47 protein-coding genes (1 of these 47 cut by a window edge) are annotated in these 56,604 nt (G+C 67.7%); 25 read left to right on the plus strand and 22 right to left on the minus strand.

Translation table 11 applies throughout. The features are described from left to right. The 14 genes in view from PSQ39_RS15180 to PSQ39_RS15245 are tightly spaced (at most 50 nt apart) and all read left to right on the plus strand, a layout consistent with a single transcriptional unit that may run on beyond the window. A protein-coding gene (locus tag PSQ39_RS15180; RefSeq protein WP_273927666.1) for a methyl-accepting chemotaxis protein crosses the window boundary here: on the plus strand, nt 1–733 show its end. The gene continues 1,190 nt to the left of window position 1, outside the view; only the last 733 of its 1,923 coding nucleotides appear in the window; its start codon lies off the left edge, out of view; it ends in the stop codon at nt 731–733. A 14-nt stretch (nt 734–747) separates the two neighbouring features. Then, on the plus strand, nt 748–2,307 hold the full coding sequence (locus PSQ39_RS15185; RefSeq protein WP_273927667.1) for a chemotaxis protein CheW: 1,560 nt from the start codon (nt 748–750) through the stop codon (nt 2,305–2,307). A 23-nt stretch (nt 2,308–2,330) separates the two neighbouring features. Further along, nucleotides 2,331–3,401, plus strand: a complete 1,071-nt coding sequence (cheB, locus tag PSQ39_RS15190) for a chemotaxis-specific protein-glutamate methyltransferase CheB (protein WP_273927668.1) — start codon at nt 2,331–2,333, stop codon at nt 3,399–3,401. Nucleotides 3,402–3,413: 12 nt separating this feature from the next. Then, nucleotides 3,414–4,052: a HEAT repeat domain-containing protein gene (locus tag PSQ39_RS15195; protein WP_273927669.1), complete on the plus strand. Its 639-nt coding sequence runs from the start codon at nt 3,414–3,416 to the stop codon at nt 4,050–4,052. A 7-nt stretch (nt 4,053–4,059) separates the two neighbouring features. After that, nucleotides 4,060–4,893, plus strand: coding sequence for a CheR family methyltransferase (locus PSQ39_RS15200; protein ID WP_273927670.1), 834 nt, complete (start codon nt 4,060–4,062; stop codon nt 4,891–4,893). A gap of 3 nt (nt 4,894–4,896) precedes the next feature. Next, nucleotides 4,897–5,268, plus strand: coding sequence for a response regulator (locus PSQ39_RS15205; RefSeq protein WP_273927671.1), 372 nt, complete (start codon nt 4,897–4,899; stop codon nt 5,266–5,268). Further along, a complete protein-coding gene (locus PSQ39_RS15210; RefSeq protein WP_273927672.1) occupies nt 5,265–8,015 on the plus strand; it encodes a chemotaxis protein CheA in 2,751 nt (916 codons plus the stop codon). Before PSQ39_RS15205 ends, PSQ39_RS15210 begins: the two co-directional genes overlap by 4 nt. Beyond that, nucleotides 8,015–8,272: a hypothetical protein gene (locus PSQ39_RS15215; protein WP_273927673.1), complete on the plus strand. Its 258-nt coding sequence runs from the start codon at nt 8,015–8,017 to the stop codon at nt 8,270–8,272. Before PSQ39_RS15210 ends, PSQ39_RS15215 begins: the two co-directional genes overlap by 1 nt. Nucleotides 8,273–8,274: 2 nt before the next feature. Next, nucleotides 8,275–8,649, plus strand: a complete 375-nt coding sequence (locus PSQ39_RS15220; RefSeq protein WP_273927674.1) for a response regulator — start codon at nt 8,275–8,277, stop codon at nt 8,647–8,649. 15 nt (nt 8,650–8,664) lie between these two features. After that, the gene (locus PSQ39_RS15225; protein WP_273927675.1) at nt 8,665–9,939 is read left to right on the plus strand and encodes a methyl-accepting chemotaxis protein; all 1,275 of its coding nucleotides are present in this window, start codon (nt 8,665–8,667) and stop codon (nt 9,937–9,939) included. 6 nt (nt 9,940–9,945) lie between these two features. Further along, complete coding sequence (locus PSQ39_RS15230; RefSeq protein ID WP_273927676.1) at nt 9,946–10,701, plus strand: ParA family protein; 756 nt, start codon at nt 9,946–9,948, stop codon at nt 10,699–10,701. A gap of 50 nt (nt 10,702–10,751) precedes the next feature. Next, nucleotides 10,752–11,396, plus strand: coding sequence for a response regulator (locus PSQ39_RS15235; RefSeq protein ID WP_273927677.1), 645 nt, complete (start codon nt 10,752–10,754; stop codon nt 11,394–11,396). Continuing rightward, a complete protein-coding gene (locus PSQ39_RS15240; protein WP_273927678.1) occupies nt 11,393–13,585 on the plus strand; it encodes a PAS domain S-box protein in 2,193 nt (730 codons plus the stop codon). Before PSQ39_RS15235 ends, PSQ39_RS15240 begins: the two co-directional genes overlap by 4 nt. A gap of 28 nt (nt 13,586–13,613) precedes the next feature. Then, the gene (locus PSQ39_RS15245) at nt 13,614–16,496 is read left to right on the plus strand and encodes a CHASE domain-containing sensor histidine kinase (protein ID WP_273927679.1); all 2,883 of its coding nucleotides are present in this window, start codon (nt 13,614–13,616) and stop codon (nt 16,494–16,496) included. Nucleotides 16,497–16,513: 17 nt separating this feature from the next. Here the strand turns inward: PSQ39_RS15245 and PSQ39_RS15250 are convergent, their stop codons facing one another. The 7 genes from PSQ39_RS15250 to PSQ39_RS15280 form a co-directional block, all read right to left on the minus strand. Continuing rightward, nucleotides 16,514–18,013: a putative bifunctional diguanylate cyclase/phosphodiesterase gene (locus tag PSQ39_RS15250; protein WP_273927680.1), complete on the minus strand. Its 1,500-nt coding sequence runs from the start codon at nt 18,011–18,013 to the stop codon at nt 16,514–16,516. Nucleotides 18,014–18,130: 117 nt separating this feature from the next. After that, nucleotides 18,131–19,363 carry an ABC transporter permease gene (locus PSQ39_RS15255; RefSeq protein ID WP_273927681.1) on the minus strand — a complete coding sequence of 411 codons (1,233 nt, stop codon included), beginning with the start codon at nt 19,361–19,363 and terminating at the stop codon, nt 18,131–18,133. Beyond that, the gene (locus PSQ39_RS15260) at nt 19,364–20,116 is read right to left on the minus strand and encodes an ABC transporter ATP-binding protein (RefSeq protein ID WP_273927682.1); all 753 of its coding nucleotides are present in this window, start codon (nt 20,114–20,116) and stop codon (nt 19,364–19,366) included. After that, nucleotides 20,113–21,492, minus strand: a complete 1,380-nt coding sequence (locus tag PSQ39_RS15265) for an efflux RND transporter periplasmic adaptor subunit (RefSeq protein ID WP_273927683.1) — start codon at nt 21,490–21,492, stop codon at nt 20,113–20,115. The genes PSQ39_RS15260 and PSQ39_RS15265 overlap by 4 nt, the downstream gene beginning before the upstream one ends. Continuing rightward, on the minus strand, nt 21,489–22,970 hold the full coding sequence (locus PSQ39_RS15270) for an efflux transporter outer membrane subunit (protein ID WP_273927684.1): 1,482 nt from the start codon (nt 22,968–22,970) through the stop codon (nt 21,489–21,491). The genes PSQ39_RS15265 and PSQ39_RS15270 overlap by 4 nt, the downstream gene beginning before the upstream one ends. A gap of 43 nt (nt 22,971–23,013) precedes the next feature. Beyond that, nucleotides 23,014–23,700, minus strand: a complete 687-nt coding sequence (locus PSQ39_RS15275) for a PRC-barrel domain-containing protein (RefSeq protein ID WP_273927685.1) — start codon at nt 23,698–23,700, stop codon at nt 23,014–23,016. Nucleotides 23,701–23,842: 142 nt separating this feature from the next. Continuing rightward, the gene (locus PSQ39_RS15280) at nt 23,843–24,268 is read right to left on the minus strand and encodes a hypothetical protein (protein ID WP_273927686.1); all 426 of its coding nucleotides are present in this window, start codon (nt 24,266–24,268) and stop codon (nt 23,843–23,845) included. Nucleotides 24,269–24,480: 212 nt separating this feature from the next. Between PSQ39_RS15280 and PSQ39_RS15285 the strand changes: the two genes are divergently transcribed. Together PSQ39_RS15285 and PSQ39_RS15290 are read left to right on the plus strand one after the other, a co-directional pair. Continuing rightward, nucleotides 24,481–24,942 carry a hypothetical protein gene (locus tag PSQ39_RS15285; protein ID WP_273927687.1) on the plus strand — a complete coding sequence of 154 codons (462 nt, stop codon included), beginning with the start codon at nt 24,481–24,483 and terminating at the stop codon, nt 24,940–24,942. A gap of 149 nt (nt 24,943–25,091) precedes the next feature. Then, nucleotides 25,092–26,021: a DUF2145 domain-containing protein gene (locus PSQ39_RS15290; RefSeq protein ID WP_273927688.1), complete on the plus strand. Its 930-nt coding sequence runs from the start codon at nt 25,092–25,094 to the stop codon at nt 26,019–26,021. 10 nt (nt 26,022–26,031) lie between these two features. Here the strand turns inward: PSQ39_RS15290 and PSQ39_RS15295 are convergent, their stop codons facing one another. The 5 genes from PSQ39_RS15295 to PSQ39_RS15315 all read right to left on the minus strand — a co-directional run bounded on the left by PSQ39_RS15295 (nt 26,032) and on the right by PSQ39_RS15315 (nt 31,328). After that, complete coding sequence (locus PSQ39_RS15295) at nt 26,032–26,568, minus strand: cytochrome b/b6 domain-containing protein (RefSeq protein WP_273927689.1); 537 nt, start codon at nt 26,566–26,568, stop codon at nt 26,032–26,034. Nucleotides 26,569–26,572: 4 nt separating this feature from the next. After that, nucleotides 26,573–26,866, minus strand: coding sequence for a PepSY domain-containing protein (locus tag PSQ39_RS15300; RefSeq protein WP_273927690.1), 294 nt, complete (start codon nt 26,864–26,866; stop codon nt 26,573–26,575). 9 nt (nt 26,867–26,875) lie between these two features. Further along, nucleotides 26,876–27,568 carry a Fe2+-dependent dioxygenase gene (locus tag PSQ39_RS15305; RefSeq protein ID WP_273927691.1) on the minus strand — a complete coding sequence of 231 codons (693 nt, stop codon included), beginning with the start codon at nt 27,566–27,568 and terminating at the stop codon, nt 26,876–26,878. 27 nt (nt 27,569–27,595) lie between these two features. After that, on the minus strand, nt 27,596–29,836 hold the full coding sequence (locus PSQ39_RS15310; protein ID WP_273927692.1) for a TonB-dependent receptor: 2,241 nt from the start codon (nt 29,834–29,836) through the stop codon (nt 27,596–27,598). 208 nt (nt 29,837–30,044) lie between these two features. Further along, a complete protein-coding gene (locus PSQ39_RS15315; RefSeq protein ID WP_273927693.1) occupies nt 30,045–31,328 on the minus strand; it encodes a gallate dioxygenase in 1,284 nt (427 codons plus the stop codon). 198 nt (nt 31,329–31,526) lie between these two features. Between PSQ39_RS15315 and PSQ39_RS15320 the strand changes: the two genes are divergently transcribed. The 3 genes from PSQ39_RS15320 (at nt 31,527) to PSQ39_RS15330 (ending at nt 35,082) form a co-directional block, all read left to right on the plus strand. After that, entirely contained in the window at nt 31,527–32,462 is a 936-nt protein-coding gene (locus tag PSQ39_RS15320) for a LysR substrate-binding domain-containing protein (RefSeq protein ID WP_273927694.1), read from the plus strand. A 152-nt stretch (nt 32,463–32,614) separates the two neighbouring features. Further along, nucleotides 32,615–33,766 carry a porin gene (locus PSQ39_RS15325; RefSeq protein ID WP_273927695.1) on the plus strand — a complete coding sequence of 384 codons (1,152 nt, stop codon included), beginning with the start codon at nt 32,615–32,617 and terminating at the stop codon, nt 33,764–33,766. Nucleotides 33,767–34,086: 320 nt separating this feature from the next. Further along, on the plus strand, nt 34,087–35,082 hold the full coding sequence (locus tag PSQ39_RS15330; RefSeq protein WP_273927696.1) for a Bug family tripartite tricarboxylate transporter substrate binding protein: 996 nt from the start codon (nt 34,087–34,089) through the stop codon (nt 35,080–35,082). Between the two features lie 15 nt (nt 35,083–35,097). Here the strand turns inward: PSQ39_RS15330 and PSQ39_RS15335 are convergent, their stop codons facing one another. Both PSQ39_RS15335 and PSQ39_RS15340 read right to left on the minus strand, forming a co-directional pair. Further along, nucleotides 35,098–35,466, minus strand: a complete 369-nt coding sequence (locus PSQ39_RS15335) for a peptidoglycan-binding domain-containing protein (RefSeq protein ID WP_273927697.1) — start codon at nt 35,464–35,466, stop codon at nt 35,098–35,100. A gap of 91 nt (nt 35,467–35,557) precedes the next feature. Further along, nucleotides 35,558–38,008: a sensor domain-containing protein gene (locus PSQ39_RS15340; protein ID WP_273927698.1), complete on the minus strand. Its 2,451-nt coding sequence runs from the start codon at nt 38,006–38,008 to the stop codon at nt 35,558–35,560. A gap of 444 nt (nt 38,009–38,452) precedes the next feature. Between PSQ39_RS15340 and PSQ39_RS15345 the strand changes: the two genes are divergently transcribed. From PSQ39_RS15345 to PSQ39_RS15355, 3 genes are all read left to right on the plus strand, one after another. Continuing rightward, the gene (locus PSQ39_RS15345) at nt 38,453–40,534 is read left to right on the plus strand and encodes a methyl-accepting chemotaxis protein (RefSeq protein ID WP_273927699.1); all 2,082 of its coding nucleotides are present in this window, start codon (nt 38,453–38,455) and stop codon (nt 40,532–40,534) included. An 8-nt stretch (nt 40,535–40,542) separates the two neighbouring features. Next, a complete protein-coding gene (locus tag PSQ39_RS15350; RefSeq protein ID WP_273927700.1) occupies nt 40,543–42,009 on the plus strand; it encodes a chemotaxis protein CheW in 1,467 nt (488 codons plus the stop codon). 241 nt (nt 42,010–42,250) lie between these two features. Further along, on the plus strand, nt 42,251–42,466 hold the full coding sequence (locus tag PSQ39_RS15355) for a TOBE domain-containing protein (RefSeq protein ID WP_273927701.1): 216 nt from the start codon (nt 42,251–42,253) through the stop codon (nt 42,464–42,466). 139 nt (nt 42,467–42,605) lie between these two features. Here PSQ39_RS15355 and PSQ39_RS15360 read toward each other — a convergent pair whose 3' ends face one another. From PSQ39_RS15360 to PSQ39_RS15380, 5 genes are all read right to left on the minus strand, one after another. Continuing rightward, the gene (locus tag PSQ39_RS15360) at nt 42,606–43,757 is read right to left on the minus strand and encodes a PepSY-associated TM helix domain-containing protein (RefSeq protein WP_273927702.1); all 1,152 of its coding nucleotides are present in this window, start codon (nt 43,755–43,757) and stop codon (nt 42,606–42,608) included. Between the two features lie 4 nt (nt 43,758–43,761). Continuing rightward, the gene (locus PSQ39_RS15365) at nt 43,762–45,975 is read right to left on the minus strand and encodes a TonB-dependent receptor (protein ID WP_273927703.1); all 2,214 of its coding nucleotides are present in this window, start codon (nt 45,973–45,975) and stop codon (nt 43,762–43,764) included. Nucleotides 45,976–46,228: 253 nt separating this feature from the next. Beyond that, a complete protein-coding gene (locus PSQ39_RS15370; RefSeq protein WP_273927704.1) occupies nt 46,229–46,591 on the minus strand; it encodes a DUF2946 family protein in 363 nt (120 codons plus the stop codon). Nucleotides 46,592–47,117: 526 nt separating this feature from the next. Then, nucleotides 47,118–48,140 (minus strand): ABC transporter substrate-binding protein, encoded by a 1,023-nt coding sequence (locus tag PSQ39_RS15375; protein ID WP_273927705.1) that lies wholly within the window; start codon nt 48,138–48,140, stop codon nt 47,118–47,120. 99 nt (nt 48,141–48,239) lie between these two features. Beyond that, complete coding sequence (locus tag PSQ39_RS15380; protein ID WP_273927706.1) at nt 48,240–49,610, minus strand: LLM class flavin-dependent oxidoreductase; 1,371 nt, start codon at nt 49,608–49,610, stop codon at nt 48,240–48,242. A gap of 229 nt (nt 49,611–49,839) precedes the next feature. Here PSQ39_RS15380 and PSQ39_RS15385 point away from each other — a divergent pair, with 229 nt between their 5' ends. Further along, nucleotides 49,840–50,838 (plus strand): aliphatic sulfonate ABC transporter substrate-binding protein, encoded by a 999-nt coding sequence (locus tag PSQ39_RS15385; protein WP_273927707.1) that lies wholly within the window; start codon nt 49,840–49,842, stop codon nt 50,836–50,838. A gap of 55 nt (nt 50,839–50,893) precedes the next feature. On the opposite strand, the gene PSQ39_RS15390 is transcribed toward PSQ39_RS15385, so the two are convergent. From PSQ39_RS15390 to PSQ39_RS15400, 3 genes are read right to left on the minus strand one after another with little or no spacing between them, the layout of a single operon-like run. Then, complete coding sequence (locus PSQ39_RS15390) at nt 50,894–52,039, minus strand: acyl-CoA dehydrogenase family protein (protein WP_273927708.1); 1,146 nt, start codon at nt 52,037–52,039, stop codon at nt 50,894–50,896. Beyond that, nucleotides 52,036–52,848 (minus strand): class II aldolase/adducin family protein, encoded by an 813-nt coding sequence (locus tag PSQ39_RS15395; RefSeq protein WP_273927709.1) that lies wholly within the window; start codon nt 52,846–52,848, stop codon nt 52,036–52,038. The genes PSQ39_RS15390 and PSQ39_RS15395 overlap by 4 nt, the downstream gene beginning before the upstream one ends. A gap of 21 nt (nt 52,849–52,869) precedes the next feature. Then, the gene (locus tag PSQ39_RS15400) at nt 52,870–53,973 is read right to left on the minus strand and encodes an LLM class flavin-dependent oxidoreductase (protein ID WP_273927710.1); all 1,104 of its coding nucleotides are present in this window, start codon (nt 53,971–53,973) and stop codon (nt 52,870–52,872) included. Between the two features lie 259 nt (nt 53,974–54,232). Between PSQ39_RS15400 and PSQ39_RS15405 the strand changes: the two genes are divergently transcribed. Both PSQ39_RS15405 and PSQ39_RS15410 read left to right on the plus strand, forming a co-directional pair. Next, nucleotides 54,233–54,850 (plus strand): cysteine dioxygenase family protein, encoded by a 618-nt coding sequence (locus PSQ39_RS15405; protein WP_273927711.1) that lies wholly within the window; start codon nt 54,233–54,235, stop codon nt 54,848–54,850. Nucleotides 54,851–54,943: 93 nt separating this feature from the next. Then, on the plus strand, nt 54,944–56,551 hold the full coding sequence (locus PSQ39_RS15410; RefSeq protein ID WP_273927712.1) for a rhodanese-related sulfurtransferase: 1,608 nt from the start codon (nt 54,944–54,946) through the stop codon (nt 56,549–56,551). The last annotated feature ends 53 nt before the right edge of the window (nt 56,552–56,604 follow it).

Here is a 56,604-nt window from a genome sequence, read left to right on the forward strand (position 1 = left end):
CCAAATCGAACGCGGCGCCCAGCTGGCGCTGGAGCGCGGCAAGGTCAACGCTGAAAAGGTCACCGCCATCCGCGAACTGCTGGCCACCAACAAGCGTTCGGTGGACAGCCTGATCGCCAATGTGTCGCTGTCGGCCGAGGCCTCGCGCAACAGCATCCGCCAGGTCAAGGAGCTGGAACTGGTGTCGCGCCGCATCGACAAGATCGTGGACGCCATCACTACCGTCTCGATCCAGACCAACATGCTGGCCGTCAACGGCTCCATCGAAGCCGCCCGCGCGGGCGAGTTTGGCAAGGGCTTTGTGGTGGTGGCCACCGACATCCGCAACCTGGCCCAGGACTCAGCCGAAAACGCCGACCGCATCAAGGACCTGGTGAAGTCGGTGCAAGACCAAATTGGCGTGGTGGGCCGTGACCTGGGCGAGATCGTGGGCATTGCCACCGCCGAAGTCGAAAAAGCCAAGGCCACCACCGAGAGCCTGAACCAGATCGAAACCGACATCCAGGACGTGGCCCGCAGCTCGGACGAAATCCTGGGCGCCGCCAGCGAAATCGGTGCGGCCGTGGCCCAGGTCAAGCGCGGCGTGGAACAAATCGCCGCCGCCGCCCAGGAAGCCGTGAAGGCCTCGGAAGAAGCCGCCGCCGCCGCCCGCCAGCAAGCCCAAGGGGCCGAAGAGCTGTCGGCGGCCATCGAGGAAATCTCCTCGCTGGCCGATGAACTGCAAAGCGCCTGAACCAGGAACGTGCCATGAGCAGCGAATCCAACAACGAGCTCGGCCTGGCCGAGTCCCGCAGCGAGGACGCCGAAGCGTCAGACACCCGCCAGTACGTGACCTTCATGTGCGACGACGAGGTGTTTGCCGTGGAAATGGCCCCGGTGCAGGAAATCATCCGCGTGCCCGATGTGGTGCGCGTGCCCCTGTCACCGCCAACGCTGGAAGGCCTGGCCAACCTGCGCGGCAAGGTGCTGCCCATCATCTCCCTGCGCCGTGCGCTGGGCTTTGACGAGCGTGAAGCCGACGACAGCTCGCGCGCCGTGGTCATCGACATCTGCCAGCCCATGGGCTTTGTGGTGGACCGCGTGGCCAGTGTGGTGGGCGTCGACGTGTCCAAGATCGAAGGCGTCGAAGGCATTGGCGGCACGGTCAACACCGAGCTGCTGTCGGGCCTGATCAAGGACGTGGGTGGCCACGCCATGGTGATGGTTCTGAACTTCGAGAAGCTGATCGACCAGGAATTCGCCCAACTCAGCGAGCTGACCGAGCAACGCGGCCTGGTCAACAGCCAGGGCCTGGGCGCCAGCGCCGCCAGCGCCGACAGCGGCCGCAGCAGCGAAGAAGAGCTGCACCTGGTCAGCTTTGACGTGGCCGAGCAGGAATACGCCATTGCCATCGAAGACGTGCAGGAAATCGTGCAGGTGCCTGAGCAGATCGTGCAGGTGCCACGCGCCCAATCGCATGTGCTGGGCGTGATGACCTTGCGCAACCGCTTGCTGCCCCTGGTGGCGCTGCGCCGCATGTTCGCCCTGCCCGAGCGCTCGGCCGACGAGCAAAGCCGCATCGTGGTCGTGGCCCTGGGCGGCGCCTCGGTGGGCATCGTGGTGGACAACGTGAACGAGGTGCTGCGCGTGCCCCGCCGCGGTGTCGAAGCCATGCCCAGCTTGCTGGCCCGCAACGGCGACATGAGCGACATCACCGACATCTGCCGACTCGACAACGGCCAGCGCCTGGTCTCGGTGATCTCCACCCACAACCTCTTCCGCCAATCTTCCATCAGGGAGGCTTTGAACACCGTGAACCAGCAGGACGACCGCGCCAACCCGTCCGAACGTCAACAAGACGTGAGTGGCGATGACGAACAAGTGGTGGTGTTCCGCCTGGGCACCGAAGAGTTTGGCGTGCCCATCGACAGCGTGCAGGAAATCGTGCGCGTGCCCGAGGTGCTGACCCATGTGCCCAAGGCCGCCATGGCGGTGGAAGGCGTGATCAACCTGCGCGGCTCCGTGCTGCCGGTGATTGACCTGCGTCGCCGCCTGGGCCTGTCGGCCGTGGCGCGCAACGACGGCCAGCGCATCGTGGTGTTCCTGATCCGAGGCGTGCGCACCGGCTTCATCGTCGATGCCGTGGCCGAGGTGCTGAAGGTGCCGCGCCACGCCATCGAGCCCGCGCCCCACCTGTCGGCGGAACAAGCGACCTTGCTGGCCCGCATGGCCAACCTGGAAAAGCAAAAGCGCATGTTGCAACTGATTGAACCGGACCACCTGCTGCTCGACAGCGACCTGCATTCGCTTGCAGGCATGAGCGCCTGAGCACGCGCACCAGAGACACCACCATGATCAAGCTCCTGATTGTTGATGACTCGGCGCTGATGCGGCGCCAATTGGCCCAACTGTTCCAGGCGGCTGGCGGCTTTGACATCCGCCAGGCCCGCAACGGGGTGGAAGCGGTGACCGAGGACCGCGACTTCCAACCCGATGTGGTGACGCTGGACATCAACATGCCCGAGATGGACGGGATCACCGCCCTGTCCCTGATCATGGCTGAGCGTCCGGTGCCCGTGATCATGGTCTCTTCGCTGACCGAAAAAGGCGCCCTGGCCACTTTCGAGGCCCTGAACCTCGGCGCGGTGGACTATGTGGCCAAGCCCGGCGGCACGATCTCGCTGTCGCTGGAGGTGGTCAAGGCCGACCTGTTGGCCAAAGTGCGCGCGGCCGCCAAGTCGCGCCCGGCCAAGTTCCGCAGCATGGGCCTGGCCACGGCCCGCCCCGCGCGCACCAGCCCCGACCTGCTGGCCCCCAAGTCGACCGCTGTGCGCAGCGGCCCGGCCTCGGACGGCGTGCTGTTGATTGGGGTCTCCACCGGTGGCCCGCGCGCCCTGGAGCAGGTGCTGCCCCTGCTGCCGGCGGACTTTCCGTGGCCGGTGCTGGTGGCCCAGCACATGCCGGCCAGCTTCACCGCCCCGTTTGCCGCCCGGCTCAACACCAGCTGCGAACTGGAGGTGGTGGAAGCCGCCTCGCCCATGCCGGTGCAAGCCGGCCGGGTCTACATCGGCAAAGGCGGCGCCGACATGGTGCTGACACGGCGCGCCAATGTGCTGACCGTGCTGCCCAAGCCCGAGGACAGCAGCCAGCTGTGGCACCCGTCGGTGGAACTGCTGGGTCGCAGCGCCCTGCAGCACTGCAACCCGCGCCACCTGGTGGGTGTGATGCTGACGGGCATGGGCTACGACGGGGCCGACGCTTTTGCCGACATCAAGCGCCAAGGGGGCAAGACCATCGCCGAAGCGGAATCCACCGCCGTGGTGTTTGGCATGCCCGCAGAACTGATCGAGCGCGGCGGGGCCAGCCTGGTGCTGCCGCTCGACAAGATCGCCGCACAGGTCAAGGCCTGGGCTCAACGTTGACAAGGAACAGACATGGCACTCATCAAGACCCAGCCCCCCGAGACCCAAGGCCCCCAAGTACAAACCGACGGCGCTTCGGCCACCGGACGCGACCGTGCTCAATTGCTGGCCCAGCTCCAGTCCGCCTCGGCCGAAGACCGCCGCTGGGCGGCCCGCGACTTGGTGGACTGCCCCGGCGTCAGCGGTGACCTGGTGCGTCACCTGCAAACCGAGACCGAAGGCTCGGTGCGCGAAGTCATCCTGACCACCTTGGTGCGCATCGGTGACGCCCAGTCGGTGGCCGGCCTGGTGGATTGCATGCGCAGCGAAGACGCCTCGCTGCGCAACGAGGCCATCGAGGCGCTCAAGCAACTGCCCACCGAAGTGGCGCCGATCATGCGCCAGTTGCTCAATGACGCTGACAGCGACATGCGCATCTTCGCCGTCAACGTGCTGGAGTCGCTGCGCCACCCCCTGGTGGAAGCGTGGCTGGCCGAAGTCATTGAACGCGACCCCCATGTGAATGTGTGTGCCACCGCGGTCGACCTGCTCGGTGAAGTGGGCTCCCGCGACGTCCTCGAAGCCTTGCTGCGCCTGAAAGACCGCTTCGCTCGCGAGCCCTACATCCAGTTTGCCGCCAACCTGGCGATCAAACGCATCAACGAAGGCTGAGTCGCTTATGGCCGCCATCATCACCGACGAAGACTTCCAGAAATTCAGGGAGTTCTTCTACCGCAAGACGGGCATCCAGTTCGAAAACAGCAAGCGCTACTTTGTCGACAAGCGCCTGATCGAACGCATGGAAGCCACCGACAACAAGCTGTTTCGCAACTACTTCACCATGTTGCGATTCCAGGCCTCGGGCGAAGAGTTGCAGACGCTGACCAACCTGATGACGGTCAACGAAACCTACTTCTTCCGCGAGGAATACCAGTTCAAGTGCCTGGTCGACTCGATCCTGCCCGAACTGGTGTCCAAGCGCCGCAGCGACAAGCCGCTGCGCATCTGGGTTATCCCCTCGTCCTCGGGCGAGGAGCCGTACTCGATCGCCATCTACCTGCTGGAACGCTGGGCCGACATCAACCGCTATGACATCGAGATCATTGCCTCCGACATCGACACCCGCATCCTGGAGTCGGCCAAGCTGGGCCTGTACGGCGACCGGGCCGTGTCCCACCTGCCCGAGGCCTACCGGCAAAAGTACTTCCGGCGCAGCGCAGCGGGCTACCAGCTGATCGACGACGTGCGCCACGCGGTGGAGTTCTCCCGCGTGAACCTGTCGGACCGCGCCGACACCCGGGCATTCCGCCACTTCGATGTGGTGTTCTGCCGCAACCTGTTGATCTACTTTGACGACGTCTCGCGCAAGGCTGCGGCTGAGACCTTCTTTGACGCGCTCAATCCAGGCGGTTTCATCTGCCTGGGGCACTCCGAATCCATGAGCCGAATTTCCTCGCTCTACCGCGTACGCAAATTCCCGGAGGCCATCGTTTACCAAAAACCCACGGAGTGACCCATGAAACGCATTCTCATCATTGACGACGCCGCCACCGTGCGCATGTTTCACCGGGGCATTCTGGAAGGGGCCGGTTACCAAGTCGACGAAGCCGTCAACGGCGTCGAAGCCCTGGAAAAAGCCTTGCTGACGCCTTTTGACCTGTACATCGTGGACGTCAACATGCCCAAGCTCGACGGCTACGGCTTCCTGCGCGAACTGCGCAACCAGAACCTGCCCCAGGTGCCCGCCATCATGGTCTCCACCGAGGCCACGGCGGACGACCGCCGCCGCGCCTACGCCGCCGGCGCCAACCTGTACCTGGTCAAGCCCACGCGCCCGGATCAGCTGGTCGCCCCCATTGCCCTGCTGTTGGGAGAGGTCAGCCCATGAACCCCTTGCTCGAACAATTCCTGTCCGAGGCCCGCGACACCCTGGAAGCCATTGGCGTCCAGCTGATGGAGCTGGAGCACGCCCCGGACGACACCGAGCTGATGACCCAGCTGTTCCGCCTGGTGCACACGCTCAAGGGCAATTCGGGCTTGTTCGAGGTGCCGGAGATGACCCGCGTGCTGCACGCCGGCGAGGACCTGATGGACGCCGTGCGCCACCAGGAAATCCCCTTCAGCGACACGCTGGCCGACCGCCTGCTGGACGCCATGGACTACGTGGCCCGGCTGTGCGATGACATGGAGGCGCAACGCCCCTTCACCGCCAGCACCGCGCAGGACGCCCAGGGCTTTGTCGATGCCTTGCGCGCCCTGATGCCCCAGCGCGAAACCGACGCAGCGGCCGACAGCGCGACGCCAGCCCAGCCGCTGTTGCAGGCCCCCACGGCCGAGCAACTGCTGGCCCTCCCCGAAGCCTTGCGCATGTCGCTGTGGCGCGCGGCGCAAAACGCCGCGCCCGATCAGCAGTTGATCTGGGGCGAGTACCAGCCCGACGAGCAGTGCTTCTTCCAGGGCGAAGACCCGCTGTACCTGCTGCGCCAACTGCCCGGCCTGGCCTGGGCCAGCGCAGGCCCCCGCCAAGCCTGGCCCGAGCTGGCCGTGCTCGACGCCTACCAATGCCAGCTGAACTTCCATTGGCTGGCCCTGGTGGACGAAGACGCGGTGGCGACCCACTTCCGCTACGTGCCCGAACAAGTGCGCAGCTGCCCCCTGAACCCGCTGTGCCTGGCCTTGCCCCAAGGCGACCCGAACGGCGGCCCGGTCTACGAAGACTTTGTCAGTGACGCGCTGGCCCTGCTGGCTGCGGGCGACACCGAAGGCCTGGCGCGCGCCGTGCGCTCGATGCTGGAGCTGTCCAACGCCCAGCTCTGGCTGTCCTCCGCCCTGCGCTGGTTGCAGCTGCTGCAAGAATCGCCCGCCGCCCCCGCCCCGGCGCTGCAAGCCCTGGTGCTGTCGTTGCGCCACTTGCAGGTGCCCGACTGGAGCAGCCTGCTGCTCGAGGCGAGCGCCCCCGCCAGCGTCCCGAGCGCGGCCCCGGCCCCCCGCCAGGCCAGCCCCGCCAGCGCTCCGGCGCCCAGCAACCTGGCGCCCGAAGCGGAGGCGGCTGACGAGTCGCCCGAAGCGGTGGCTTTCCGCGACCTGCTGGCCGTGCAACGTGAAATCCTGTCCCTGCCCGATGACGCGCAATGGCTGGCTGGCCGCCTCAAGGCCGCCTCTGGTGCGCTGGGCGCCTGCTTGCGCGCCAACCAGCGCGACGACGAGCTGCCGGCCCTGGCCGCCGCCACCACCGACGCGCTGGCCGCCGGCAGCGCCGCGCCCCTGGCCGAATGGCTGGACCTGGCCTTTGCCGGCGCCCAAGGCGAGCTCAAGCGCGCGGCCCCGGCTCCGGCCCCGGTCCCAGCGGCAGTCGAAGCCGCCGCGCCCCACCCCGCCCCGGTCGCTGAGGACAGCGCCAACGCCCCAGCCCCGGCCGAAGCCGAGGCCCGCCAGGAGCGCCGCCACGAGGACCATGCCAGCACCAAGAGCCTGAAGGTGGACCAGGTCAAGATCGATCGGCTGATGAACCTGATCGGCGAAATGGTGGTGGCCAAGAACGCCATCCCCTACCTGGCCAACCGCGCCGAAACCCTGTACGGCGTGCGCGAACTCTCGCGTGAAATCAAGGCCCAGTACGCGGTCATCAACCGCATCTCCGAAGAGATGCAGGACGCCATCATGCAAGTGCGCATGATGCCGGTGTCCTTTGTGTTCCAGCGCTTTCCCCGCCTGGTGCGCGACCTGTCGCGCCGCCTGGGCAAAGAAGTCAACCTGGTGCTCGAAGGCGAGGACACCGCGGCGGACAAGAACATCATCGAGTCCATCAGCGACCCGCTGGTGCACATGGTGCGCAACAGCCTGGACCACGGCCTGGAGATGCCCGAGCAGCGCCGCGCCGCCGGCAAGCCGGCCATGGGCCAGCTGCGCATCTCGGCCCGCCAAGAGGCCGACCGCGTGGTGATCGAGATCAGCGACGACGGCGCCGGCATCGACCCCGAGGTGATCAAGTTCAAGGCCTATGAAAAAGGCCTGATCGACGAAGCCACGCTGGAGCGCATCACCCCGCAAGAGGCCATCAACTTGGTCTTTTTGCCGGGCTTCTCCACCGCGGAAGCCGTGTCCGACCTGTCGGGCCGCGGTGTGGGCATGGACGTGGTGCGCACCGCCATCGAGCGCGTCAACGGCAACATCGCCCTGGACAGCGTCAAGGGCCAAAGCACGACGATCCGCCTGTCCCTGCCCCTGTCCATGGCCGTCACCAATGTCATGACGATTGAGACCGATGGCCAGACCTTTGGCATCCCCATCGACATGGTGGTGGAGACCGTGCGCGTGCCGCGCAGCGCCATCCGAGGCATCAAGGACAACCTGGTCACCGTGCTGCGCGGTCGCGTGGTGCCGCTGAAGTCGCTCAACCGCCTGCTGGGCCTGGCGGCCCCGCCGCTGTGCAACGACAACGACGAGTTGGCCGTGCTGGTGGTGCGCATCGGCGACGACGTGCTGGGCCTGCTGGTCGATGCCTTCAAAGAAACCACCGACATCATCCTCAAGCCCCTGGCCGGGGTGCTGGGGGGCCTGAGCCTGTACAGCGGCTCGGCCCTGCTGGGCGACGGCTCGGTGCTGATGGTGCTCAACGTCAAGGAGATGGTGTGATGGGACTCGAATTCCAAAAAAAGCAAGTGCTGCTCACCGGCCTGGTCGGTGTCGAAGAAGCCGAAAACCTGCTGGCCTGGCTGCAAAAAAAACCGGGCGCCAGCGCCGACCTCTCGGCCTGCGAGCACCTGCACCCGGCCAATTTACAGGTGCTGATGGCGGCCCGCACCCCCATCAAAGCCTGGCCCGCCGACCCGCTGCTGGCCAGCTTGCTTCAATCCGCGCTGGCTGCGCCCACCCCCGCCAAGGAACAATGAACATGGCCAAAACCATTTTGGTGGTCGACGACTCCGCGACCATGACCCTGAGTCTCAAATCCAGCCTGGAGCTCAATGGCTTCAAGGTGGACAGCGCCCCTGACGGCTTCGCGGCCCTGGAGAAGCTCAAGCGCGGCCTCAAGCCCGACCTGATCATCACCGACATCAACATGCCCCGCATGGACGGCATGGAGCTGATCCGCCAGGTCAAGGCCCTGCCGGGCATGCGCTTCACGCCCATCCTGACCCTGACCACCGAAAGCGACTCGCGCAAGCGCGACGAGTGCAAAAAGCTCGGCGCCACAGGCTGGCTGGTCAAGCCCGTGTCGGGACCGGACCTGGTGAAGATCGTCAAACAAGTCGTGATCGGCGTCTGAGCCCGAAAGTCCTTCATGACCGCCGACACCCCCCTCCACCCAGCCCAGCACAGCGCTGCGGCCAAGCCGGCAAATGCCTGGCCGGGCCAGCTGCTGCTGTGCGGTGCCAGCGCCGGCACGACCCTGGGCTTGCTGCTGGTCCTGGGCTCGCCCCTGACCATCACCTCCTGCGCGCTGGGGCTGCTGGCCGCTGCACTGGTCACCGCCCTGGCGCAAGCCTGGCCGCGCCGCTGGACCGGTGGCGCGGGGGCCCGCCGCCGCAGCGCGCGACGCGACCGCCTGCCCGTGACCGAGGCCGTGGCCGAGGTGCGCGAGGTCGCGCCCTACCTGCGGGTGATCAGCGGCCAACTCGACGGCGCCCTGCAACAAACCGAAGACGGCGTGCTGGCCCTGATCCGCTTGCTCAATGAGATGGAGCAAAACGCCTCGGAGCAAGTGCACCGCATTCAGGACTCGCAGCGCAACGGCGAAGAGCTGCTGGGCGTGATCCGCGAGAAACTGCTGATCGACAAACAGCTGGGCGCCATCCTGCAGATGTTTGTGGACCGGCAAGAAGAAGAGATTGGCGCCAACCTGCAACGCATCCAGCGCCTGCAAGAAGTGAAGGCCTTGGGGCCGCTGGTGGATGTGATCGCCAGCGTGGCCCAGCAGACCAACTTCCTGGCCATCAACGCAGCGATCGAAGCCGCCCGCGCGGGTCCTTCGGGCCGGGGTTTTGCCGTGGTCGCGACCGAGGTGCGCCAGCTGTCCACCCGCACCGCCTCGGCGGCGCAGGAAATTGCACGCCGCATCAGCGCCGCGACCGTCAACATTGACGTCGAGCTGCGCCAGGCCAACGAGGCCTCAGCGCGCAATGCCTCGACCGGCAACATGCGCAACGTGCTGGGCGACATCCGCGCCATGCAGTCGCGTTTTGAAGAAGCCTCTTCGGGCAACCGCATGCAGGAGATGATCGACGCGGTCAGCGCCGGCCACCTTCACATGTCGGAGCTGCTGACCCAGGCCCTGGGCCACATCCAGTTCCATGACGTGATGCGCCAACGCGTGGCGCAATCGCAAGAGGCCATGCTGGAGCTCGACGAGCACCTGCAAACCATGGCCAACCAGATGCACGACCAGCCCTGGGACCCCGAAGGCCTGCTGTCGCTGCGCCAGCGCCTGGAGTCGCAGATCGAGCGCTATGTGATGCACAGCCAGATCGAGACCCACGCCGCCGCCACGGGGGCCTCAGCCGACAGCGACAGCGCACCGGCCGCCGACCCGAGCCGCCCCAAAATTGAACTGTTTTAAGGTCCCATGGCACGCACCCTCGTCATCAGCAACCGCAAGGGCGGCTCAGGCAAAACGGCCAGCGCCGTCAACATCGCCGCCGAACTGGCCGCGCGGGGCCAACGCGTGCTCCTGATCGACCTGGACAGCCAGGGCCATTGCGCCCTGGGCCTGGGTCTGAAGCCCGGGCGCGAGGCCCCCACGCTGCACAGCTTCATGGCCGGTCATCACACGCTGGCCAGCGCCATCCAGGCCAGCGCCTGGCCCGGTCTGGACCTGATCCCCGGCGACCCCTTGTTCGATCACGGCTCGGGCCGCAGCGGCGAGTTGCTGCTGCGCGAAGCCTTGGCCAGCGAGGGCCTGCAAGCGCGCTACGACTACATCGTGCTCGACACACCGCCCTCGCTGGACGCCCTGCTGCTCAATGCCCTGAGCGCAGCCGACCGCGTGCTGGTGTCCTTCGTGCCGCACTTTCTGGCGGGCGAAGGCGTGCGCCAACTGGCCCGGGTGTTGTTCCGCGTGGCCAGCCGGGGCGGTAACGAGGGCCTGCGCGTGCTGGGCTTCCTGCCCGTGATGCTGGACAGCCGCATCGGGCTGCACCGCCAGGTCAGCCAGGGCCTGGCCCAGCAGTTTGGCCAGGCCCGCCTGCTGCCTGGCGTGCGCAACGACATCCGCGTGGCCGAGGCCTTTGCCGCCGGCTGCCCGCTGCGCGTGCACGCGCCACACAGCCGCGCCGCCGCCGACTACAGCGCCGCCGTGAACCACCTTCTGGCGCGCTGGTGAACCGCCGCCCCGCCCACCGATTGACCCGTTTGCAACCCCGTACCCACACCATGCCCACCAGCGCCACCAAAGAGGTTCTGACCACCCGCGAAGCTGCCCGGATCCTGGGCGTGTCGGTGAGCTCCGTGCAACGCCTGGTGATGGATCACGCACTGGAAGCCTGGCTCACCCCGGGGGGCCATCGGCGCATTTCCCGCCGCGCCATCGAGCACCTGCGCAGCAGCGCGCCCGGCCACCAGCCCGCCGCGCGCGTGACGCCGGTCGACGGTCTGAAAATCCTGCTGGTGGATGACGACGCCGAGCAGCGTGAGCAGCTGTTGAGCAGCCTGCGCGAAAGCGCTCGCCCCCTGGCGCTGAGCTGGGCCGTGGACGCCTCACAAGCCCTGATCCAGATCGAGCGCCATCGGCCCGACCTGGTGATCACCGACTTGCTGATGAAGCCCCTGGACGGCTTTCACCTGATCAACACCCTGGCCACCGAGCGCGAGTACGCCGACATCGCTGTGCTGGTCGTGACCGGCCTGCGCCCTGCAGACGCGGCACAGCACGGCCAGTTGCCCAGCTGGGTCACGGTCTACACCAAGCCCGTGGCTGCGCAACGGCTGGTGGGCTATGTCGACGCCCTGCTCAGCCGCCAGCTGCGCGCCCTCCAACCGCGTCCCCAACGCGCTCTCGGGCGTGGAGTGTGTCCATGACTGCGCACCGTCCGACCCCTGCCAGCTGCGTGGTGCAGCTGGACGCCCCCAGCGCCCACTATGAGATGCCACAGGCCTGTGCCACTTGGCGTCGGGTGCTGCCCGTGCCCCCGCAGGGTGAGCTGCTGTCGGCGTGGTGTGCCGCCGGCCTGCCGCCGCTGTGCGCGACGCGCCTGCTTCATGTGCTGCGCCAGGGGCGGGCAGCGGTCTGGCCGATTGAGCTGCCCAGCCCACAGGCCGATGGCAGGCTGGAAGGCTATCTGCTCAGCGTGAGCCCCCTGGCAGGGGAGGCCGACAGCCCGCAACACTGCAGCATCGTGACCCTGGTGCCCAACCACACGCCCTGGCCCACCGGGGGCCAACCCGGCCAGCCCGCCGCCAACGGCCTGCGCCTGAGCCTGGCCCTTGATGGTGAGCTGCGGCTGTCCCTGCTGGATCCCCAGTGGACCCAACTCACGGGCCATGCCACCGAGGCCTGCCTGGGCCGCCCGCTGACCGACTTTGTCCACCCCCAGGCCCAAGCCGGACTCACCCGCCACCTGGGCCAAGCTGAGCAGCACCCCGAGGTGCCGCGCCAGCGCCTGCCGCTCTTGCACCAAAGCGGCAACCTGGTCTGGGTGGAGGTGGACTTTGAACAGCAAATCGCCCCCACCCCGGACGGGCGGGCGAACGGCTGGTGGGCCCTGTTGGAAGACGTGTCCGACAACGTGCGCACCTGGCACCTGGACCAGGTGCGGGAACAGGCCCTGGACCAATCCAACTGTGGGGTGGTGGTGACCGACGCCACACTGACCCACCAGCCCATCGTGTACGTGAACCCACGCTTCACCGAGATCACGGGCTACACCTTGGACGAAGTCCGGGGACGGCCTTGCAACTTCTTGCAGGGCGAGGACCGACAACAAGACAGCATTGCCCCGCTGCGCGAGGCCATCCAGCGGGGTGACCGGGCCACGGCCCTGCTGCGCAACTACCGAAAGTCGGGCGAGCTGTTCTGGAACGAACTGCACATCGCGCCCATCGTGGATGAGCGCTCGGGCATCCTGACCCACCATGTCGGCATCGTCAACGACGTGACCGAGACCCGCCACCTGCTGGCTCAGGTCTCCAAGCAGGCGGAGCAGCTTCAGTCGCTGCACCACGACAACCCCAACGGCCTGATCGCTTTTGACGAGGCCGGCCAGGTCCACCTGGTCAACGAGGCCTTTGTCGGCCTGACGGGGCTGAAGGCCCAGGGCCTGGGCCGCGCGGCCTTCTGGAGCGCGCTGCAAGCCATGGCAGACCCGGGCCACGAGGACTTGCAACAAGGCCTGAGCCAAGGCCAGACCCTGCAGTGGCAAATCAAGCGCCCCAAGGAGCGGGTGGTGGAGGTGCGGGGCAGCCAGCTCAATGCGGCCGGCGCGCCCGATTTGCTGGTGTTCCGCGATGTCAGTGCCGAGGTGCAGCTCTACCGCATGCAGCGCCAGTTCCTGGCCACGGCCGCGCACGAGATGCGCGCGCCCATGGGCAGCATCCGGGGCTTCTCGGAACTGATGCTGACACGCCAGTTCCCCCCCGAGGTGCAACGCGACCTGCTGGAGCGCATCCACCGCCAGTCAGGCCGGCTGAGCGACCTGCTCAACGACTTGCTCAACCTGGCCCGCATCGAGTCCCAAGCCCCGGGCAGCCTGCCCTTGGAACCCGTCGAGCTGCAGCCCCTGCTGCACGAGGTGGTGCGCAGCTTTGAGCGCCCCGGGGCTGACTCGCGCCTGAGCCTGTCCTTGGCCCCTGCCGCCGTCTGGGTGCAGGCGCAGCGGGCCAAACTGGAGCAGGTGTTGGTCAACCTGGTGAGCAATGCGCTCAAATATTCGAGTGCCCGGGGCCTGCCGGTTCACATTGGCCTGCAGCCCGGCCACGACCCCCAACATTGGTCGGTGAACATCAGCGACCAAGGCGTGGGCATGAGCGCGCAGACGCTGGAGAGGCTGTTCACCAAGTTCTTCCGGGTCGACCCGAACGGGGACATCGAAGGCACGGGCCTGGGCCTGTGCATTGCCAAGGAGCTGACCGAACGCATGGGCGGCAGCATCCAGGTCAGCAGCCAGTTGGGGCAGGGCTCGGTCTTCACCGTGAACCTGCTGCAGACGCCGTCCGGGACCGCTCGGCCCGACACGGCCACTGCGCCTGCCCGGGAGGCCCCCTGCCCTTGAGCCGCTGAAGCACTGAAATTGAGCGCCCATGAAAGCCTACCTGTTCAATCAGCCCGGCGACGCCGTGTCTGAACCCATGCCCCAGCGCGTGCTGCGGGGCCTGGCCAGCAGCGGTGGCGCCGCCCTGGCCTATGCGCTGGCCTGCTGCCTGGGCAGCCAGTGGGGCCGCCTGCCCAATGTGGGCGACTACCCCAGCTTCTGGCCGGCCGCGGCCATCGCCCTGGTCACCGTGCTGTGGCGGGGTTCGTCGGCCCTGCCAGGCCTGCTGCTGGGTCGACTGCTGTTCGATGCCTTGCCCGAGCCCTTGGCGGGCCCCATGGCCCTGGGCCCGGGCTGGGCCAGCGCCTTGCAGGCGGTCTTGGCCGCCGGGCAAGCCGGCCTGGGCGCCTGGGCCATCCAGCGCTGGGTGCGCCACCCCATGAGCCTGGTGGAGCCGGGCCCCATCCTGCGCCTGCTGGCCCTGGCGGGCGCATCGTCCCTGCTGTGTGGCAGCTACAACCTGCTGATGAGCGAGCCCCCCAGCCTCAGCCCGGCCTGGGTCTGGCTCTGGTTGACGGCGGTCACGGGCGACTTGCTGGGGGTCTTGCTGCTGGTCCCGGTGCTCTTGCTCAGCCTGCCGGCCGACCCCTCGCAGCCGCCCCGGGGCGCGCGGGTCGCCTGGCTGTGGCTGGCCACCACCGGCGGTTACCTGATGAGCTGGGCCGCCAGTGCCTGGGTGATCTCGCTGGAGCACCAGCAAGTCACCCTGCGCTGGGAGGCCCTGCAAACGCAATACAGCCAGGCCTTGCAAGCCGAGCTGTCGCGCCACGAGCAGGTGCTGGTCAGCTTGGCCAGCGTGTTGGGCCAGACCCGACAGATTGACCCACAGAGCTTTGCCAAAGCCGCACAGCCCTTGCTGAGCTTGGCCGAGGGCTTGTACGCCCTGTCCTGGAGCCCCGTGGTGCCCCGGGCCCAGCGCGCCTCGTTTGAAGCCGAGCAAAAGCGCGGCGATGGTCGCGCCCAGCCCATCACCGAGCGGGGCGAACACGGCCTGGTGACGGCGGCCTCGCGCGACATCCATGTGCCCGTGCAGGCCACCGAGCCCCTGTCCCGCGAGGGGGGCGCGCTGGGCTTTGACCTGTATTCCGACCCCCTGCGCCAAGCGGCCATCCACCAAGCGGTGCTCAGCCGCCAATTGGCGGCGACACAGCGCATCCGGTTGGTGCAAGACGGTAGCAGCGCCCTGGGCATGATGGTGGTCATGCCAGTCGCCTGGGCGCCCCCCAGGCCCCTGGTCGCCCCTGGGTCGCAGCTGTCCCAGCTTCGGGGCTTGGCCAGCGCCGTGGTGCACATGGACTGGCTGGCCGCCCATGTGGCCCTGGCCACGACACGCGCTGCAGCCCCCGAATCCAGCCGCACGAAGCTGGAGTCCCCCCATGTGATCGACCCGCAAACCGTGGCCTTCCGCTTGCTGGACGCCGACGCCCCCGAGCATGAGCAAACCCTGTGGTCGCACAACTGGCTCCGCACGGCCGCGCAGCCGCCCTCCGAGCCGGGAGACTGGCCGCTGCTGGGCCAAAGAAACCTGCCGCCGCCGCACAGCACGGAACTGTTGTTTGCCGGTCGCCACTACCGTTTGGAATCCCAGCCCCTGCCCGACTTCTGGTCGGGCAACTCCAGCCTGTGGCCCTACCTGGTGTTCACCGCAGGCTTGTGGATGGCGGTGGGGATCAGCCTGATCCTGCTGCTGTTCACCGGCTACCAGCAGTCCCTGGCGCAAGAGGTGGAGGAGCGCACCGTGGACCTGCTGCAGGTGCAGTACTCGCTGCAAGACGCCATGGGTTATGTGGCCTCCAAGTCGGACCAGTTGGGCTTTGTGCTGGAACAAACCCCGGTAGGATTTTTGGGCTTCGACGAAACGGGACGCCAGCTGCTGGGCAACCAGGCCATGGCGCGCATGCTGGACATCGGCTCGCTGGAGGAGACGCCCAACATCAGCGTCTTCATCAGCCTGCTGGTGCAGCGCCTGCCCGGCATCAGCCTGCACCGTTTGTTTGCCCTGGGCCAGCCGGAGCCGAGCCATGACGCACCGCAGCGTCAGCTCAACCGGGTGCGGCTGGTCAACCCCAACGGCCAGATCAAGCACATCACCCTGGTGGCCATGACCTTCCCGGTGGGGCCGGTCCGGCACCTGTTCACGGTGGTGGACCTGAGCTCGGACGTGGCACTGGAAAGCTCCAAGTCCGAGTTTCTGTCCCTGGTCGCGCACGAAATCCGCACCCCCTTGACCAGCGTCCTGGGCTACGCCGAGCTGCTGCGCATGCATGCCGAGCAGCCGGTGCCACAGCGCCAGGAGTTGGCCGGCGCCATCAGCGCGCACGCGCGGCAAATCCAGGGCCTGCTGAGCAAAATGCTCAACCTGTCCGAGCTGGAGGTCGGGGGGGTCGACGCCCTCAAGCCCCAGCTGCAGGACCTGCACAGCTGGTGCCCCAAGGTGCTGCGCCAGTACACGCCGCCCCCGGGCCGGGACAAGCCCGAACTGCTGCTGGGCGACGACGCCCTGCACGCCATGATCGACCCGCGCAAGCTGGAGCGCGCCCTGCACGAGCTGCTGAGCAATGCCTATGCCTTCTCGGCACCAGGCCAGGCCGTGCAGGTGCAGCTGCAACGCCGCCGCGCGCCCGACGGCCGCCCCCGGCTGAGCCTGGCCGTGCTGGACCAGGGCCAGGGGATGGACGAGGCCCAGCTCGCGCAGGCCTGCGACAAGTTCTACCGGGTCGACAAATCGGGCGAAAAGCCCGGCTGCGGCCTGGGCCTGCCCTTGGTCAAACTGATCACCGAACTGCACCACGGGCAGCTGCAGCTGAGCCCTGGCCCAGGCGGCCAAGGCCTGGTCGCAGCGATGGTGCTGCCCTTGTCCGGACCGGCCTGACGCAGGCCGGCCGGGCTTCAGCGCTTGGGCAGCTCGACCAGCTCAGCCACCACCGTGGCGTTGAACAGCGAATCGCTGAAGCCTGGGCCGCTGGTTTCGCTGGGGGCGGCGAGGGCCAGGCGCTCCATTTCAGCCGCCGGGATCGGGCGGGAGAACAAAAAGCCCTGCAACTCATCGCAGCCCATGCGCATCAGCAGCTGGCTTTGCTGCTCGGTCTCCACGCCTTCGGCCACCACCTTGAAGTTGAGGGCCTTGGCCAGGCCGATGATGGAGGCCGCAATCGAGCGCGCGTCCTCGCTGTCGGCCAGGTCGGACACAAAGGCCCGGTCCACCTTCAGCTCGGAGGCGGGCAGGCGGCGCAAGGTGGCCAGGCTGGAATAACCCGTGCCAAAGTCGTCGATGGACACATGCAAACCCATGGCGCGCATGCGCTCGAAGGTTTGCTGCGTGCCCTTGGTGTCTTCCATGGCCACGGATTCGGTGATTTCGCAGGTGAAGCGCCCGGGCTGCAGGTGGTGCCGGCTCAACGCCGACTCGATGCGCTCGACCAGGTCTTCCTGGCGCATCTGGTAGCCCGAAATATTGACCGCCACGCGCATGCGCAGGCCCAGCTCGCGCCAGTGGCCGGCCACCCGGCAGGCCTCGTCGATGACCCAGTTGCCAATCGCGCTGATCAGGCCGTTGCGCTCGGCCAGCGGGATGAAGATGGCCGGGCTGACATGGCCCCGCTCGGGGTGGTGCCAGCGCAGCAGGGCTTCGGCGGCGGTGATGTGCAGGGTTTTGGCGTCGACCTTGGGCTGGAAGTACAACTCCAACTGCCCCTTGTCGATGGCTTGACGCAGGTCCGCCACCAGCAGGGTTTGCTCGCGCAGGTCGGCGCTCATTTGGGGGTCGTACAGGCAGAAATCGCCACCGCCCTGGCGGCTGACCTGGCGTGCCGCGATGGAGGCATTGACCAGCAGGCGCGAGCGCGCCCCGTGCTCGGGGTAGACCGCCACCCCCATGGAGCAGGTCAGGACCGTGCTGCCATGCTCATGCGCCAGGGGCACGGCCAATTTCTGCAGCAGTTGCCGGGCCGCATCCAGGCCCACGCTGCTGTTGCCCGAGAGCAAAACCACGAACTCGCCGTCGTTGACACAGCCCAGGTCACTGCCGTCGGGCAGCCAGGACTCCAGCCGCTGGCCCGTGAGCTGGAGCAGGCGGTCACCAAAGGCCTGGCCGAAGGCCTGGTTCTGGGAATGGAACTCGTCGATGTTGAGGAACAGGGCGCAAAAAGCGCTGCCCTCGCCATCCGCCCGCTCGATCCAGTGCCGCAAAGCGGTCTCGATGCCGTTGCGGCTCAAGAGGCCGGTGTTGGCGTCGTACAGCGACAAGGCGTCTTTTTCTTCCGACACCGTCACCAGCTTGGCCTTGATGCGCCGAGAAACCCAGCGCTCACGCAGCAGCAGCCCCAAAGCGATGAAGGTACAGAGCAGACTGAAAGCCAGGATTTCTAATGAAATTTGAAAATCTGCCATACGGCTGATGATGTTTCAAAATCAAGAGGAGCCCCCCTGCGCTGCGTTAAAAAAATCACAAAAACTGCCGTTCTGCGGCAAATTTGACACGCTGCCCCCCGGGCCTGCGCTCCATCCCTATTCATGGCGCAAAGCCTCGATCGGGTCCATGCGCGCCGCCCGCCGCGCCGGAAAGTAGCCAAACACCACCCCGATCAGGGCCGAAAACAGCAGCGCCAGCAAGTTGATGCCCGGGTTGAACGCATAGGGCACGCCCATCAGGCGCGACAAACCCCAGGACGCCGCCACCGCCAGCAGCAAGCCCACCAGCCCCCCCAGGGCGGACAGGACCACCGATTCGATCAAAAACTGCAGCAGCACCTCCTGCTCCAGCGCGCCCACGGCCAGGCGCAGGCCGATCTCCCGCGTGCGCTCGGTCACGCTGACCAGCATGATGTTCATGATGCCGATGCCGCCCACCAGCAGGCTGACCGCCGCCACCGCGCCCAGCAGCTCGGTCAGCACGCCCATGGTGCTGGCCAGGGTCTGGGCCAGCTGCTGGGTGTCGAAGATGTTGAAGTTGTCGTCCAGGCCGCCGGCGCCACTCTCGCCCAGGCGCCGCCGCTCGCGCATCAGCTGGCGCAGCCCGGCTTTCAGCCGGCTGGCGTCGCTGCCGTCTTCCATCGACACCAGCAGGGCGCTCACCTTGCGGCTGCCGGTGACGCGGCGCTGCAAGGTGTGCAGGGGCAGCAGCACGGTGTCGTCCTGGTCCCCCATGCCCCCCTGCCCCTTGGCCACCAGAATGCCCACCACGGTGCAGGAGAACTGCTTGATGCGCAGCGCCTCGCCCAGGCCTGTGAGGCCAGGCGTGCCGCCGTAAAGCTCGCGCCGCACCGACTCGCCAATCACGCACACCGCCGCGCCGGCCCTTTGCTCGTCGTCCTCGAACACGCGCCCGCTGCTGAGCTGCCAGTTGCCGGTGCTGAACCAGGCATTGCTGCTGCCGCTGACCGTGGTGGCCCAGTTGCGGCCCTTGGCCACCACGGTGACCGACAGGCGCCCCAGGGGGGCCACCGCCGCCACACCACCGATTTGCGACTGGATGGCCTGGGCGTCCTCCTCGGTGAACTGCGGCACGCCGCCACCACCGCCCCCGCCGCCGCCGGGCGAGCGCTGGCCCGGGCTGAGGATCAGCAAATTGGCCCCCAGGCTGGTGATCTGGGTGGCAATGGCCTGGGTGGCACCCTGGCCCAGGGTGACCATGGTGATCACCGCGCTCACGCCGATCACGATGCCCAGGATGGTCAGGCCCGAGCGCAGCAGGTTGCGCAGCACCGAACGCAAGGCCAGCAGGAACACGCTGAGCAGCATTCAGATCACCTCGCTGCCCGGGGCTTCGGCCAGGCCGGGGGGCGGCCCCAGCGTGGGGTGCGGGTTGAGCACGTCCTGCGCGATGTGGCCGTCCAGAAAATGCACGCGGCGCCGGGCGTAGGCCGCCATGTCGGGCTCGTGCGTGACCATCAGCACGGTGATGCCGTGGTCGCGGTTGAGCGCCAGCAGCAGGCCCATGATCTCGTGGCTGCGCTGGGTGTCGAGGTTGCCCGTGGGCTCGTCGGCCAGCACGACCGCGGGCTGGGTGGCGATGGCGCGCGCGATCGCCACCCGCTGCTGCTGCCCCCCCGACAACTCAGCCGGGGTGTGGCGCTCCCAGCCGGCCAGGCCCACGGCCTGCAAGGCCTGGGCCGCCGCCGTGCGGCGCTGGCTGGCGCTGTCGCCCCGGTACAGCAGGGGCAGCTCGACATTTTCTTGCGCCGAGGTGCGCGCCAGCAGGTTGAAGCCCTGGAACACAAAGCCCAGGAAGCGCCGGCGTAGGCGCGCGCGCTGGTCGCGCGTCAAGGCCTCCACATGCACGCCCTGGAACAGGTAGGCGCCGGCCGTGGGCGTGTCCAGGCAGCCCAGGATGTTCATGGCCGTGGACTTGCCCGAGCCACTGGGCCCCATGATGGCGACAAACTCCCCCGCCGCGATGGCCAGGGAGATGCCCTTCAGGGCCATCAGCTCGGTGGCGCCCTGGCCGTAGCGCTTGCTCACGGACTGCAGCTCGATCAAGGGCGGCGCGCTCATGGCGAGCCAGCTTTTTTCTGGTCCACCACCACGCGCATGCCCTCGCGCAGCTCGCCCTGGGTGATTTCGGTGAAGTGCCCGTCGCTGAGCCCCGGCGTCACCGCCACCGCCACCGGGGTGTGGGGCGCGTCGGGCTGGATCACCCACACCTGGCGCGCCAGCGCCGTGCTGGCCCCGGAGGCGGCCGACTGGCGCGTGCGGCTGCTGGGCAGGCGAGGCAGCAGGCTGGGGCCAGCCGATTTGGCCGCCACCGCGGCCGTGCTGTCGCTGGGTTCAAAGCGCAGCGCGGTGTTGGGCACGCGCAGCACCTGATGCAACTGGCGCGCGATGATGCTGGCGGTGGCCGTCATGCCCGGGCGCAGGCTGAGGTCGGCGTTGTCCACGTCCAGGTAGGTCAGGTAGGTGACCACGTTGTCGGTCAGCGTGGGGCCCTGGCCGACCCGGGTGATGCGCGCCGGGAAGGCCCGCCCCAAATAGGCGCTCACGGTGAAGGTGGCCGATTGCCCCAGGCGCACCGAGCCCACATCGGCCTCGTCCACATAAACCCACAGGCGCAGGTGGCGCAGGTCTTCGCCCAAGGTCAGCAAAGTGACCGCCTGCAGCGAGGCGGCCACCGCGTTGCCGGGCTCCACCGTGCGGCTCAACACCACGCCGTCGGTGGGCGCCAGGATGGAGGCCTTGGCCAGGTTGATGCGGTCGGTGGACAGCGCGGCCGTGGCGTCCTGCACGCCGGCGCGGGCGCTGCCTTCGTCGGCCAGGGCGCGCGCCAGGGTGGCGCGGCCCGCGTCCAGCTCGGCGCGGGAAGGCACCTCGCCGCCCGAGGACACGGCCACCGCCTCCAGCCGCGCCAAGGCGGCCTGCGCTTCTTGCACGGTGGCCGCCATCTGCGCCACCTTGCCCTGGCTGGCGGCCAGCGTGGCCTGGGAGCGCAGCACCTGGTCGCGCAGCTTGGCCGGGTCCAGCTCGATCATCACCTGGCCTCGGCGCACCACGTCATTGACATCCACCAGCACCCGCCGCACCGCACCCGACAACTCGCTGCCCACGTTGACCGAACGGGTGGGCTGCAAGGTGCCGTTGGCCACCACGGTCAAGGTCAGGTCGCCCCGGGTCACGGCCTCGGTGCTGTACACCGGCGTGGCGGCGCGCACCTGGCCTTGCCGCCAGGCGTAGGCGCCACCGACCGCCGCCAGCAGGGCCAGCACGCCCAGCCACAGGCCCCAGCGCCGCCACCAAGGCCGTTGGGCCTCGGGGCCCAGCAGGCGCGCAGTGTCGTCGCCGGTGGGGGTCGCGCTGGGCGAGGAGGACTCGGCCACGGGTGGGGTGGCGGGCCTGGTGAGCCCGCCCGTCCCCGTTGGTTCGGTGCGCGGGCTCATGGCCTGGGCCCGGCGGCCACGGTGGGGGGGGCGGGGGGCGACTGCGCCTCCCAGCCCCCGCCCAAGGCCTTGTACAGGCGCACATGGTCGCCTTGCCAATCGGACTGGGCGCTGACCAAGGCGTCCTGGGTGCTCAAAGCGCTGCGCTGGGTTTCCAGCACCACCTGGAAATCCACCAAGCCGCTGGCAAAGCGCTGCTGCGCCAGGCGCGCCGCATGGGAGGCGGTCTGCTCGGCCCCGCGCAGGCGAAACACGCGCTCGCGGTTGCCCTGCAGGGTCACCAGGCCCCCCTCGACTTCGGCCAGGGCGGTCAGCAGCACGCCATCGTATTGCGCCACGGCCTGGCCCATCAGCGCCTGTTGGGCCCGAAGTTGGGCGCGCGCCGCGCCCCCATCGAGCAAGGGGGCGCTGACACTGGCCAGCAAGCCATACACGCCAGCCGCTGCGCCCAGCCCCGGTCCCCAACCCAAGGCGCTGAGGCCCAGGCTGCCACTGAGCTGCAGGTCCGGGTAGCGCGCGGCGTCGGCCTGGGCCACGCGTTGGTAGGCGGCGTCCACCCGCCACTCGGCTGCGCGCACGTCGGCGCGCTGGCGCAGCGTCTCGGCGGGAAAGGCCCACACGCCCTCTTCCGGCATGGCGAGGGCGGGGCCGGGACTGGCCAGGCGCGCCGTCAGATCGGCAGGGGGGCGGTGGGTCAGCACCGCCAGGCTGTGCGCCATCACCTGCGCGGCCGTGGCCAGCGCGGGCAGCAAGGCCTGGGTCTGGCGCCAGGCGGTCTCGGCCTGGGCCACCTCCAGCACCGTCAGCAAGCCGGCCTGTTGGCGCCAGCGGGCGATTTGGGCGGTTTTTTGCTGGCTCAGGGCATTCGCCTCGGCCACCGCCAGGCGCGCCTGGAAGGCGCGCAGCTGCAGGTAGTCCAGCGCCACCTCGGCGGCCAGCGTCACTTGCACCGCCCCCAGATCGGCCTGGCTGGCCTGGGCGTCGGCCTGGCTGGCGGCCACGGCAGCGCGCAGGCGGTGGAACAAATCGGTCTCCCAGCTGGCGTCCAGGCCGGCATTGAATTGGCTCGCCTGCGCGCTGCTGTCGGTGCCGCTGCGCTGTCGGCTGCGCTGGGCCGAGGCCACGGCCTGCACGCTGGGGCGCAAGCCCGCGGCAGCCAGGTCAGACAGCGCACGCGCCTGGGCCCAGACCTGCTGCGCCGTCTGCACACGGGTGTTGCGCGCCAAGGTCTCTTCCACCAGTTGCACCAGCAAGGGGTCCTGGAAGCGCGTCCACCACGCCACCAGCGACGTGGTGGACTGCAGGCGCCGGGCGCCCGGGGCCGACCAGTCGGCCGGAACCGACAGCGCGCCGAGCACAGGCTTCGGGGGCGTGGGGGCGGCACAGCCCGCCGACACCAGCACCGCTGCCAGCCAGCCCAGGGCGGCCCAGGGCCTGGCTGGGCACGGGGCTGCGCGGGCGCGCTGGGGGCAAGGCATGGGTCCGCGCGTGCTCAGGGCCCGGGGGGCTGCACCGCCCACCTCAGCCCACGGCCTTGTCGATGGACTTGCGCAGACGCAGCGTGGCGGCGTTGACGCTGGCCTCAAAGTCGCGCCAATGCACGGCGGTGGCCTGGCGCATCTCGGCCAGGCGGGTCTCGGCGGACTGGATGTCGTCCCGCAAGGCACTGGCTTGGACGTCCATGCGCGCTTTGGCCTCGGTGGCCGCGGTGCTGGCCTTCTTTTCCAGGTCCTGCAAGCTGGCCTTGGCCTCGGCAATGTCTTTGTCGGCCTGGGCCAGAAACTGGTCGCGCAGGCGCGTGTCGCTGACGTAGGTGAAGGTTGGCAGCGCCTTGAGCGAGTCCTTGCTGGCCCCGGGCAGGATCAGCCTGCCGCCCCGGTCCTGGATCTGGCCCACGGGAATCGCCACATCGTGGCGCCCGATGCCGACAAAGCCGCCCGCCCCCAGGATGACGAAGGACACATTGCGTTCGGGCGCGATGATCAGGTCTTCAATCTTGCCCACCTTGGCTCCGGCGTCGTTGTAGACGGCCTTGCCCAGCAGGGTCTTCTTGACGCTCCAGCCCATGGCCACCTCGGTGGAGGGCGTGACCTGGGTTTGCAGCGTGGTGCTGCTGCCCGCCACCTGGGCCTGCACGGCGGGCGTGACGCCCAGCACGCCCAGGGTCATCCAAGCGGCCAGGGTGATGGGGGAAAGAAGGTGGGTCATAGCGCACATCCAGGTCAAAAGAAAAAGGCCCAGGCCGCGCACGGCGGGTGGGGCTGAGAGGGTTGTAGGCTGGGCGCGCGCTGGCGTCTGTTCGGGCGCGCACCTGCGCTGGGCCGACTGCGCGCGGCGGCCTCGGGACGCCCTAGGGCCGGGCCGGTGCCACTTCAGGCCGTGACCACTCGCGGTAAATGCCGCCGGACTCGACCGAGCCATGGCGCGCACTGGGTTCGGTCATGCGCGACAGGCAGTCTTCACGTGCCCGATCGCGTTCGGGCAGGCCTTGGCAGCGGCGGGTCTGGTTGCTGCGCTCCTGCTCGGGGTGACTGCGCCCCAAAGAAGACCTGGGCTCAGCCCGCGCGGCCTGCGCCTCCTTGAGGCAGTCCGCCCGGCTCTGGTGGCTGCGCCCGTCCAGGCAGGCCTGGCGCTCCTGCTGGTAGCGCTCTTGGCGCTCGCGGTCGGCGGGGGCGGCCTGGGCCGCGCTCCCCAGCCCGGCCAGCAACAGCCAGGCCAGGCCACGGCATGAAGCGACCGAGATCGCACCCCTTGAATTGAACTTGAACTTGAACATGAGACCGCTCCAGCCACATCGGTCGCCCATGCTCGCGCGAACGCCCCGGCTGGGCGGTGCGCCAGCGCACCGCCAGCGTCCCTGCGCAGCGAACGCCGGGCCGGTCTCGGGCACTTGCTTGGCTTGGGCAGGGCAGCGCCAATGTCAAAATGACCGACCCGCTCGCAGGCCCCCTGTGGGCACCACCCCGTTCTCTGTTGGAGCCCCCCGCCATGACTTTGCCCCGCTTGCTTCGATCCACCGCCCTGCTCTGTGGGCTGCTTGGTGCCTGGCAGCTGCCGGCGGGGGCGGAAAGCCTGGCCTCGTCGGCGGCCAGCGCGGGCTCGGCTTCCAGTGGCAGCGTGTCAGACTCTTTGCAAGGCTCCAGCCACAGCTCCAGCGGCGGCGACCGCGTGGCCACGGGCGACTACCGCATCATCGATGTGGCCCAAGCGCCCCAGCGCAGCGACCGGGTGCGCCTGACCTTGCAGGCCGAAGCCAATGGCGAACGCCTGGTGCTGGACCTGCCCCAAGCCGTCGCCCAAGCCCAGGGCCTGCAGCGTGAGCACCGCGTCCACGCGCAGCAACGCGACTACGGCTACGAGTTTTCGCACAGCGACAACCGCGCCCTGTTCTACCTGGTGCTGGCCGACCACTGGTACGACGCCCTGCCCGCCCGCCCCGTGCAACTGTGAGGCGGGATGGCTCGGCCCGGGCATGGGTCAGGCAGGCCGGCTCGGCCCGAGCATGGGTCAGGCAGGCCGGCTCGGCCCGAGCATGGGTCAGGCGGGCCGGCTCGGCCCGCCGGGGCCTGCTCTGGGCCTGGGGCCTGCTGGGGCCGCTGATGGCCTCGGTGAGCGGGGCCCAGCCCACTGGGACCGAGGTGCCGCCCGCCAGCCCCCCGGCCCAAAGCCAAAGCCAAGCCACGAACGCGCTGAGCAGCGCCTGGTGCAGCCGCACCCCGGCCATGACGGTGCAGCAGCAAGCGCGCTTGCTGCGGTTTGCGTCCCTGGTGCAGGCCGAGCTCAATCGCCAGGCGCCTGGCAGCAGCACGCTGATCAGCCGCTCGGGCCTGGACCTGGCGCGCTTTCAGATCCGCTACTCCCACGCGGCCCTGGCCTGGCAGAACGAGCGCGGCGACTGGCTCACGCGCCAGCTTTACTACGCCTGCGAAGAAGGCCGCCCCCGCGTCTACGACCAGGGTGTGGCCGGCTTTGTGCTGGGCGGCAACGACCCGGAGTTGAGCTACATCGCCCTGCTCACGCTGCCCGAGGCGCCAGGGCGGGCGCTGCGCGACGCCGCACTGGACCGGCCGCGGGCGGTGGGCTTGCTGGCGGCACGCTACAGCGCCAATGCCTACGCCTTCAGCCTGGCCTACCAAAACTGCAACCAGTGGTTGGCCGAGTTGCTGGCCGTGGCCTGGGCACCGCTGCGCGAGGAGGGCCCCGAACTGCGCGCCCAGGCCCAGCGTTGGCTGGCCCAGGCCGGCTATGCGCCCACGCCGGTGGCGGTGGATTCACATTGGCTGATGCTGGCCAGCGCCTTCATCCCCTTGGTTCATCTGAACGACCACCCCGAAGAAGACCGCTACGCGCGGCGCCTGCGCGTGAGCCTGCCGGCCTCGCTGGAGGCTTTTGCACGCCAGCAGGCGCCCGGCAGTGAACGGGTGGAGATCTGCCAGAACGGCCGCCAGGCCGTGATCCACAGAGGCTGGACCCCCGTGGCCGAGGGCTGTGTGCCCGGGCCTGGCGATGAGGTGGTGGCGCTGGACTGAGGCCCCGGGCTCAGGCCCGGTCGCGCCCCAGGCGTTTGCGGCCGGTGACCATGGCGGCCACCAGGTTCTCGCGGTGGCGCAGGCTGGTGAACAGCACACCGGCCAGGTGCAAAGGCACGGCCACCACAAAACTCCAGGCCAGGGCCTGGTGCAGCTGATCCAGCCAAGCCATGCCCCAGAAGGCATCGGTGGTGTAGAGCCAGCCCGTGAAACCGGTGGCGCCCACCAAGGCCCACAACAGCAAGGCCATCCAGGCGCCCAGGGGGTTGTGGCTCAGGTAGCGGCGCTCGCGCCCGGCCCGCAGTGCCTGCAGGTACTGCCAGGTGGCACGCGGGCCTGGGACAAAATGGCTGGGCCGGCCCGCCCGGCTGCCGCGCCAGCACCAGAGGGTGCGCAAGGCCAGGGCGGCCAGGGCCGCGTAGCCCGCGCGCTCATGCCAGGTGTGGGCCCACCAGATGGAGGCCCAGGCGCCGATCACCGAAGCGGCCATCGCCCAGTGCAAAACCCGCACGGGCAGGTCCCAAACCCGGATGAGGCTGGGCGGCACCGGCTCAGTCCGGCTTGGCTTCGGCGACTTTGTCAAAGGTCTTGGCGTTGAAGAAGACTTCGGCGCGCGCGCCGTCGGGCTTGAAGCCATAGACCTCGTAGCAGTCGTTCCAGGTCTTGACCTGGCGCACCTTCCAGCCTTCGGCCACCAGCTTGCGCTGCAGCTCCATCTGCGGACGCCACTCGGCCTTGGGGCCGCTGTCGCAACGCACATCACCGTGGGCGGCGGCCGAACCCGCGGCCACCAGAGCGGCCAAGGCGATCGCGCCGCGGCCCATGAGTTGAGAAATTTGAATCATGGTCAATTATCAAAGGTCCAGCCACATGCGCAGCAGGTTGTGGTACGTGGAGGTGAGGCCGATCACCGAGGGGTCGGTCTCGCCCGGGCCGCTTTGGCCGCGCAGCTGGCGCAGGTGGTGGTCCATGTCGAACAGCAGGCGGCGCTGCTCGTCGCTGCGCACCATGCTCTGGATCCAGAAGTAGCTGGCCACGCGAAAGCCACGCGTCACCGGCTGCACGCGGTGCACGCTGGTGCCGGGGTAGAGCACCAGGTCACCGGCGGGCAGCTTGACGCGCTGCTCGCCAAAAGTGTCTTCCACCATCAGCTCGCCGCCGTCGTATTCGTCGGGTTCGGACAGGAACAGGGTGCAGGAGATGTCGGTGCGGATCCCGCCCTTGCCGTCGCGCAGGTAGCGCACCGCACTGTCCACGTGGTTGCCAAAGCTGTTGGCCGTGCCGCCGTAGCGGTTGAACAGCGGCGGCGAGATCTGCTTGGGCAGCGCGGCAGAGAAAAACAGCGAATGCCGCTCCAGGCCGCGCAGCAGGAGCTGCTGCACTTCGCGGGTGGCATCGCAATCTTCGGGCAATTGCTCGTTGTTCTTGGCTTGGGCGGACTGGCTGCCGGCGGTCATGCGGCCATCGCCCCAAGGGGCGGCGGCCAGGACTTGGCGAGCGTGGGCCACTTCTTGTGGCGTCAGCACCTGGCGTACATGCAAGAGCATGGCGGGGGGTTCCTGGTTAATGAAAAATCAGAAGCGCATCCCCAGCGTCATCAGCGCCGTGCGGGGAGCACCGGAGATGACAAAGCCCGGGTAGAGCTGGTCACCATACAGTTTGTTGGTGATGTTGGACACGTTGATCTGGCCGTAGACGTCCGGGGTGAAGTTGTACTCCACCATGGCGTCTGCAACCATGTAGCCCGGGGCCCGGGCCGTGGTCGAGGCCGCACCCGAAGTGCCTTGCAGCGGTCGGTTGACCGAGGCACCGCGCAGGCCACCGGCGATGCGCAGCTTGGGCATGGCCTGGTAGCTGACCCAGGCCGCACCGGTTTGGGTGGGGGTCAGGCCGACGCGCGAGCCCACCACATTGGCCTGGGCACTGCCGATCTGGTCGATGGTGGCCACCGGGATCCAGCTGTAGGACAGGTAGACCTCCAGCTTGGGCGTGATGCGACCCACCACATCCATTTCCAGGCCGGCCGAGTGGCGCTTGCCCGACAGCACATAGGCCGAGCCGGCAAAGTCAGCGTCGGTGGTGCGCTCATTGAACTTCTCGGTGCGGAAGACCGCCAGGCGCGTCGACAGCTTGCCTTCCAGCCAGTCCAGCTTGGCACCGATTTCAAAGTTGCGGCTCTTTTCCGGCGGCGTGTTGGCGGTCTGCGCCGTCACGTACTGGTAGGTGTCGGCCGAGGTGTTGAACGAGGTGCCGTAGGAGATGTGGTAGGACTGGTCCGGTGCCGGCTGGTACAGCAGGCCGGTGCGGTAGCTCCAGACCGAGTTGGACAGGCGGGTGGTCGACGTGCCGGTGTAGGCGCCATTGGTGCCGGTGGCGTAGTTCAGCTGACTGAAATCGCCGCTGAAGTTGTCGTGGCGCGCGCCGACCAGGAACTTCCAGCTCGGGGCGAACTGCACCAGGTCTTGGGCGTAGAAGCCCAGGGCCTTGGCCGAGTAGTTGCTGGAGGGGCGGTAAGTGGGCGAAGCCGACAGCGTGCGGCCGTCGTTCGGCGTGCCCACCGAGGTGTTGCCCTTGTTGTAGTTGGTGCCCACCACGCCATTGGATTGGAAGCGGTCGGCCTCCTCGTGCGCGGCGTCCACGCCGGCCAGCAGGTTGTGCTTCATGCCCCAGGCGTCGTAGCTGTTGCTGTAGTCGCTTTGCACATAGGTGGTCTTGTAACGGTCCTTGCGCGCGGCCAGGCCAGAGCGGGTCAGGACGGTCGAGCCACTGAGGTTGGACTGGGTGGTGGTGGCGCCATTGGTGGTGCCGAAGCCGGCCACGGTGCCCCATTGCGAGCGGTCGAACACGCCGCTGCGCACCTGGGAGCGCAGCTCGCCGCCGTCGTCCAGACGGCGTGTCCAGGAGGCGTGGGCGAACGTGGCCTCACCCTTGAGGTAGTCGCTGCGGGTGCCGTAGAAGTTGCCCGGCGAGATGTTGGGCACGGTGCCATTGAGGTAGCGGATGGCGGCTTGCGGCACGTTGTCCACATTCAGGTGCGACACGCCCACCGTGAACTCGTCACGGCTGCCAATGCCCCAACTGTAGGTGGGTGCGATGCCGTACTTGTCGACCGTGGCGCCACCGTTGTTGGCCTTGGTCATCATCACGTTCATGCGCAGGGCCGCGTCTTCATCGGTGCGGATGTTGAAGTCGCCCGTGGTGCGCAGGTAGCCGCGCGAACCCACCGTGGCGGCCACATCGCTCTGGTCAGCCAGCAGGGGCTTTTTGGTGACCTGGTTGATCACGCCGCCGGTGGAGCCGCGGCCAAACAGCATGGAGGCCGAGCCCCGCATCACTTCGATGCGGTCCAGGTTGAAGGTGTCGCGGTCGTACTGCGAGGGGTCGCGCATGCCGTCGATCAGCAAGTCACCGGTCGTGGCCACCGGGAAGCCGCGCATGCGGATGTCCTGGTCGGTGCCGTTTTCGGTGGCGGCGAAGGTGATGCCGGCGGTGTAGTGCAGCGCGTCCTTCAAGGTGTCGAGCTTGACGTCGTCGAGCAGCTTCTCGGTCATCACGGTGATGGACTGAGGGATGTCGCGGATGTCTTGCTTGCCCTTGCCGATGGTGGTCTGCTTGGTCTGGATCGCGTCCTTGCCCTGCACCACTTCGGCCTTGTCGACCACCTTGACCTCCTTCAAGGCGCCGTCAGCGTGGGCCAGACCCGCCCAGGACGACACGGACAAGGCCAGCATCAAAGAGCCCAGCGACACGCCGCTGGGCTCGTCAAGGGCTGATAGGGTGGATCGGGCGGCAGGCACGAAAGGGCTGGATTTCATGGCAAAAAAGGTCAGAAGGGTTGGAAAACGGTGTCGTCCGCCACCCGCACTGACAGGAGCCCGCAAGGTAAAGCGTTGGTTGACGACTTGTTTTGATTTTAATCACAAATGCGAATCACTTTTATTCGCATGTGCGTTATTAACAACAAAACCAAGCCAAATTCGCCTTCAGGCACCAGCCCTCGCAGGCGCCTGGCTCAACCGCCGGTCAGCGGTTCCAGTCTTGCGGGGCCGCGTCCTTGCCGGCCACCGAATACAAGGCCCCTGGCGCGTTGCGGGTCTGCATGAAGGCTTCCAGCGACTCGCCGCGCATGGCCGCATAGATGTGCAGGTTGGACACGCCGATCACCGCGCCCAGCTTTTCCAGCATGAAGAAGATCACGCCGTAGTGGATCAAGCCGCGCCAATCGCGCGTGCGCACCAGGGCCCGCTCCTCGTCCGTCAGGCCGGCGGCCTCGAAAGCGCCTTCCTCGTCGGCGCGGAAGCGTTCGCGCCGGGCCGGCTCGATCAAGCCGTGCAGGAAGCGGTTCAAGCGGTAGGCCTTGACGCTGCGGGCCAGGTCAAACGGGTAGGTGCCGGTCAGCGCCTGCGCGCCTTGCAACTGGGTGGCCACATGGGCCTGGTGGCGCGCCAGCGCCGCACCCTCCGGGGCGCTGGCCTGGTTTTCGTAAATCGCCGTGGCGATGCCGGTCATGGAGGGCAGGTAATAGCTTTGGTGCACTTGGCGGATGCGCGCCGACAGCGCCCCGCGCATGACCAGCCACATGATGACTTCAGCCCCTTCCAGGCCGCCCAACTGGGCGTACTCGGCCTGGGTCATGTCGGCCAGCTGCTCGGGGTCGTTCTCGATCAGGTCCAGAAAGCGCTGGTCCCAGGCCGGGTTGTTGAAGCCGGCGCGCTCTCCGTGCACCTGGTGCGACAGGCCGCCCGTGGCCACCAGGGCCACCTTCAGGTCTTCGGGGTAGCTCTCGATGGCGCGGCGCAGGGCCTGGCCCAACTTGTAGCAACGCCGTGCCGAGGGCACAGGGAACTGCAACACCCCCACTTGCAGCGGCACGATCTGCACCGGCCAGCTGGGCTCATGCGGGCACAGCATGGACAGGGGCGAGAAGCAGCCGTGGTCCAGCGCCTTGTCCTGGAAGAAGGACATGTCGAACTCGTCGGCCACCAAGGACTGGCCGATGTGGCGCGCCAGCGCCGAATGCCCGTCCACCGGCGGCAGCTCGCGCGCGCCGCCGCCTTCGTCCGCCACCTCGTAGCGCTCGCCAATGCCCAGGGCAAAGGCCGAGTAGTGGTCGAAAAAGAAGGAGGTGACGTGGTCGTTGTAGATGAAAAACAGTACGTCGGGCTGTTGCTCGGCGATCCAGGCCTGCACGGGCTGGAAGCCCTCAAAGATCGGCGCCCAGACCGGGTCGTTCTGCTTCTTCTGGTCGTAGGCAAAGCCAATGGTGGGGGTGTGGGAGGTGGCGATGGCGCCAACGATACGAGCCATGTCGGGTCTCTCGGTTGCAAAGGGGAGGACGGTCAGCGGCCCGGACCCGGGTCGCCAGGGAGCGCAGATTCTGCGCAGCCCCGGGCCGGCCCACCAGATGCCAGACGGCCACGCGCGATAACCCAGGGTGATTGGTACAGTGGTCAGCCCTGCCTTGATCAACCCCGCCGCCCGGCCCCGCACTGAAGCCCTGTCCGCATGAAACTCGCCACACTCAATGCCCTGGTGGCCGCCATCGAAGAAGGCAGCCTGCGCGGCGCCGCCCGCCGGGTGGGGGTCTCGCAACCCGCGCTGACCAAAATGATCCGCGAGTTGGAACTGGAGCTGGCCGCGCCTTTGCTGATGCGCACCTCGCGCGGCGTGCAGCCCACCGCCCAGGGCAAGGTGCTGTACGAGCGCTCCGTCAAAGCCAACCGAGAGCTGCGCGCCGCGGTCGAAGAGATCAACCAAATGGACGGCCGCCTGATCGGCGAACTGCACCTGGGCGCCGTGCCACTGGCGGTGATGCTGCTGATCCCCGAGACCCTGCGCACCTTTGTGCGCGACTTCCCCCACATCCGACTGCGCGTGAGCGAGGAGCTGTACGTGGCCCAGTTGCACAAGCTGCGCTCGGGCGAGGTCGATGTGACCGTGGGCGGCATCCCGGACGACCTCTCCACCGGCGAGTTCTTTGTCGAGCCGCTGATGAAAACCATCATGGTGCCCACCGTGCGCAAAGGCAGTGCCTGGCTGAAGGCCAAGCACTTGGTCGACCTGCAGACCGCGCAGTGGGTCTACACCGGGGCCAACAGCGAGTCGGGCTACGCCAAGCTGTTCTTTGAACGCCACGGCTTGCAGCCACCAGCCATTGGCGCCATCGTCAACTCCACGCTGGCCCTGCTGTCCCTGGTCTGCTCGGGCGACTACGTGGCCTTGATGCCGCTGCAGATCGCGCGGCTGCCCATCGTGGCGGCCTTCATCGACATCATCGAGCTCGAAGAACAGGGCTACCCGCTGGAAGTCGGCGCCATTTTGCGCAGCGACTCCGTGCCCTCCCCCGTGCTGCGCCACCTGCTGACGCACCTGCACCGGGCGGCGCACCAACTCAGCCAGGGCCGGGTGCCCGACCTGGGCCTGGGCCACCACCTGCTGTGAGGCGGCGCGGTGATCACCTGACGTGATCACGCCTCTGGGCCCAGCATCTGGGCGAGGCGCTTGATTTTTCGCAGACTCCTGAGCGCAGGGCGGCGCTGTGGCCACGGCCTCGCGCCCCCGCCTTGAAAACGCTTTTCATCAGGAGACAAACCTTGAACCCCACCCACCTCCGCGCCCACCGAGCGGCACGCGCCACCCCCTTGGCCCTGGCCCTGCTGACACTGCTGGGCGGCGCTGCCCAGGCGCAAAGCTCGAGCGTGTCGATCTACGGCAGCCTCGACCAGTACTTCAACCACATGAGCAGCAGCAGCGGCACCACGCTCAACACGCTGCAAGACGGCAAGGACCTGCGCAGCCGGCTGGGCTTTCGCGGCGTGGAAGACCTGGGCGGCGGCCTGTCGGCCAAGTTCCAGCTCGAGATGGGCTTGAGCGCCAACAGCGGCGCCACGGCAGACAGCAGCCGCGCCTTTGACCGCCAAAGCTGGGTCGGCCTGGCCCATGCTGAGTACGGCGAGCTGCGCCTGGGCCGCCAGAACTCGGCCCCTTTCACCAAGGGCGACTACACCGACTTCACGGCGCGCACCCTGGGCTCGATCGTCAACAACTTTGGCGTGCCGGCCCGCTTTGACAACGACCTGGCCTACATTTCTCCCCGCTGGGGCGGCCTGCAAGTCGAAGGGCACTTTGCACAGCAACAGGCCAGCGCCTCGAGCACCCAGGTGTCCACCCCCATCGTGCAGCTGGCCGCCGACTACCTGAACGGCCCGACCCGCGTCGGCTATGCCGGTCTGGTGGCCAAGGCGCCGCAGAACGCGGCGCTGAACGCCAATGTGTTCTACCACTACGCCTACGCGAATTACGACTACGGTCAGGGCAAGCTCTACGCAGCCTATGTGCGCTCGAACAACGTGGCCGCCACCGCCAATGGCAACAACGCTGGCAGCGTGCTGAGCAACGTGGGTGGCGTCGTCAACTGGACCTCGACCTCGGTTAACCGCACCTTTGACATCGTGCAACTCTCGGCCGACTACAAGGTCACGCCTGTGCTACGCGTCGGGGCCCTGTGGGGTCGCATCCACGACACATCGGGTGCAGGCCAGAACGCCAGCGGCGGCGCGTTCGGGGCCTACTACAGCCTGTCCAAGCGCACCACACTGTCGGCCCTGTACGAAACCATGAAGAACGACCCCAACGCGGGCTTCCGGCCCGCAGGCTCGGCCGGTTTGAGCCCGAACTTCGCGGGCAGCGACGTGAACGGCCGCACGATCAAGGGCTTCCAGTTCGGCGTGCTGCACCGCTTCTGAGCGGGCCGCCAGGTCATTTTTCTGCGAGTCTTCTCCCAGGGCACCGGGCCTGGGCTTCAGGCGTGGGTCCCTCGGGGCTCACGCCTTTTTTGCGCGCGGGGCGTGGCGCCTGGCGCAATAACCGCAGGTTTTCACGCCATCGCTTCTGCCATCTTCCGGCGTGGGCCTCTGGTTTGCAGAATTCGGGCCACTGTTGCCCCAGGTCAAAGACGGCAAGGCGCGTTGGGGTAGCCACCCAGCCTCGGCCGCCCAGGCGCCCACCGTCCGCCCTGCCGGCACACAGCCCGGCCACCTGTTGGCCTGAATTGTTCGGAGACAAAATGCACTTCACGACCCCACAGCGGCCCCGCCGCGCCCTGCTCGCCTTGGCTGCCGCCAGCGGCCTGTCCGCCCTCGTGGCCCCCGCCCTGGCGCAGGACTTTCCGCAGCGCCCGGTGCGCATCATCACGCCCTTCCCCGTGGGCAGCGGCCCCGAAGGGGTGGCCCGCTTGCTGGCCGACAAACTCTCGCGTGCCTGGGGCAAGTCGGTGCTGGTGGAAAACCGCCCGGGCGGCAACGGCTTTGTCGCCATTGACGCCTTCAAGCGCGGCGCCAACGACGGGCACGACCTGATCCAACTGGACAACGTGCACCTGACGGCCTACCCGCACCTGATGAAGAAGCTGCCCTACGACCCGGTGAAGGACTTTGAGCCGGTGCTGCCGCTGTTCAAGGCCTACTTCATGGTGGCCACGGCCAAGACCAGCCCCTACCGCGACTTCAAGGACCTGCTGGCCGACGCCAAGGCGCGCCCGGGCCAGCTCAACTACGGTTCCTGGTCGGTGGGCAACCCGGTGCACCTGGGCTCGGCCCGTCTGGCCGCGGCCACGGGCGTGGACATGACCCATGTGATCTTCAAGGAGACGACCCAGCTCTACACCTCGGTGGCCAATGGCGATCTGTCGTTTGCGCTGGGCTCCAGCGGCAGCACGGGGCCGCTGTACCGCGCCGGCAAGATCAAGTACCTGGCGGTGGCCGCGCCGAAGCGCCTGGCCGCCTTCCCCGATGTGCCCACGCTGGCCGAGGCCGGCGGCCCCAAGGACCTGGAAGTCAGCGGCTGGACCACGCTGGCCCTGCCGCCTGGCCTGCCGCGCCCGCTGGTGGAGCGCCTGCGCCGCGACCTGCAAAAGGTGCTGGCAGAACCCGACATGCTGGAGAAGTTCACGGCCTTTGGCTACGAGCCCTTCCAGATGCATGGCACGTTTGATCAGTACATCAGCGCCGAATCCAAGACCATGGCCGAAGTGATCCGCGCCACCCGCTCCTCGCTGGACTGAGCGCGGGCCAGGCGCTCAGCGCGCGTTGAGCTTGTCGGCCGTGGCGGCGTCCAGCACACCGGTCACCTTCAGGCCTTTTTCCTGCTGAAAGCGGCGCAGCGCCGCGCGGGTCTTGGGCCCCACCAGACCGTCCGCGGTGCCAGCGGCATAGCCCAGTTGGTTCAGCCGCTCCTGCGCCTGCCGGACCGCACTCAGCGGGTCGGCGGCCACCGGGGCCACGGCCACGGGCGCTGCGGCCACCGGCGCAGGCGGCGCCAGGCTGGGGCTGGGGGTGGGGGCCACCGGGGCAGCGGGGGCCGGGCTGGGTGCCGGCGGCGCCGGGGTGGAACAAGCGGCCAAGGCAGCCGCCACCAGCAAAGAAGGAATCAGACAGAACGGTTTCATGGTGCGCAAGCGAAGCGCCGCCCCTGGACGGAGCGGCCAAACGCGTAGCGTAACGGATGCGGGGCGCTCCCAGCCGCACGCGCGGGCGCCTTCAGCTCCGGGTCCAAGCCTCAAAGGGCTGCCAGCGCTGCAACCAAGGTCCAAAGTCGGCGGCAGGCATGGGGCGCGCAATCACAAAGCCCTGCGCCAACTCACAGCCCATGGCCAGCAGCTTCAAGCCCTGCGCCAGGCTCTCCACGCCCTCGGCCACCACCTCGCGGCGAAAGGCCTGGGCCAGGCTGATGACGCCTTGCACGATGGCCAGGTCTTCCGCGTCGTCCAGCATGTCGCGCACAAAGCTCTGGTCGATCTTCAGCGTCTCGGCGGGCAGACGGCGCAGGTAGGTCAGCGAGGAATAGCCCGTGCCAAAGTCATCCACCGCGAAGCGCACACCCATCTGATGGCAGTCGCGCATGATGTGGGACACCTGCTCGATGTCGTCCAGCGCATTGCTCTCCAGCACCTCGAGTTCAATGCGGCTGGGCGCCACATCGGGGTAAGAGGCCAGGCAAGCGGCCAGGTGGGCCGCAAAGCCGGGGCGCTGGATCTGGCGCGCCCCCACATTGAGGCTCAGTTGCAAGTCCAGGCCGTGGCGCTGCCACTCGCTGAGTTGGCGCAGGCCGCGCTCCAGCACCCAGTCGCCCAGCAGCTCCTCCAACAGGTGCCCATTGACCAGGGGAAGAAAGGCCGCTGGCAGCAAAAGGCCGCGCTCCGGGTGGTTCCAGCGGATCAGGGCTTCGGCCCCCACCACGGCACCGGTGCGCATGTTCACCTTGGGCTGGTAGAGCAACTCGAATTGTTCGGCGTGCAGGGCCTGGCGCAGCTCAACCAGCGAGCCCGCGCGGCTCTTCAACGCCGCCTCCTGCACCGGGTCGAAGATGTGGAAGCGGTTCTTGCCTGACTGCTTGGCCTCGTACATGGCCTGGTCGGCATGGCGCAGCAGTTGGTCGGCGTCCACATCGTCCTGCGGGAACAGGGTGACACCGATGCTGGCAGAGGCCTGCAAGGTCACGCCCGCCACCGACTGCGGCGCGGCACAGGCTTGCAGAATGCGCTCAACCGACTGCACGCAGGACTCGACGCACCCCACGTCGCTGAGCACCGCCACAAATTCGTCGCCCCCCATGCGGGCCAGGGTGTCGGTTTCGCGCAGCGCCTGCTTCATGTGCTGGGCCACCGCCATCAGGAACGAGTCGCCCACGTCGTGACCATGGCCGTCGTTGATGGTCTTGAAGCCATCCAGGTCCAGGTAGAGCACGGCCAGCGACTGGCCTCGGCGCCGGCACTGGCCCATGGCCTGGCGCAGCCGGTCCGACAGCAGCAGGCGGTTGGGCAGGTTGGTCAAGGCGTCGAAATGGGCGATGTGCTCCAGCCGTTCCTGCTGCACGCGGATCGAGGTCACGTCCGCGAACAAGGCCACGTAGTTCTGCACCTGCCCCAGGGGGTCGCAGACCCGGCTGACCGTGAGCAGACCCGCGTAGGCCTCGCCGTTCTTGCGCCGGCTCCAGATTTCGCCCTGGCAATGGCCTTGTTCGAGCAGGTCGCGGAGCAGGGGCGCCAACACCTCGGGGCCATCGCGCCCGGAGCGGAAAAACTGCGCCGTCTTGCCCAGCACCTCGTCGCGCGCATAGCCGGTGATGCGGCTGAAGGCCTGGTTCACATCGATCAACTGGCCGTGCACGTCGCAAATGGCGATGCCCTCGTTGGCATGGGTGAACACACTGGCCGTCAGGCGCAACTGGGACTCCATGGCCTTTTGGGCCGAGATGTCCCGCACGATCTTGGAGGCACCCTGCACCCGCCCTGCCGCGTCGCGGATCGGGGAGATGCTGACCGACACCGGCACCAAGGTGCCAGCCTTGGTCTGGCGCACCGTCTCAAAGTGCTGGATGCGCTGGCCGACCCGGATCTGGGCCAGGATGTCGTCTTCCTCATGCAATCGGTCCAGGGGCAGCAAGCGCAGCAGGGGTTGGCCCAGCATCTCCTCGGTGCGGTAGCCAAACAGGCGCTCGGCCGCCGCGTTCCAGCTGGTGACGATGCCCTCGGGGGTTTTGCTGATGACCGCGTCCTCGGTCGACTCCACCAGGGCTTTGAAGTACTGCAGGTGCTCGTGCAGCTGCATGTGCTCGGTGATGTCGCGTGCAATTTTGGAGGCGCCCACCACGCGACCGTGTTCGTCACGGATCGGCGAGATGGTCACCGAGACCTGGATGGGCAAGCCGTCTTTGCGCAAGCGCACGGTCTCGAAATGGTCCACCAGCTCGCCCAGCATCACCTTTTCGATGATGAAGCGCTCCTCATTGAGCCGGTCCGGCGGAAACAGCAGCAGGAGCGACTGGCCCAGCATCTCGGCCTCGGTGTAGCCAAAGATGCGCTCGGCGGCGGGGTTCCAGCTGGTCACGCGCCCATCCAGCGACTTGGTGATGATGGCGTCGTCACACGACCGCAAAACCGACTCGAAGAAGCTGATGGCCATCGAAGATTGAGTGAGCAGTTTTTTCATGGACTTCCCGATCCAAAAGGCTGGGCCTGTCGCACCAGGCCCCGGCGCGCGGTGGGACGTGTCGGTGAACCCGCACAGCCCCCACTGCTTGACGCCACGAAGCCTCGTTGCATCCCCCCAGACCGCGCGCTCTACCGGCGCCCTCCCAGTCGGGGTCGACGGCTCATTGTGCCGGTATTTGTGACTATTTGTGTATCCCGCGACGCATCCCACTCAGCATCGGGAAAGACCCTAGGCCAACGCGCTGGCGGCCCAGACAAGACAATGAGGAACACCCCTGGAAATGGCAAAAAATTCTTGTAATACGCATTTATATCGTTTTAAAATGCCACTTATCTGATTTTAATAAGATAAATTTGATTTTCATCTGAGTCACGACCCCAGCCAGCGAGCCTGCACCCCAGGCGCGGCCTGGGTTCCTGCCTGTCGCCCACCCGGAGACCCATGACGTCCGCCTTGCACCTTGACCCCCACCACCCACTGCCGCTAGACCCAGGTGTCTGGGAAGCCTTGAACCGCCGCCAGGTGATGGTCGAGCTGAACCTGGACGGCGAACTGACCGGATGCAATGCGCTCTTCAGCAAGTGGCTGGGGTTCAGTCACGCCGCCATGCTGGGCCAGCACCACAGCCATTGGTTGGACCCCGAGTTCCGGGCGGCCTTTGACTTCGATGCCCTGTGGCGCCGCCTGCTGGGCGGCCAGTCCGAGGCCCACGAGCTCAAGTACCTGACCCAGGACGGCTCGGTGCTGTGGATGCTGACGTCCTTCAACCCCATCCCCAACGAGGCGGGGCAGATCAGTCGGGTGGTCCTGCTGGGGGCCAACATCACCCAGGTCAAACTCAAAAGCGCGGACTACGAGGGCAAGATCCAAGCCATCAACCGCGTGCAGGCCGTCATCGAGTTCGACCTGCGAGGCCATGTGATCAATGCCAACCGCTTGTTCCTGGACGCCTTTGGCTATGAACTGCCCGAAATCCTGGGCAAGCACCACCGCATGTTTGTCGACAACGATGAGGTCAACACCCCGGCCTACCAGGCCTTCTGGGAGAAGCTGGGCCAAGGCGCCAGCGAGTCGGGTGAGTACAAGCGCTTTGCCAAGGGCAGCCGCGAGGTTTGGCTGCAAGCCTCGTACAACCCCATTTTGGATGTGGAGGGCAAGCCGCTGAAGGTGATCAAGTACGCCACCGACATCACCGCCACCAAGCAACGCAATGCCGACTACCAAAGCAAAATCGAAGCCATCAACCGCGTGCAAGCGGTGGTGGAGTTCGACCTGCAAGGCCGCATCCTGCAGGCCAACCCCAAGTTCTTGCAGGTGATGGGTTACACCGAGGCCGAGCTGCTGGGCCAGCCGCACAGCCTGCTGTGCGAGCCCGAGCTGGCTGCTTCCATCGAGTACCAAAACTTCTGGAAGCACCTGGCCGGTGGCCAGTACCAGGCCGGCGAATTCAAGCGCCGCGCCAAGGGCGGCCGCAGTGTCTGGCTGCAGGCCAGCTACAACCCGGTGCTGGACCCCGAAGGTCGGCCCATCAAAGTGGTCAAGCTGGCCACGGACATCAGCGCCGAGAAGCTCAAAAACAACGAGGTGGCGGGCAAGCTCGACGCCATTGGCCGCTCCCAAGCGGTGATCGAATTTGACCTGCAAGGCACGGTGCTGGCGGCCAACCCCAACTTCCTGCGCACCATGGGCTACACGGCGCAGGAGGTGATCGGCCAGCACCACAGCCTGTTCTGCACGCCCGACTTGATCGTCTCGCCCGAGTACCGCAACTTCTGGGCTGACCTGGGTGAGGGCAAGTTCAAATCGGCGCGTTATCGCCGCGTGGGCAAGCACGGCGCCGAGGTCTGGATCCAGGCCACTTACAACCCCATCCTGGACACGGCCGGCCAGCCCTACAAGGTGGTCAAGTACGCCATCGATGTCAGCGAGCAGGTGGCGCGCGAACGCACCATCGTGGCCAAGGTGCAGTCCATGTCCGAGGTGTTGCAAGCACTGAGCACCTCCATCCAGGGCATTGCCCAAAGCACGCGCCAGTCCACCGACCTGGCCCAGCAAACCCAGACCGAGGCCGCGCAAGGCAACCTGCTGCTGGGCCGCTCGCGCGAGGCCATCACGGCGATCCAAAGCGCCTCGTCCTCCGTGCACGAAATCATCGAGACCATTGGTGACATTGCCAGCCAGACCCACTTGCTGGCCTTCAACGCTGCCATCGAGGCGGCCCGCGCGGGCGAGCACGGTGTCGGCTTCTCGGTGGTGGCCGACGAGGTGCGCAAGCTGGCTGAGAAGTCGGCCCTGGCCGCCCGCGAGATCGCCAAGCTCATCAACGAAACCGTCAACCGCGTCAACGAAGGCAGCCGCCTGTCCAGCGAGGTGGAGCAGGCCTTCACGCTGATCGTCGACTCGGTGCGCAACACCAGCGCCTCCATCGCCTCGATCTCCAACGTCACGTCGGACCAGGCCGAAGCCACCCACCAGGTCAGCGCCTTGCTCAAGGACTTGATCGCGGCCACGGAAGGCTCTTGAGGCAGGCCATGAACACCCCGTTGGAGCGCTCCTCGCGCGCCGCCGCCCCGTCCCCGAGCAGCCCCTGGCGGGAGCTGGCCCTGGTCCAACTGGGTGAGCTGTGCGTGGCCATCCCCATCGACCAGGTGCGTCAGGCCTGGCCCCGGCCTGCCAGCTTGCAGCCCTTGCCCCGGCGCGACCACGCCCTGCTGGGTGTGATGCAGCTGGAGGGGCAAAGCCTGCCCGTGGTCGACCTGGCCCGTTGGGTGGACATCCCGCCGGCCCCCGCCAGCCAGGCCGGCGCCGAACGCATCCTGGTGCTGCAATGCGGGGAGCGCCAAGTGGGGCTGCTGGTGCAAGGGGTGCAAGGCGTACGTCGCGTGCCCACCGCCGCCGTGCAGCGGCTGAGCCACACGCCCGCGCCCGAGGAGGTGTTTGACGCCCTGGTGCAAATCGAGGGCCTGCCGCAAGGGGCCCAACTGCTGGAGGTGTCACGGCTCATGGACTTGGCCCAGGTCTGGCACCAGGCCGAGGCGCCGGCCCAAGGGCACGCCGGCGCGGCGGATCTGAACTCGGGGGATGCCGCGCCCGCCGCCCGCGCCCAACGCTACGCCGTGCTGCGCCTGGGCCAGCGCCTGCTGGGCTTCCCGGCCGTGACGCTGGGCGAGTTGCGGCCACGCCCCGTGTTGCAGCCTTTTGGGCACAGCCCCCACACCGGCATCGCCCAGTGGCGCGGCCGCCACCTGCCGGTGCTGGACCTGGGCACCGCCTGGCCGCCCGAGGGGCCGCGCGACAGCCCGCCCTGGCTGCTGGTGCTGTGCCATGGCGAGCTGGCCGTGGGCGTGCTGCTGCACGAACTGCGCGACATGGTGAGCCTGCGCCCGGCGGACCGCCACGCCGCCCCGCAAGCGCTGGCTGAACTGGGCTACGTGCAGGGCCTGGCGCAGGATGCAAACGGCGATCCGATCTTTCTGATCGACGTAGCCGCCCTGATCGCGGTCCACCCCGAATCCCAAATCAGCCGGCTGCCCGTGCAGACCAGCGAGCGCGCCCCCGCCGGGGCCTCGGGGCAGCACGCCAGCTCACGCACCAACGAACAGCCGTACTTGGTGTTCGAGGCCGGCGCCCTGCTGTGCACGCCCGTGTCGGGGGTGCAAGAGATCCTCGCCCTGCGCCCCGAACAAGTGCCGGCGCCAGGCCAAACGCCAGCGCCCTTTGCCTGGCGCGGCCAGTGGTTGGACCTGATCGACCTGCCCGGTCGCTTGCGCCCGCGTCACCGCGCCGCGCGGGCGCCCAGCCATGTGCTGGTGGTGCAGCAAGCGCAGCGCTGCCAGGGCTTCTTGATCGAAGAGGTGCGCTCCATCGTGCCCACCGGTCGGGCACCGCTGAGTCAGCTGAACCTGGGCCAGGACCAGCCGGTCGAGTTTCTGACCCTGGGCGCGCCGCCCGAGCAACGCAGCGCGCGGCGCATCGACCTGCGCCAAGAAGCAGTCTGAACTGTCGCGGCCGTTGACCTCGCGGCTTCAGGCCTGGTGTTCAGTCGATGAAACGCCCTGCCCGCGCCGGGGGCTGGCCCCCGCTTGACTTCCTCGGTTTTCAAATAAGAAGACAACTTCTTATTCGTTCACGGCAGGTCGGCCGCTTTTGACAATGGCAACACACCCGGTAAGCACCTGTGGCCTGCCGGAATCCTGTTCACCATCACCTGTCATCGGCCACTTCAAGGAAGCCCAAACCATGTCCATCCAAGCCATCAACGTCCGCAACCAATTCAAGGGCAAAGTGCGCGAAATCATCCGCGGCGACGTGGTCTCTGAAATCGACGTCGAAACCCCCTGGGGCATCGTCACCTCCGTCATCACCACCCGCTCGGTGGACGACCTGGGCCTCGTCGTGGGCTCGGACGTGGTGGCCCTGGTGAAGTCCACCGAAGTCTCGATCGCCAAGCTCTGAGCATCCCGCTCGCCTGCCCTGCGACAGAGAAAAAACCTGCCCCACTGTGGGGCTCATGCACTGGCACCTTGGAGAAACTGAAAAATGAGGTGACTGGGGCATGCAGTGAGGCAGGTGCAAAACAAAGCGTTCCCTGGCCCTAGCGGGGACGCGGGCGCTGGTCCGGTCGACGGGCCGCGCCCCTGGCGTTGGCCCGCCGCACCAGCCGCCAGCGCCACAGCCCGGTCAGCCACAGCAGCGCCGGAATGAAGCCCAACCCACACACCAGCAGACGCCCCCCCAGGCCGCCTGCCGATCCGTCGTGCAGCGGGTGCAGCCAGTTCAAGATGCGGTTGGAGGTCCCGAACTGGTTCCGATCCTGTTGCGCCAGCACTTCGCCGCTGTGCGGGTCCATGAACACGTAGCTGTGCGGGAACCGGTCGCTTGGATCGCCCGGCTGCTGCACCCGCACCATGTAGCGCCCGCCCGCGCCGCCAGGCACTTCGAACCAGGCCAGCCGGCTCTGGGGCATGCGCTCATGGGCCCGCTGCAAAGCCTGCTCAAGCGGGATCACCGGGGCTGAGCTGGGGCTCACCGAGGGTGGGCTGAGCGTGGCCACGGGGTCCCAGACCGCGGTCAACACACTGCGGGTCTCGTTGGGCCAGGCCAGCATCCAACCGGTCAGGGTCAAGAGCAACAGGAAGAACAGGCTGAACACCCCTGCGAGCTTGTGCAGATCGCGCAAGCTGCGGATGGGCGGGGCGCCGCGCTTGTACTGAAAAGCCTGGCGCCACCGGCCCTGAGGCCACCAAGCGGCCAGCCCGCTGAGCAACAACACACTGCTGGCCAGGCCGGCCCAGCCCACCCAGCGCCGGCCCTCATCGCCCATCTGCAAGGCCATGTGGAGGTCGTAGATCCAGGTCATGAGGTAGTCGCCCCAGGTGTCGGCACGCAGCACCTGCTGGCCGTCGGCGCTGAGCCACACCATGACCCGCTTGGCATGGTGGCCGCTGTGCGCCTCCTGGTAGCGCACGGCGAGGGGGCCGGGCACGCCACTGACCTCAAAGCGCCACAGGCCCTGCCGCTCAGGCCACTGGCGTTGCAAGGTGTGCAGGGCCTGCGACCAGACGGGCGAGTCCCAGCCCGGGGCGGGCCCGAGCGCTGGCTGCGCGATCTCCGGGTGGAGCCAGCGGTCGATCTCCTGGTAGAACACCAGAACCGACCCCGTCAGCCCCAGGACCAGCAACAAGGCGCCCACACTCAGGCCCAACCAGAGGTGGCCTTGGCGAACGAGGATGCGAACCCGCGCCATGGGCTCAGAACTGCGACCGCAGCGACAGCTCGAAGCTGCGCGGCGCGCCGATGTAGAGGTTGGTCGTCGGGTAGCCGGAGTACTCGCCGTAGAAGGCATTGCCGAGGTTGCGGCCGCGCAAGGTCAGCGTGGACTGCTTGGCCAGTTGCCAGGACACCGCGGCGTCCAGGGTCGAGTGGCCGCGCACAAAAATGGTGTTGGCCGTGTCGGTGTAGAAGCCCGAAACATGGCGCACCAAGGCGCTCAAGGTCAGCGCGGTGTTGGGCACCTGGTAACTGGCGTGGGCGCTGGCGGTGGTGGTCGGGGTGTTGATGGGGCGGTTGCCCGTGCGCACGGCACCACCCGCTTCGATCAGCTGGTCGTACTTGGCATCCACCCAGCCCAGGTTGGCGCCCAGCAGCAGTTGGCGGGTGGCGGCGGCCCCGAGGCTGAACTCCAGGCCGCGCGAGGACTGGCTGCCGCCTTGCACGGTCAGCGAGGCATTGGCCGGGTCACGCGTGAGGATGTCGTTTTGCTGGATGTAGAAAGCAGCGGCGGTGAAGGTCAGTCGCTTGTCCAGGGCGTTCATCTTCAGCCCGCCCTCCACCGAGTGGCCCGTGGTCAGTTTGAAGCCGGTATTCACGATGGACTGAACCAGCATGGACGACACCGGCGTGGCCGCCGTGGTGTAGAGCGCATACAGCGTGGTGTCAGGGTTCAGGTCATAGGTGCTGCCCAGGCGCCAGGAAGCGGGCTTGTAGCGCGGGTTGGCGTTTTGGACGCTGTTGGGCGTCACGTTGTAGTTGGTGACGGTGCGCTGCAGGTCGATGTCGTCGTAGCGCAGTCCCGCCAGCACCAGCCAGTTCGGCGCCAGGTTCAGCGCGTCCTCGGCAAAGATCGACGTGGTCTGCTGCTTGGAATCAAAGTTGACGTTGCCGGCGCTGTAGGCGCTGGCCGCCGTCGGGATGGTGCCCACCACGGGGTTGTAGGGGTCCACCGCCGCCACAGCGGTGCTCGACGAGGACTGGCGCAGGCTGGCGAAGCGGGTCTGGTTGTATTCAGCTCCGACGGTGAAGCGGTTCTTCAGGCCCAGCAGCGTGCCTTCATGGGACAGGGCGGTGCGCGCGTTCCAGAACTGGTGGTCGTGGTAGAAGCGCTGCACGGTGCGCACAAAGCGGCCGTAGGGGAAGGCACTGGTCGGCGCCGCAAAGGTCTGGGTGTCGCTGAGCACGTAGTCGCGCTTGGCGGTGTAGGCCGTCAGGTCCGTGGCCAGTGACCAACCTGGCTGGAGCGTCCAGTCGATCTTGCCGCGCAAGGTCGTCTCTTCGGCGCCCGAATAAGAGCCAGCCGGGTTGTAGTTGACCCGGCGCAGGGCCTCATCGACCACCAAACCATTGGTCGTGCTGACCAGGTGGCTGGGCTGGCGGGCCACGGCGGAGGACACCAAGGGAATGCCCTGGTAGGTGCCGGCGTAGCGGTCACGGTAGTGGTCCAGCGCCACCAGCACCGACAGATCGCGCTGGGGCTTGAGCAGGACGCTGCCCGTCAGACCTTGGGATTGGGTGGCGTTGTTGTTGACGTCATACAGGCTGTTGGACTGCAGGCTGCTGGCATCGAGGTGGATGGCCGCCGTGTCCGACAGTGGCAGGTTCAAGCCCGCGGCCGCCATCGTGGTGCCGAAGCTGCCCACGCTGAGCAAGGTCTCGCCGTGCTGGCCATCGAAGTTGGGCTTTTTGCTGACCTTGTTGACCACACCGCCCAGCGCCCCTTCGCCGTACAAGACAGAAGCCGGGCCCTTGATGACTTCAATGCGATCGAAATGCCAGGTGTTGGTGTCGCGCTGCACGATGGTCGAGGTTGACACGCGCACCCCGTCTTGCAGGATGGAGATGGCGTTGCCCGAGAAGCCGCGCATCATCAGCGTGGCCGGGTTGCCCGGCACATTGCCCGCAATCACCCCCGGGATGTCGGCAAAGGCCTCGCGGGCCGTGCGCAGGCCGCGCTGCTGCATCTCCTCTTGCGTGATGGCCTGGACCGTGGCCGGGATTTCACGGGCCGTCAGGCCCAGTCGGCTGCCCGAGCTGCTGGGCTCATCCAGGGCCAGCGGGTCTTGCCGGGCGCTGACATCGACCGACTTCAGGGTCGGCGTGGGGAGCGTTGTTTGCGCCAGGGCGGCAGGCGAACCCACCAGGGTGGCGACGGCCAAGGCCGTCATGGACAGAGCAAAAGAGGAGTTCATGGAGAAAGCCAAGAGCGGCCTCAAGTCGGCGCGCCGGCCTGTCCCGCCGCCAGCGCGCAGGCCACCATCGGGTGCGCCTCGAGCGGGGCCAAAGACAGCCGACCCCGCCCTTGAAAAGCCAGGATCTAAAAACGGGGGGAAACAGGGCCCAGCCAGATGGCGCCGTCCTGCAACGGCAAGCCAGACTGGGTGGACAGGCACCGCTTGCGCGGCGCAGGTCAACCCAGATCAGGGGCTGGGCGAGCGCGAGGGCTCAGTGCGCCGGGGGCGGGCCGCGCGAGGGCGGTGGGGCCGAGGTGAGCGCAGCGATGCGCGCTGCGGGAATGGACCGCAGCGCATGGGCCAGGGCCACGGGGGCTGGGGAGTCCAGGGACAAAAGCGGTGGCGGAGCACCCAGGTTGACGCACAGGGTGCAGTCCAGGCTGTGGGGCTCAGCGCCCGCGACGGCGCGCTCATCACCGCTCTTGAGCACCATCTGAATGGCACCGGCACCCGAGCAGATCAACTCCATGGTTTTGGGCGCGATCAGGGGCGAAGCCACCGCACTGCCCAAGGTCAGCGCGAACCAAACCAGCAGGAGCTGGATGAGGTTCTTGGAGGGCTGAGCCAAGGTCATGGCGGCGATTATGCGATAGAACCGTTTACACATTTCACGACAACTTCACATGTTCAGGGTCAGCCAAGCGCCTGTGGCCCCCAGCACCACAGAGGCGATTGACGCGCTGGATGGCACCCGCCCTCTGCCAGCCACCTGGGCGCTTTGACGCCCGGGGGCCCATCCACCACATCCCCGATGAACGATATGCGCAGGCCTTCGTTCACGGCGGCGCCGCTTGCTGCGACAGTACCCCCATGCGCTGAGTTGAAGACCCGTCTGACGCCCATCGACAGACCTGGTCCTCCACTCCAAGCACCAATTGGCTCGCGGGGGTGAGCTGCTGCCTGACCTGGTCAGGCATTTCCAACGGCCGCTGACGGGCTCTCGTCAGCGGCCTTTTTTTATCCCCTTCATGGCGGTTCAGCGCGCCCTCCAACCCAGTCAATGACCAAAAAAAATGCCAGCAACGCTGGCATGTCTGGGCGGGGGCGAGCCCCGAGCGGCAGAAGACGGACCGGCCACCGCTCAGGCGCGGATGACCGCTTCAGGCCGGGCGCAAGGCCTTCTCAAAGCGGCGGTCCCACAGCGTTGCCACCTGGGCCGGGCCGTCCAGCACGCCCAGTTTCTGGAAGGTGTCAGCCACCTCCTGGTGGCCCGTGACGACCTTGTCGCTGACCGGGCGCAGGTCAAAGTCCTCGCTGCGGTTGTTCCACAGCTCGATCAAATCGCCCACGGGAATGCGCGTCTCAACCGAAATGGCCCGCGCATAGTCCAGGTAGTTCTGGTTGGCCCACAGGTAGGCGCGGCGCAGGCGTTGCAGGTAGTCGGTGATGGCCAGTTGGGTCAGCGGGTCCGCCACCGACTTGGGGTTGGCATAAATCGGGAAGTTGCCCGACAGGTAGCCCACGCCGGTTTTGAGCACACGCGCACCGTACTTGAGGCGGGCAATCTGGCCGTTGTAGCCATAGATGGCCCAGGCATCGAGGTCACCCCGGTCAAAGGCCGACAAGCCATCGGCTGGGCTCAGGTTGATGGCGTTGATGTCCGAAAAGCTCAAGCCCGCCTCGGCCAGTTGCTTGCTCAAGAAGTAGTGCGCGGTGGTGGCCCGCACATAGCCCACGCGCTTGCCCTTGAGGTCGGCAATGGTCTTGATGGCGGTGTCCTTGCGCGCCACCGTGACCTGGTTGTTCAGGTCCTCGCGCACCACGGCAATGAAGCGCACCTGCGCCTTTTGCCGTGCCGCAAACAGGGCCGGGATTTCACTGCCCGAGCCCAGGTCCAGCGCGTCGCCGTTCAGGGCCTCGATGTGCAGCACGCCGTTGTTGAGCTCGCGCCATTCGATCTTGTACGGCGTCTGGGTCAGCTTGGCAGCCGTCAACAGGGCGCGCCAGTTGCCCTTGTAGGTGCCAATGCGCAGCGTGACCTTGGACAGGTCTTCGCCGGCGGCCAGGGCCGAAGGGGCGGCGGTGCCCAACCAGGGCGCCGCCAGGGCAGCGCCCAAAAATTGGCGGCGCGGCCAGGCCGAGGCCGGCGTCGAGACGAGGGGGGTAGGGAGATCAGTCTTCATGGTCAGTTGGTCAAAGTCAGAAGGTCATGGCCCAGTGGGGCACCAGGCGCTGCCCCGCCCGTGCCGGGCCAGGGACAGGCCAGCGCACAGCGCTCCGTTTCAGGCCGGCGTCAAACGCTCAGCCAAGGCCGGCGAGGCCACTCGGGCGTGGCGGTTGATCGGGAAAGGCAGCTTCAGCAAATCGCGCAAGGTGGCTTGCGCTTCGTAGTCTTGGCGGTAGATGCCGCGCGCTTGCAGCAAAGGCACGACCAGTTCGACGAAGTCCTTCAGCGAGGTGTTGGGCAAGGCCTCAAAGAAGTTGAAGCCGTCGGCAGCGCCTTGCTCGAACCAGCGCTGGATCTCGTCGGCCACCTGCTCGGCAGAGCCGACAAAAGTGCGCTTGGGGCGGGCAAACCAAAGCGCCACCTCGCGCAGCGTCCAGCCGGTTTCAGCGGCGATCTGCTTGATGCGGTCGCTGGCGGCCTGCTGGCTGTTGCGCCCCAGGTCACCGACATCGGGGAAGGGCTCGTCCAGCGGGTACTTCGAAAAATCGTGGTCATTGAAGGGGCGCGCCAAGGCCGCGATCGCGTTCTCGATCGGCACCAGGGCGGCCAGGGTCTCGTACTTTTCTTCGGCCTCCTGCGCGGTGCGGCCCACGATGGGGCGGATGCCAGGCAGCAGGTAGACCTGCCCTGGGTCACGTCCAGCAGCGACCACACGGGCCTTGACGTCACGGTAGTAGGCCTGGGCCTCTTCCAGCGTGTCGGCATGGAAGAAGATCGCATCGGCGCGCTGCGCAGCAAAGGTCTTGCCATCGTCCGAGGCCCCGGCCTGGAACACCACGGGCTGGCCCTGACGCGAGCGCGCAATGTTGAGCGGGCCTTCGACCTGGAAGAACTCGCCCTGGTGGTCCAGCCGGTGCAGTTTGGCCGGGTCAAAGAACTGGCCTGTGGCCTTGTTGCGGGTCAGGGCGTCGTCCTCCCAGGAATCCCACAGGCCCTGGACCACGAACAGGTGCTCATGGGCCAGGCGGTAGCGCACGTCGTGGGCGTAGTGCTCTTGGCGGCTGTAGTTTCGGGCACTGCCGTCCAGCCACGAGGTCACCACGTTCCAGCCGGCGCGCCCGCCGCTGACGTGGTCCAGCGAGGCGAACTGGCGCGCCACCGTGAAGGGTTCGCTGTAGCTGGCCGTGACCGTGCCCACCAGACCGATGTGTTGGGTCACCGCGGCCAGGGCCGACAGGATGGTCAGCGGCTCGAAGCGGTTCAGGTAGTGCGGGCTGGAGCGCTCGGTGATGTGCACGCTGTCGGCCACGAACAGGAAGTCAAAGCACCCCTTCTCGGCCAGCTGTGCCTGCTCGGTGTAGAAGCGGAAATTGACGCTGCCGTCGGCCAGGGCCTGCTCATGGCGCCAATCGCCCCAGCCGGCGCCCACGCCGTGCAGGACGAAGCCCAGTTTGAGGTGTTTGGGGGAGGACGTGCGGGTGCTCATGGTCGGACTCGCTTCAAAGGTGCGGTGGATCGGGGTGTGATGGCGGGCGGCCTCGGCCGCAGGGAGGCCTCCACCGTAGGGCCTGACCCGCGCTGCGGCAACGAAGAATTCAGTCCATCGATATGCGCGCCCGACAAGCTGGGCGCCGCCGGCGAGCTCATGCCAAAAACGCGCTTGCTTCCCCGTTTTTCGCAGCACGCAATCGGCCCAAACGGACTAGCCTCGCCCCATGCCCAGTCCTCTTCTTCACCCCCCTGTCCGCAGCGCTGGTGCCGGCCTGCAACGCCGCCACCTGCTGGCGGCCGGCCTGGCCGCAGCGCCCTGGTTCCCCAGTGCCGCTGCCGATCCCGAGCGCCTGCGCATCGGCTACCAAAAGTCGTCCACGTTGATGATTTTTTTGAAGTCGCGCGGCCTGCTGGAAAAGGCCCTGGCTCCGCTGCAAGTCCATGTGCAGTGGCATGAATTCAACTCGGGTCTGCCCCTGCTGGAGGCGCTCAATGTGGGCGCGATTGACGTCAGCGCTGACGTGGCCGACGCGGTGCCGCCCTTCGCCTTGGCCGCCGGCGCCCGCCTGACCTACTACGCCATCGAAACGCCTTCGCCGCAAGCCCAGGCCATCGTGGTGCGCAAGGGCTCGCCCCTCACCAGCGTGGCCCAACTCAAGGGCCAGAAGGTGGCTTTTGCCAAGGGCGCGGGCGCGCACTACCTGCTGCTGGAAGCCCTGGCCCAACAAGGCCTGAGCATCAAGGACATCGAACCGGCCTACCTGAGCCCGGCCGACGCGCGGGCCGCATTTGAAAACGGCAGCGTCGGCGCCTGGGTGATCTTGGACCCCTTCCTGGCCGCGGTGCAGCGCCAGTCGGGTGCACGCATCCTGCAAGACGGCGCCAAGCTGTCCAGCTACCGCCACTTCTACCTGGCGGCCACGCCTTACGCGCAACGCCGTGCCGACGTGTTGGGCGTGCTCTATGCCCAGCTGCAAGCTGCGGGCGACTGGATCAAGAAGAACCCCAGCCAGGCCGCCGAATGGCACGCCCCGGTGATCGGTCTGGACACGGCCACGGTGGAGGCCGCCAACCAGCGCCGCAGCTACCGCGTGCAAGCCGTCGACGCGGAGGCCCTGGCCGAACAGCAGCGCATTGCCGACGCCTTCAGCCAGGCGCAGATCATCCCGCGCCGCGTGCAGGTGAGCGAGTCACCGGTGTGGCGACCCGACACCGCCCGCTGAGCCCCCCCTGCGTCTGACCCCCAGGTGCCCAGACGCCAGGGTGGCCCCCCCACGCTCACAGGCCCAGCGCGCGCCGCCCCGCGGCCAGCTTGACGCTGTCCTCCTGTGGTGTGTGGACCACGCCACACAGCACGTCGCGCAGCAGGCGCTCCAGCGGGTTGCGCCGGCTCAGGCCGTGGTTGCTGGTCAAGCCCACCGCCTCCTGCACCGCTTTGACGGCGTTTTGCGTGGTGACGACTTTGACCACGCCGCTGTCCACCCCGCTGGGCTCGAGGCCGGATTCCAGGTCGCACACCAGGCTGTCGATCAAGCGTTTGTTGACCAACAGCAGGCTTTCGATGCCGCCCACCAACTCTTGCGCGCGCGGCAGGCTGGACAGCGGTACGCCGAGGCTGGTCGGCACGCGCTCGTGCAGAAAGCGCAGCAACCAGTCGCGCGCCGACAGCGCCACACCGGTGTAGAGCGCACCAAAAAAGGCGCTCATTTCGGCTTGCATCAGCGGGTCGCCGCGCGCCCAGTCGGCCGGCGGCCGCAGGTCGATGGCGGCATCGGCCGAGATCAGCACATCGTCGAACACCACATCGTGGCTGCCGCTGGCGCGCAGGCCCAGGTGGTCCCAGGTGTGCTCGATGCGGGTGCCAGGCAAGCCGGCAGGCACCAGGAAGGTGCCCACACGCGGCTCGGCCTCGTCGGTGCGGGCCCACACGGCATACCACTTCAGAATGGGTGAGCCAGTGGAGTAAATCTTGCGGCCCGACAGGCGCCAGCCCTCGGGCGTGAGCCGGGCCGTGGTGGCCGGCAGGCCGCCGCGCGCGGGCGTGCCCAGTTCGGGCTCGACGCGCAAGGCGTTGATCAAGCTGACCTCGCTGAGCGACGCTTGCACCAGGCGCTGGGCCCAGACCTCCGGCCAGACGGTGTGGCGCCGGCCCAGGCCCCGGTGCTGCATGTACTGCATGGTCAACACCAAGGCGGTGGCGGCATCGCCCTGGGCCACGGCGCCCACCACGTCGACCAGTTGGCCGATCGTGGCCCCCTGGCCCCCCAGGCGCTGCGGCGCGGCCAGGGTCAACAGGCCTGCGCGGTGCAGGTCCTGGAAGTTCTGAAACGGAAAGCTGCCTTCCCGGTCATGCTGCGGCGCGCGCGCCGCGAACTCCACCGCCAGCGTGCGGGCGGTCTGGCCCCAGCTCAGCGGGGCGTTCACTGCAGCACCTCAGGCTGATCGCGCACGATGATGTCGTAGAAGCTCTTGAAGGCGAACTCCGCCCCGCCCGGGCGACCGACCTGGCTGTGCGTCAGCTCGGCCACCGCATGCGGGATGGGCTGGGGTGTGCCCGCGGCTTCGGCCAACAACTGGGTGTGGCAGGCGTTGTCCAGCGCGATGTACCACCAGGCCGCCGACTCCACCGAGGGGCCGGCGGTCAGGATGCCGTGGTTCTTCAGGATCACGGCCTTTTGCGAGCCCAGGGCCTCGGCGATGCGGAAGCCTTCATCGGTCTCCAGCACCACGCCGCTGAAGGTGTCGAACAAGGCATGGTCCTGGTAGAAGGCGCAGCCGTCCTGGGTCAGCGGGTCGAGCTTGCGTCCGATGGCCGACCAGGCCTTGCCATAGGTGGAATGGGTGTGGGCGGCGGCGATGATGTCGGGGCGGGCCTCGTGCAAGGCGGCGTGGATGGCAAAGGCGGCGCGGTTCAGCGGGCCCTCACCGACCACGATCTCGCCTTGCGAGTTGACCAGCAACAGGTCCGACACCTTGATCTGCGAGAAGTGCAGGCCAAAGGGGTTGACCCAGAAGTGGTCGTGCAGCTCGGGGTCGCGCGCGGTGATGTGCCCGGCCAGGCCGTGGTCAAAGCCAAAGCGCGAGAACAGGCGGAAGGCCACGGCCAGGCGCTGCTTGCGGTACAGGCGCTCGGCCTCGACGGTGGGGCGGGCCGGCACCTCGTCAAACCAGTCCTTGCGTTGCGGGTGGGTGTTCTTGACCAGGGTCAGGGGGGTGTTCAAAACAGCAGACATGGGGTTCTCCGGGTGGGGGACTCAGGCGGCCTTGAGGCTGGCGGCCTGGGCTTTGGCTTGTTCACGTTCGGCCACCTTGCGGCGCACCAGGGGCAGCAGTTCGCGGCCGTACTCGATGGCGTCGGGCAGCGGGTCAAAGCCGCGGATCAGGAAGGTGGTGATGCCCAGGTCGTAGTACTTGAGCAAGGCGTCAGCCACTTGCTCGGCGGTGCCGACCAGGGCGGTGGAGTTGGAGCGGGCGCCGGTCTCGCGGGCGATGGCGGTCCACAGGCGTTCGTCCACGCGGTCGCCCTTGGCGGCATCGGCCAGCAAGCGGCGCGCCCCTTCACTTTGTTGCGGGCCGCCGCGCGAGAAGCCTTGCTCCACGCGCAAGGCGCGGGCCTCTTCGAGGATGCGCTCGGCACGGGCCCAGGCCTCATCCTCGGTGCGGCCCAAGATGGGGCGGAAAGAGATGCTGAAGTCGATGTCACGGCCATGCTGAGCCGCCTCGGCACGCACCTTGCGCACCAGATCGCCCGCCTGGGCCAGGGACTCGCCCCACAGCGCATAGACCTGGGCGTGGCGACCCGCCACCTTGAGGGCTGGCTCGGAGGCGCCGCCAAAGTAGATCGGCACATGGGGTTGCTGCACCGGCTTGACCTCCGACCAGGCGCCCTTGACGCGGTAGTAGGTGCCTTCATGGTCAAAAGGCTTGTCGGCGGTCCAGACCTGGCGCAGCAGGCCCAGGTACTCGTCGGTGCGGGCATAACGTTCGTCGTGGCCCAGGAAGTCGCCGTCGCGCTGCTGGTCTTCGTCCGAGCCGCCGGTGATGTAGTGCACCGCCACACGGCCTTGGGTGTACTGGTCCAGCGTGGCGAGTTGGCGCGCGGCCAAGGTCGGCGCCACAAAACCCGGGCGATGCGCCAGCAGGAAGTGAATGCGCTGGGTGACCGAGGCCGCGTAGGTGACGGTCAGCAAGGTGTCCGGGCTGTTGGAGCTGGCCGGCACCAGGATGCGGTCGAAGCCCGCGTGCTCATGCGCCTGGGCGAACACGCGCACATAGGCCGGGTCCACCACCGGGCCGCGGCGGGGGAAGGTTTCAGAGACTTCGTGCGGCTGAATCATGCCGATGAACTGGACACTCATGGGGGGCTCCTGGGGTCAAGGGTTGGAGGGGGCGCGGGGCGCCCTGGGGCTCGCCCGCTTGTGCAGGCTGGGGCCCTGTGCCAGCATTGGATGGAACTTCTCTGCACTTTGGAAATGAGAAAAACGGCCGTCCTTATGACAAAGTCAGCCAGCGCCTGCGCGCGCTTTGCAGTGCAATAGCGTCACCGGGCGGCCGTCTGGTCCTGGGTTCACGGGGCTGGTACTGACCGCCAAGCCACACTGCCCAATCACCCCTGCCATGACCCAGCCTCAACACCCGGAACGCCTGCGCGACTTCGTGCAGCAGTTCACTGCCCTGCTCGACCGCCGCCCCGATGAAGCCACCGTGCTGCAACAAGGGGGCACCCTGCTCGCCGCCCTGGTCGCCCAGGACGACTGGCTGCCCGACGACTTTGCCCGCCCCCACCCCGAGCGCTACCAGCAGTACCTGCTGCACGCCGACCCGCGCGAGCACTTCTCGGTGGTCAGCTTTGTCTGGGGCCCCGGTCAGGCCACGCCCATCCACAACCACACGGTGTGGGGCTTGATCGGCATGTTGCGCGGCGCCGAGCGCGCCCAGCCCTATGCCCAGGACCAGGCTGGCCACTGGCTGCCCACGGGCGCGGCACAAGAGCTGCGCCCCGGCCAGATCGAGGCCGTGTCGCCCACGGTCGGCGATGTGCACCTGGTGAGCAACGCCTTGAGCGACCAGACCTCGATCAGCATCCACGTCTACGGCGCCAACATCGGCGCGGTGCAGCGCTCGGTGTTTTTGCCTGACGGCACCGAAAAGCCCTTTGTCTCGGGCTACAGCAACACGCGACTGCCCAACCTGTGGGACCGCTCTGCCGAGCTGAATGCCGCGCTGCGCCGCTGAGGCCGCCCCACCGCGCCGCTCCCCACCCACCCAGCAGGCGCTCCGCCCCCGCTGGGGCCGGTTTTTTGACTTTCTGTTTGTGAGTTCTTCCCCGTGACCACTGCCCTGCCCACCACCCCCTTTGCCCAGGTCCGCGCCCACTTGCTGGCCGGCCATGAAATCGCCCTGCTCGACGTGCGCGAAGAAGACCCCTTTGCCCAAGCCCACCCGCTGTGGGCCGCCAACCTGCCGCTGGGCCGCATCGAGCTGGACGCCTGGACCCGCATCCCGCGCCGAGACACCACTTTGGTCGTCTACGACCAGGGCGAAGGCCTGGCCGAAGAGGCCGCACGCCGCCTGATCGCCCTGGGCTACAGCCAGGTCAGCCTGCTCGAAGGCGGCCTGGACGGTTGGCGCGCGGCGGGCGGCGAGCTGTTCCGCGACGTCAACGTGCCCAGCAAGTCCTTTGGCGAACTGGTCGAAGCCGAGCGCCACACGCCCTCGCTGGCCGCCGAAGAGGTGAAGGCCTTGATCGAGCAGAACGCCAATGTGGTGGTGCTGGACGCGCGCCGCTTCGAGGAATACCAGACCATGAGCATCCCCAGCGGCATCAGCGTGCCCGGCGCCGAGCTGGTGCTGCGCGCCAGCGCCCTGGCGCCCGACCCCAGCACCCACATCGTGGTCAACTGCGCGGGCCGCACGCGCAGCATCATCGGCACCCAGTCGCTGGTGAATGCCGGCCTGCCCAACCGCGTCACCGCGCTGCGCAACGGCACCATCGGCTGGCTGCTGGCCGGCCAAACCCTGGACCACGGCGCCAGCCGCCGCTTTGGTGAGGTCACGCCCGAACAGATAGCCCAGGCCAGTGCCCGCGCCCGCGCGGTGGCCGACCGCGCCGGCGTGCGCCGGGCCCGCCTGGCCCAATTGCCCGCCTGGCTGGCCGAAGCCGGGCGCAGCACCTACCGCCTGGATGTGCGCACCCCGGAAGAATTCACCCGTGGCCACCTGCCCGGCTTCCGCAGTGCGCCCGGTGGCCAGCTGGTGCAGGAGACCGACCACAGCGTGCCGGTGCGCGGCGCGCGCATCGTGCTGAGCGACGACGATGGTGTGCGCGCCAACATGAGCGCCTCCTGGCTGGCCCAGATGGGCTGGGAGGTGCATGTGCTCGACGAGGTGCCGGCCAGCGCGTTCAGCGAGCGCGGCAACGCCCCCACCCCGGTGCCGCCGCCCGAAGCCCCCATCCCGCTGACCTCGGTGGCCACGCTGCAGGCCTGGCTGGCCGACGGCCCGGGCACCGTGGTGCTGGACTTCACGACCAGCGTCAACTACGTGAAGCGCCACATCCCCGGCGCCTGGTGGGCGCTGCGCTCGCAACTGCGCGAAGGCCTGGCCTTGGTGCGAGCGGCCGAGCCCGCAGCCACCCGCCTGGTGCTGACCTGTGGCAGTTCGGCCCTGGCCGCCTACGCGGTGGCCGAAACAGCCCGCCTGAGCCCGGACCTGCAAATGTCTTTGCTCGACGGCGGCACCCAGGCCTGGATCGACGCCGGCGGCGCGCTGGAGGCCGGTGAAACCCACCTGGCCGCCCCGCGCACCGACCGCTACCGCCGCCCCTACGAAGGCACGGACGCCCCGCGCGAAGCCATGCAGGGCTACCTGGACTGGGAGTTCGGCTTGGTCGAGCAACTGGGCCGCGACGGCACGCACGGCTTCAAGGTGATCTGACGACCTGTCCGCCCAGGCCCGACGCGGCGGGCGGGCCAGGCCCCCCAAAGGCC

Origin of the sequence: Curvibacter microcysteis, from assembly GCF_028649455.1 — a bacterium.
GTDB classification, from domain to species: domain Bacteria; phylum Pseudomonadota; class Gammaproteobacteria; order Burkholderiales; family Burkholderiaceae_C; genus Curvibacter; species Curvibacter microcysteis.

Excerpts from the sequence above, each read along its gene's own strand:
- PSQ39_RS15240 (WP_273927678.1), top strand. The coding sequence starts at position 11,393 with ATGACTGCGCACCGTCCGACCCCTGCCAGCTGCGTGGTGCAGCTGGAC.
- PSQ39_RS15275 (WP_273927685.1), bottom strand. The coding sequence starts at position 23,700 with ATGACCCACCTTCTTTCCCCCATCACCCTGGCCGCTTGGATGACCCTG.
- PSQ39_RS15345 (WP_273927699.1), top strand. The coding sequence starts at position 38,453 with ATGACGTCCGCCTTGCACCTTGACCCCCACCACCCACTGCCGCTAGAC.
- PSQ39_RS15310 (WP_273927692.1), bottom strand. The coding sequence starts at position 29,836 with ATGAAATCCAGCCCTTTCGTGCCTGCCGCCCGATCCACCCTATCAGCC.
- PSQ39_RS15255 (WP_273927681.1), bottom strand. The coding sequence starts at position 19,363 with ATGCTGCTCAGCGTGTTCCTGCTGGCCTTGCGTTCGGTGCTGCGCAAC.
- cheB (WP_273927668.1), top strand. The coding sequence starts at position 2,331 with ATGATCAAGCTCCTGATTGTTGATGACTCGGCGCTGATGCGGCGCCAA.
- PSQ39_RS15200 (WP_273927670.1), top strand. The coding sequence starts at position 4,060 with ATGGCCGCCATCATCACCGACGAAGACTTCCAGAAATTCAGGGAGTTC.
- PSQ39_RS15405 (WP_273927711.1), top strand. The coding sequence starts at position 54,233 with ATGACCCAGCCTCAACACCCGGAACGCCTGCGCGACTTCGTGCAGCAG.
- PSQ39_RS15320 (WP_273927694.1), top strand. The coding sequence starts at position 31,527 with ATGAAACTCGCCACACTCAATGCCCTGGTGGCCGCCATCGAAGAAGGC.
- PSQ39_RS15365 (WP_273927703.1), bottom strand. The coding sequence starts at position 45,975 with ATGAACTCCTCTTTTGCTCTGTCCATGACGGCCTTGGCCGTCGCCACC.
- PSQ39_RS15210 (WP_273927672.1), top strand. The coding sequence starts at position 5,265 with ATGAACCCCTTGCTCGAACAATTCCTGTCCGAGGCCCGCGACACCCTG.
- PSQ39_RS15315 (WP_273927693.1), bottom strand. The coding sequence starts at position 31,328 with ATGGCTCGTATCGTTGGCGCCATCGCCACCTCCCACACCCCCACCATT.
- PSQ39_RS15220 (WP_273927674.1), top strand. The coding sequence starts at position 8,275 with ATGGCCAAAACCATTTTGGTGGTCGACGACTCCGCGACCATGACCCTG.
- PSQ39_RS15385 (WP_273927707.1), top strand. The coding sequence starts at position 49,840 with ATGCCCAGTCCTCTTCTTCACCCCCCTGTCCGCAGCGCTGGTGCCGGC.
- PSQ39_RS15290 (WP_273927688.1), top strand. The coding sequence starts at position 25,092 with ATGGCCTCGGTGAGCGGGGCCCAGCCCACTGGGACCGAGGTGCCGCCC.
- PSQ39_RS15270 (WP_273927684.1), bottom strand. The coding sequence starts at position 22,970 with ATGCCTTGCCCCCAGCGCGCCCGCGCAGCCCCGTGCCCAGCCAGGCCC.
- PSQ39_RS15340 (WP_273927698.1), bottom strand. The coding sequence starts at position 38,008 with ATGAAAAAACTGCTCACTCAATCTTCGATGGCCATCAGCTTCTTCGAG.
- PSQ39_RS15355 (WP_273927701.1), top strand. The coding sequence starts at position 42,251 with ATGTCCATCCAAGCCATCAACGTCCGCAACCAATTCAAGGGCAAAGTG.
- PSQ39_RS15335 (WP_273927697.1), bottom strand. The coding sequence starts at position 35,466 with ATGAAACCGTTCTGTCTGATTCCTTCTTTGCTGGTGGCGGCTGCCTTG.
- PSQ39_RS15265 (WP_273927683.1), bottom strand. The coding sequence starts at position 21,492 with ATGAGCCCGCGCACCGAACCAACGGGGACGGGCGGGCTCACCAGGCCC.
- PSQ39_RS15370 (WP_273927704.1), bottom strand. The coding sequence starts at position 46,591 with ATGACCTTGGCTCAGCCCTCCAAGAACCTCATCCAGCTCCTGCTGGTT.
- PSQ39_RS15280 (WP_273927686.1), bottom strand. The coding sequence starts at position 24,268 with ATGTTCAAGTTCAAGTTCAATTCAAGGGGTGCGATCTCGGTCGCTTCA.
- PSQ39_RS15300 (WP_273927690.1), bottom strand. The coding sequence starts at position 26,866 with ATGATTCAAATTTCTCAACTCATGGGCCGCGGCGCGATCGCCTTGGCC.
- PSQ39_RS15360 (WP_273927702.1), bottom strand. The coding sequence starts at position 43,757 with ATGGCGCGGGTTCGCATCCTCGTTCGCCAAGGCCACCTCTGGTTGGGC.
- PSQ39_RS15195 (WP_273927669.1), top strand. The coding sequence starts at position 3,414 with ATGGCACTCATCAAGACCCAGCCCCCCGAGACCCAAGGCCCCCAAGTA.
- PSQ39_RS15305 (WP_273927691.1), bottom strand. The coding sequence starts at position 27,568 with ATGCTCTTGCATGTACGCCAGGTGCTGACGCCACAAGAAGTGGCCCAC.
- PSQ39_RS15235 (WP_273927677.1), top strand. The coding sequence starts at position 10,752 with ATGCCCACCAGCGCCACCAAAGAGGTTCTGACCACCCGCGAAGCTGCC.
- PSQ39_RS15380 (WP_273927706.1), bottom strand. The coding sequence starts at position 49,610 with ATGAGCACCCGCACGTCCTCCCCCAAACACCTCAAACTGGGCTTCGTC.
- PSQ39_RS15350 (WP_273927700.1), top strand. The coding sequence starts at position 40,543 with ATGAACACCCCGTTGGAGCGCTCCTCGCGCGCCGCCGCCCCGTCCCCG.
- PSQ39_RS15250 (WP_273927680.1), bottom strand. The coding sequence starts at position 18,013 with ATGGCAGATTTTCAAATTTCATTAGAAATCCTGGCTTTCAGTCTGCTC.
- PSQ39_RS15205 (WP_273927671.1), top strand. The coding sequence starts at position 4,897 with ATGAAACGCATTCTCATCATTGACGACGCCGCCACCGTGCGCATGTTT.
- PSQ39_RS15245 (WP_273927679.1), top strand. The coding sequence starts at position 13,614 with ATGAAAGCCTACCTGTTCAATCAGCCCGGCGACGCCGTGTCTGAACCC.
- PSQ39_RS15260 (WP_273927682.1), bottom strand. The coding sequence starts at position 20,116 with ATGAGCGCGCCGCCCTTGATCGAGCTGCAGTCCGTGAGCAAGCGCTAC.
- PSQ39_RS15375 (WP_273927705.1), bottom strand. The coding sequence starts at position 48,140 with ATGAAGACTGATCTCCCTACCCCCCTCGTCTCGACGCCGGCCTCGGCC.
- PSQ39_RS15400 (WP_273927710.1), bottom strand. The coding sequence starts at position 53,973 with ATGAGTGTCCAGTTCATCGGCATGATTCAGCCGCACGAAGTCTCTGAA.
- PSQ39_RS15225 (WP_273927675.1), top strand. The coding sequence starts at position 8,665 with ATGACCGCCGACACCCCCCTCCACCCAGCCCAGCACAGCGCTGCGGCC.
- PSQ39_RS15395 (WP_273927709.1), bottom strand. The coding sequence starts at position 52,848 with ATGTCTGCTGTTTTGAACACCCCCCTGACCCTGGTCAAGAACACCCAC.
- PSQ39_RS15185 (WP_273927667.1), top strand. The coding sequence starts at position 748 with ATGAGCAGCGAATCCAACAACGAGCTCGGCCTGGCCGAGTCCCGCAGC.
- PSQ39_RS15230 (WP_273927676.1), top strand. The coding sequence starts at position 9,946 with ATGGCACGCACCCTCGTCATCAGCAACCGCAAGGGCGGCTCAGGCAAA.
- PSQ39_RS15330 (WP_273927696.1), top strand. The coding sequence starts at position 34,087 with ATGCACTTCACGACCCCACAGCGGCCCCGCCGCGCCCTGCTCGCCTTG.
- PSQ39_RS15285 (WP_273927687.1), top strand. The coding sequence starts at position 24,481 with ATGACTTTGCCCCGCTTGCTTCGATCCACCGCCCTGCTCTGTGGGCTG.
- PSQ39_RS15215 (WP_273927673.1), top strand. The coding sequence starts at position 8,015 with ATGGGACTCGAATTCCAAAAAAAGCAAGTGCTGCTCACCGGCCTGGTC.